The following is a 57,671-nucleotide window of genomic DNA, read 5'->3' as shown; positions in this document are numbered from 1 at the left end:
ATGTAGAAGTAAAGGAGCAGGTTGTACTTGTCGAGCAGGCGCCAATCGTCTGCGATTTGAAAGGCAAAATCATTTTAGTTGTTGAAGATAATCCTATCAATCAGATGGTTATTAAAATGATTACAAAAAAATGGCTAAATACTGAGGTAGCTTATGCTAATAACGGCGAGGAAGCAATTGAGCTATTGAAAAAGAGTCATTTTGATATTATATTAATGGATCTTCAAATGCCTGTGATGGACGGTTACGAAGCTACAATTGCTATTAGAAATGGGGAGGCGGGAGTTACAAATACAAACATCCCTATTATCGCAATTACAGCTGATGTAATGGAAGGTACAAAACAACGTGTGAGTGAAATAGGGATGAATGACTATCTTTCAAAACCAGTTAAAAAAGAGATCTTATACGAATCTATTTTAAAATTAGTTTAACTGTAACGTAAACGGACATAAACGTGTTTTATTCCTTTCTTATCAGAATCACGTTCGTCTATTTCCAAGATATCAGTTAACGATTTTAACATAGGAGTTAATTTCGTAAAGCCATAATTTCTAGGATCAAATTCCGGTTTTCTTTTTACAATAAAATTCCCAACGTCTCCTAAAAATGCCCAACCGTCGTCGTCACAAATGTCTTCGATAGTAGTTTCTAGCAACTCTATTGTGCTAGTATCTATTTTATTCAGTGATTTTTCTACCGGTTTTTCTACTGGTTTTTCTACTGGTTTCTTCGTGTCTGTTGTTAGTTTCTTTTTAGCTTTCTTCTTAATAGCACCATCTAAAACTTCGATATAGATAAATCGATCACATGCTACGATGAATGAATTAGGTGTTTTTTGTTCTCCAATTCCAATTACTTTCATCCCTGATTCTCGTAATCGAATGGCTAAACGTGTAAAATCAGAATCGCTGGAAACTATGCAAAAACCATCTACCTTATCAGAATAAAGTAAATCCATTGCATCGATAATCATTGCAGAATCGGAAGAGTTTTTCCCAACAGTGTAGCTGTATTGTTGGATTGGAGTAATAGCGTGTTCTAATAAAACACTTTTCCAACCGCCAGCATTAGGTTTAGTCCAGTCGGCATATATACGTTTAGTAGTTGGAGTTCCAAATTTGGCTATTTCTTCCATCATTCCCTTTACATTACTGTATGGAACGTTGTCGGCATCAATTAGCACTGCCAGTTTTAATTCTTTTATATCTTGTGACATTTTCTTGTGTATTAATTGTTCTTTTCTTTAAGTAGAACTGAATTTTTATAAATTATTTTTTTATTTTAACTAATGTTAAAGTAAAAAGAAGCTTTTTTAAAACGATTTTTGTAAATTGACTTTTATATCAATTGAAATTATATCGAATGCAATTTTTCTGTTGCTCGAAAAGTACTTAACAATACTATGAAATTTAAAAACACTTGATTGTCAAATCCTTTTGGGATTGATTAAGTGTCTTATTAACCTCTTTGTTTTTTGAATTTCAATATCGAAATGCTTAAATTAAGTTTTTGTAGATTCAAATATACAAAGTTTAATAATAAAAATAGATATTTAAAAGATTGGAGTAAAAACGTTTTCTGTCGCTATCTATAGCGTCAAAGGTTAATTTGGGCTAGAATAATTGATATGCTATTAAGTGAAAATTAGCGCGTTCTTCGCGTTAAAATAAACAAAAAAAAATATATCTCGATTCAAGTCCTTTATAAAATTTAAATAATTATTTTTGCAACTTCTTAAAATTAAAATTATTACTTGATATATTATGGTAAAAGATTTATTCGAAAGGATTCAAAACAATAAAGGACCATTAGGGAAATGGGCTTCACAAGCTGAAGGTTATTTTGTTTTTCCAAAATTAGAGGGTGAACTAGGTCCAAGAATGCAGTTTGGTGGAAAGAATATTTTGAACTGGAGTTTGAATGATTACTTAGGACTTGCTAATCACCCAGAGGTGCGTCAAGCAGATACGGACGCAGCTGCACAGTTTGGTGCTGCTTATCCTATGGGAGCTCGTATGATGAGTGGTCAAACTAAATATCATGAACAATTAGAGAATGAATTGGCTGCTTTTGTTATGAAAGAATCTGCTTATTTATTAAATTTTGGTTATCAAGGAATGGTATCTATTATTGATGCTTTGGTAACTAAAAATGATGTTATTGTTTACGACGTTGATGCACATGCTTGTATTATAGATGGTGTTCGTTTACACATGGGGAAACGTTTTACGTATCGCCATAACGACGTAGAAAGCATGGAGAAAAATCTTCAACGTGCTACTAAGTTAGCAGAAGAAAATGGTGGTGGAATATTATTCATTACAGAAGGTGTTTTCGGAATGCGTGGACAACAAGGAAAGCTGAGAGAAGTTGTTGAAATGAAGAAAAAATACAACTTTCGTTTGCTAGTTGATGATGCACACGGTTTTGGTACACTTGGTAAAACAGGAGCTGGAGCAGGTGAGGAGCAAGGAGTTCAAGATGATATTGATGTATACTTTTCTACTTTTGCAAAATCAATGGCTAACATTGGTGCTTTCGTAGCAGCAGATAAAGATATTATCGATTATTTGAAATACAATATGCGTTCTCAAATGTTTGCTAAATCTTTACCTATGATTCAAACAATTGGATCGTTGAAACGTTTGCAATTGTTACGTGACAACCCTGGTTTAAAAGATAAATTATGGGAAAATGTAAATGCATTACAAAGCGGACTTCGTAGTAAAGGATTTAATATAGGTGATACGAATACATGTGTAACTCCGGTATATCTTGAAGGTAGTGTTCCAGAAGCTATGGTTATGGTTAATGATTTAAGAGAAAACTATGGTATTTTCTTGTCTATCGTAATCTATCCTGTAATTCCTAAAGGGATGATATTGTTAAGAGTTATTCCTACAGCACCTCACACGATTGATGATATTAATGAAACATTAGTAGCTTTTGAAGCAATTCGTGAGAAATTACTAAATGGTACATATAAGGAAATTGCTTCTCGTACAACAGTTGATTTAGACGCTTAGCAAAATAAATAAGAAGTTTTTTCTAAACTTCCTTTAAATACTAACTCTAGTTTTATAAAACTAAAGTTTGACAAAAGAAGAAATCCATTTGCTATTGCGAATGGATTTTTTTTTGGACTCAATATTTTATTGCCCTCCTATATTTTGAGAAAGTAAAAATTTATTTAAGAATTTAATATGCTAATTCCATTTTTTTTCAGTCTTGTGATTCAAAACATAATTAGAACTTAATTCTTTTGCTACAACCCAAATAGTACTCTCAAAAATAAACAATCTAATTGGTTTTTAAGCAAGTGAGATTATATTACTATTATGTTTATAAAAGTTTAGTATAAGTACATCTTCTTTTATGCACAACCGTGTTAAAATGTTTCCATAAATTAATACTTGCTGCATTATCAGCTAACTCGGGTGTTCTAAAACAATTTAGAATTCCCCTTTCTTTAAAAGTTTCGTAATATTCTTTAAAAATAACTGCTGTTACCGCTTTGTTTTGATATTCTGGTGCTACACCAATAAGATAAAAAAGAACGTCTTTACTTTGTTTTTTTGCTTTAAGTAAATGTATAAATCCAAAAGGAAACAACTTTCCATTCGCCTTTTGTAATGCTTCAGTGAATGAAGGCATTACAATGCTAAAAGCGACAAGATTTTTATCTTTGTCCTCAACAAATTTAATGTATTCTGGATTGATGAAGCTAATATATTTCTTTTTGAAATATTCCTTTTGTGTGTCGGAAATAGCTACGAAAGAGGATAAGGAGGCGTAAGATTTATTAAATAAATCAAACATTTTATCTATATGAGGCATAACCTCTTTAGTAGTCTTAAAATTTAGCGCTGTCAATTGGTATCTTCTCTTTACCAAATCATTCGCTTTTTCAAAAAACTCTGGTTTTACGTTTTCAAATGGGAATTTGCTCTCAATATATTCTTTCTCCTTTACGTAACCTAATTGTTCAAAGTGAGCTGCATAATACGGATTGTTATACCAAGTAATCATGTTTCCTATTTCATCAAAACCTTCAGTCAAAACACCTACTTTATCTAGGTTAGAAAAACCTATTGGTCCTTCTACGCATTCTAAATTATTTTTACGCCCTAGTTCATAAACTTTTTCTAAAAGTACTTTCGTAACTTCTACATCATCAATGACATCAAACCAGCCAAAACGAACTTTCTTTTTGTGCTGATCATTTACTTCGCTCCAGTTTATAATTGCCGTTATTCTTCCAACTATTTCATTGTTTTTTTTTGCAACATAAAAATAAGCTTCTGCTGTTTCGAATGCAGGATTTTTTTCTTTATCAAAACCCTCTAATTCATCTGAAATTAGCGGAGCAACCCAGTTTTTATTGTTTTTGTAAAGAGAAAAAGGAAACTTTATATATTCTTTTAATTCACTTTTACTTTTAGCTTCGTGTATTGTAATCATCGTTTTTGTAAAATTCGGTATTTATCCTTTTTTTGTTTTTGCTGCTCTTCTTCTTCCTTTCTTTTCGGCATCGCCTGAATCTACTTTCATTCTTACTTCTTTATAATTAGCATCGTATCGCCATGAAAAACCAATTCCTCCATATAGAATAGAGGGAGTTGTTTTTAAACTATTACTAATCGAAGCATCTATTTGCATGTCTTTATTCAATAAATAAGCGGCGCCACCTCTTATAATTGCATCGCTATAGAAGTCACTCTTATAACCTTGATTTTCGACAAAACCAGACCATTTCTCACTAAACCCTCTAGTTAATGTCAAGACGTATCCATAGCTCGGAAAATCAGTGCCTATGTAATCAGCTATAATGTTAGTGACAAAAACCCATCTACCATCTCCAAGATGATTTTGTGTAATTAACATCACTTTTGGTGAAATTTCAGCTGCAGGTGAAAAAGCATAAGGATTGTTAGAAAAATTTAAATTTGCACCAGCAAATACTGAGACTGCTGGAAGTAATTGATGCCAATTAAAAGCACGATTTGCTTTCCAACTGTACAAATTTATTTTCTTTTCATAATTTTTGAAAGGATCGTAAACTAAGTATTTAGCTCCGAAAACGGTTTTCTTTAACGCAGATTGTTGTTCACTTCTGAAATTTTCAATATGTTGTTGACTTTGATATTGAAAATCTGCAATTAGTTCTAGAGGTTCAAAAAATAATCCCCAACGTAACATCATGTCGACACCAAAACCGTTATTCTCATAATTAAGTAAATCATGCTTTTCTTTAATTCCGTAGATTCCAGTTTCTATTTGAAAAACAGATTTTCCTACTGCAAAAGCTGACATCGTTTCTCCAGGTCTATTTGAATTAATTTGGTCTGTATGTTGTCCGAAATTAATCAAAGGAAGTAGGAGAACGGCAACGATAAGTATGATTTTTACTTTTGACATAATTAATTATTGAGTTAAAAAGCGGCAAGGTGTTTCAAATATACTATATTTTATTATTTATTTAAGAATGATATCTTAATTTTGACCTTTTGATTTATTAATTTTGAAAAAAAAATACATTTATGCAAACAGCTTCATTTACTGGTTTTATAAAAGCAATTTTTTATATTATCGCATTCTACTACGTGTTCCGTTTTTTAGCAAAATTGTTTTTGCCTTTAATCGTAAAAAAAGTAGTTGAAAAAGCTGGGCAGAATATGCAACAGCAACAACAGCAGAATAATTGGCAGAAAACTCAAAACAAAGAAGAAGTTATTTATAATCCAACAAATGCTAAAAATCCCCGTGAGACCAAAAAAGTGGGGGACTATGTTGATTACGAAGAAATAGATTAAGTTTGCCGTTTTAATAAGCTATTTACTTTAATCCAAACTTTTTTTAAATTGAAAATAATAAATAAGTTCTATCCACACGCTCTAGCCATACTTGGTTTTATTCTTATTTCTTTAATTTATTTTTATCCTGTTTTACAAGGAAAGCAAATCTCTCAATCAGATATTGTTCAATACACTGGAATGGCTAAGGAGCAAAATGACTTTAGAGCTACAGATAATATTGAGCCTTTCTGGACGAATTCTGCTTTTGGTGGAATGCCCACGTACCAGTTGGGAGCTAAATATCCTCACGATTACATAGGTGCGATAGATGATGCATTACGTTTTTTACCACGTCCTGCAGATTATTTATTTTTATACTTTTTAGGGTTTTATGGCTTGATGTTGGTTCTAAAGATAGATCCGCTAAAAGCATTTTTTGGAGCATTAGCTTTTGGTTTATCAACCTATATGATTATTATTTTAGGTGTGGGACACAATGCTAAAGCACATGCTATAGCTTATATGCCATTAGTTATCGCAGGTTTTATTTTGGTTTTCCAAAAAAAATATATTCTCGGAGGATTGATTACGCTTTTTGCGACAGCGCTAGAAATAAGTGCTAATCACTTCCAAATGACTTATTATTTATTGATTTTCTTACTAATACTTTCTGGTTATTTTATTTATCAGCAAGTACAAGAGAAGGATTATAAAGCGATGCTTTATTCTTTTGGGACATTACTAGTTGCGGGTATTTTCGCAATAGGTGCAAATGCGACAAATTTATTAGCAACCACAGAATATACTGATTTTAGTATCCGTGGTAAAAGTGAATTAACTTTTAATCCAAATGGTTCAAAGAACGAAACGACTAGTTCGATGAGTAAAGACTATATTACTGAATATAGTTACGGAATTGTTGAGAGTTTAAATTTGGTTGTACCAAGATTATTTGGTGGTTCAAATAATGAAGCAGTGGGAAGAGACAGTCATATGTATGAATTTATGATTGGTCAAGGAGTTCCAGAAGCACAAGCAACGGATTTTGTTTCAGGAATGCCAACTTACTGGGGTGATCAGCCCATTGTTGCCGCGCCAGCTTACATTGGTGCAGTGGTTTTCTTTCTTGCGGTATTAGCTCTTTTTACTGACAAACGTAAAATTAAATATGTATTTCTTTCTGGTGCAATAGTGGCATTGATTCTTTCGTGGGGAAAAAATTTCTCCTTAATTACTGATTTCTTTATTGATTACATTCCTTTATACGACAAGTTTAGAGCGGTTTCTTCGATACAAGTTGTTCTTGAACTTTGCTTTCCAGTTTTAGCCATGATGGGACTACAATCGTTCTTTCAGCTAGACAAGAAAGCACAATGGAAAGGAATTTATGAATCAGCGATTTTAGGATTAGGAATCATTGTAATACTATTTTTAAGTAAAAGCATGTTTAGCTTTTCGAGTGCTAATGACGGTGCTTACGAGCAGAGTTACGGTCCTGAATTTGTAAACGCTTTGAAGCTTGATCGAATGAGTTTATATAGCGCAGATTTATTGCGTTCTGGATTCTTTATGCTTGTGACCGCTGGAATTTTGTGGTTTGCAATGAAAGATAGATTGGCTCAAAAATCAGCAATTATAACTGTAGGTCTAGTAATGGTTGCAGATTTATTTTTTGTCGCTAAAAATTATGTCTCAGCAAAAGATTTTGTTAGAGGAAGCGAAGTGACAATGCCTTTCACTGAAACGCCAACGGACGCACAAATTTTGAAAGACACATCAAATTATAGAGTTTTTGAAGTCGCAGATGTATTAGGAGCTCGTGCTTCCTATTTCCATAAATCTATAGGTGGTTACAGTGCAGTTAGACCAAGAAGGATGCAGCAATTAGTCGATTACCAAATCGCTAAAAATAATATTGAGGTATTGAGCATGCTTAATGTGAAATATGTTATTCAAAGAGATAAGGAAGGAAATGAATTCCCAACCGCTAACCCAGATGCTAATGGAAACGCTTGGTTTATTACTCAAGTTGAATCTGTTACTTCAGCAGATGGCGAGATGAAAGCGTTAGATAGCTTAGATTCTAAAAATGTAGCTATTATAAATGAAAAAGAATTTAAGGTTAGTAAAAAGGCTTTCCCCAAAGATGATTTGGCAACAATTAATTTATCTTCTTACAAACCAAATCATCTAATATACAATTCAAATAACAGCAACGAAGGTTTAGCAGTTTTTTCTGAAATGTATTATGGAAAGGGATGGAATGCTTACATCGATGGTAAAAATGCAGATCATATTAGAGTTGATTATGTTTTACGAGGATTGCAAATTCCAGCAGGTAAGCATACTGTAGAATTCAAATTTGAACCGCAAGTAATAAAAACAGGAAGTACAATAACTTTAATAAGTGGTTTTGGAATCTTGTTATTATTAGTTGGAGGTATTTACTTCGAAAAGAAACGTTTTGATAAAGGCGAAGGAACTGCGATATAAATGGAAAAAGATTCTGTAATTGAAAGCAGTAGCACTTTAGTGCATAAGGAAAATAAAAAAGTTCTTATTATCACTTACTATTGGCCGCCTGCCGGCGGACCTGGTGTACAGCGGTGGTTGAAGTTCGTTAAATATCTTCCAGATTTCGGAATTCAACCAATTGTCTACATTCCTGAAAATCCGACGTACCCAATTCTTGATGAAAATCTAGTACAAGAAGTTTCAGAGAAGGCAATCATTCTGAAACAGAAAATTTTTGAACCGTATCAATTAGCGTCGGTTTTTTCGAAAAACAAAACTAAGAAAATCAGTTCTGGAATAATTCCAAATCAAAAGAAGCAGTCTTTCTTAGATAAAACTTTCCTCTGGATTCGGGGAAATCTTTTTATTCCTGATGCTCGTGTGTATTGGGTTAAGCCATCGGTATCTTATTTAGAGAAGTATATTGTAGATCACAATATCGATACTATAATTACATCCGGACCGCCTCATAGTTTGCATCTCATTGGACTAAAATTAAAAAATAAATTAAATGTAAAATGGTTTGCTGATTTTCGGGATCCTTGGACTACTATAGGATATCACAAATCATTACGATTGTCCAGTTTTGCAGCTAAAAAGCATAAATTTTTAGAACATCAGGTTTTAAATTCAGCCGATTGCATTATCGTAACAAGTAAAACTACTAAAATTGAATTTGAAGCGATTACAAGCAAACCTATTGCTGTAATTACGAATGGTTATGACACGGAGCAAGTTGGAAAACAAACTTTAGATTCTAAATTTAGCTTAGCTCATATTGGATCTTTTTTATCTGAAAGAAATCCCATTATTTTATGGGAGAGTTTTACGGAATTAATTCAAGAGGTTCCTGATTTTAAATTTCATTTGCAAATCAAATTAATAGGAGCTGTGAGTCAAGAAGTTTTGGAAACGATCACGCGATTCAATTTAGGTTCTTACGTAAACAATTTGGGATACGTTTCACATCATGAAGCAATTGTACATCAAAGAAAGTCTCAGGTTTTAATGCTAATCGAAATTGATTCCCAAGATACAAAAAGCATTATTCCTGGAAAGTTATTTGAATATTTAGTTTCTAATCGGCCTATCATTGCGATCGGGCCAGAGGATTCAGATTTTGCTGAAATTATTGCAAATACTAATACGGGACAGTTCGTTAAGTATTCAGAGAAAATGAAATTAAAAAGTGTAATTTTGGACTTTTACAATCAATTTTTGGAAGGAAAATTACAATCAAATGGAATTGGTTTACAGAAATATTCCAGAAAAAGTTTGACAAGAGAATTGGCACAATTGATCAATCCGAAAGTATAAACTTTAATATATAACTTTTACGTTTTCATGGGAATAGTATTAAATCAATCTTTAAAGAATACAATAATAACTTATTTAGGCTTTGGGATTGGAGCCATAAACACACTTTATCTTTATCCAGTTCTTCTTGGGGCTACCTTTTACGGTTTAACAAATTACATTACTTCGTGTGCAAATGTTATTATGCCCTTGTTTGCTATCGGTATGCAAAACACATTAGTTAAGTTTTATTCACAATACGAAACGCAAGAGGAAAAGTCTAGATTTCTATCATTTACAGTGCTTTTTCCATTAGTGGTAATCGTTCCCATGTTGTTAGTTTCACTATATTTTTATGATGAGATTTTATTCTTTCTTTCGAAAAAAAATGAAATCGTAAAAAACTTTGTATGGTTGATTCCTTTCATAGGACTTTGTATGGCATATTTCGAAATTTTTTACGCTTGGGCAAGAGTTCACATGCATTCTGTTTTTGGTAATTTTATCAAGGAAGTTGGACTTCGATTATTTTCACTTATACTTTTAATAGCTGTTTATTTTGAATATCTGAGCGTAGAAGGATTTGTTTACGCGACAGCAGCTTTATATCTTCTAGCATTTTTAGTTACTATGTTTTATGCTTTTCATATTGAAAAACCAACTTTTCAATTTTCAATGCCTAAGAATACTAAAGAAATATTAACCTACACTTTCTACATTATTTTGTCAGGTAGTGTGGCTAATTTATTGTTAGATGGTGATAAAATAATGTTGAATCAGTATATGATTATTGATAATATTGCTTTCTATTCTATTGCAACATTTATAGCATTAGTAATATCAGTTCCAAGTAGGGCAATGCATCAAATTGTCTATCCTATCACCGCTAAACTGATGCACGATAACAAATTTGAAGAGTTAAATGTGCTGTACAAAAAGACATCTATTAATCTACAAGTTGTAGGTGGATACGTGATGCTTGGCATCTTTGTAAATATCAATCAGCTTTACGAAATGGTTCCGAAAGAGTATAGCGGCGGAATATTAGTTGTATTCATGATTGGGATTTCAAAATACTTTGACCTAATTTTAGGAAATAATAATGCTATTATATTTAATACAAAGTACTATCGCGCAGTGCTTTTTCTTGGAGTACTTTTAGTTGCGGTCGCTATTGGTTTAAATATGGTATTTATTCCTATGTATGGCATAATGGGTTGCGCTTTTGCAACGCTTTTGTCGATTACTCTGTACAGCTTAGCAAAGTTGCTTTTTGTTGTTAAGCGACTTCATTTATATCCCTTTACACCGGAAACTATTCACTCTTTAATTATTACATTTATCTTGTTCATATCCTTTTATTTCTGGGAGTTTCCGTTTTCTCCAATAATTGCGATAACATGTAAATCTATACTAATAACTGTTGTTTACACTTACGTCAATTACAAGTTCGTTATTTCTACAGAGATAAATAATGCTATTGATTTGGTTTTAGCAAAAGTGAACAAATTCTTTTAGTCTCAAGTAATTGAGCTAAATATCACTAAAAGTGGGTATTGTAAGATTCTAAATTTGCTATTAATTTTGCTATTGCTTTTTTCAAGCAGTAATCCCAAATAATACATATTAATTATCTTGAATAAAATGAATAGTAACAAAAGTAAAATTGATGCAGATTTAGCAAAGTTTTCATCTTTTCTAAATAAAAAAACGAACAATGGTTTTGTAGTTTTAGAACGAAATGATAAATTACCTTATGCTATTTTGATGAAAAGTAAGAAGAAAGTAGATCACATTTCTAACTTTTTTATATTCTGCGCGACTCTTGGATTATGGTCTATCGCTTGGATTTACATCTCTCAAGTTTCTTCTAAAGCTAAGAAAATACTTATTGCAATAGATGAAGATGGAAATGCCTTTGAAGAAAAGTGTTTTTAATTTACATTTGCAAAATTAAAAACAACTTCAACCATCAATTATGAAAAAAATTTTACTCTCACTTTCAATAATTTTATTGAGTTCTGTTGCTACTTTTTCGCAGTCGACTGCTACAGAATCAGGTAACGGCTCGATCGCTGTAAACAACGATTTTGGTTTACCTAATAAAAATAATGTAAAACTTAGTTTGACAAGTTTAGTTTTTAAAAACTTTCAATTACAGTATGAAAGAAGTTTAACCAAAAGAATTGGAGTTGTAATGGGTTACAGTTTTATTCCAAAAGGTGGTTTGCCGTTCCAAAGCCAAATTGAAGATTTAACGTATGGCGATTCTGAATCGAAAGATATGTTTACAAATGCCGAATTAGGTTATACTGCTTTCACGCCTGAGGTTCGTTTTTATTTAGGGAAAGGTTATGGTAAAGGTTTTTATATTGCACCGTTTTACAGACATATTAAATATGATATATCTAATGTTAATTTTACTTATAATAGCGACTTCGGAGCTAAAGAAGATATTGATTTGGGTGGTAAAATTTTAGCTAATACTTTTGGTGTACAATTTGGAGCTCAATTTAATTTAGGTAAAAATTTAATATTAGACTGGTGGATTGTAGGTCCGCATTACGGAACTTCTAAAGGAGATTTAGTAGGAACTACAAGTAGATTACTTACTCCTAATGAGCAAGCAGCACTGCAAAGAGAGTTAGATGACGTTGAACTTCCTTTATCAGATGTTAAAGTTGAGGTTAATGCAACTGGTGCAAAAATTAATATTAGTGGACCATGGGGAGGAATTCGCAGTGGTGTCAGCTTAGGATATAGATTCTAAAAAAAAACTAAATAACTAAAAAGGGCCGATAAATTAATTATCGGCCCTTTTTTTTATTTCTTCAAAACATTTTTCAAATAAGCTCCTGTTACTGACTTCTTGTTTTTCATAACGTCCTCTGGAGTTCCAACAGCAAGCAGTTTCCCGCCGTTTTCTCCACCTTCCGGGCCTAAATCAATTAGCCAGTCGGCACATTTTATAAGATCAAGATTATGTTCGATAACGATTATTGAGTGACCTTTTTCTATTAAAGCATCAAAAGAATTTAGCAGTTTCTTTATATCATGAAAATGTAATCCCGTTGTTGGTTCGTCAAAAACGAAAAGTGCCTTATCTTTAGTAGCGCCTTTTACTAGAAAAGAAGCAAGCTTAATTCGTTGCGCTTCCCCGCCTGAAAGTGTAGATGAAGATTGTCCTAATTGAACATATCCTAGTCCTACATCTTGAAGCGGCTGCAACTTCTGAATTATTTTAGCTTGTTTATGAGCATTAAAAAAGGCGATTGCATCATCAACAGTCATCGTTAAAATATCGTGAATGTTTTTACCTTCAAATGCTACTTCAAGAACTTCTTTTTTAAATCGTTTTCCATTACAAGTTTCACAAGGTAGTTGAACATCAGCCATAAAGACCATTTCCACATTTATCGATCCTTCACCTTTACACGTTTCGCAACGACCACCATCCACGTTAAAGGAAAAGTGTTTTGCTTGATAGCCTCTTATTTTCGAAAGTTTTTCTCTTGCGTACAGTTCTCTTATGTCATCGTAGGCTTTAATATAAGTTACTGGATTAGACCTTGAACTGCGTCCAATAGGATTCTGATCAACGTATTCAATATGTTTTATCTGTGAAAATGAACCCGTCATTTCGGTAAATTGTCCTGCTTTTTCTCCTATATTTTCAAGCTTTTTCTGCATCGCTGGAAATAATATCTTCTTAACAAGCGTACTTTTTCCACTTCCTGAAACACCAGTAATAACTGTTAAAACGTCTAGCGGAAAAGTAACATCAATATTTTGAAGATTATTTTCTCGTGCTCCTTTTATCTCAATATAATTTTTAAATGCTCTTCTTTTCTTAGGAACTGAAATTTCTAAATCTCCATTTAAATATTTAGCTGTAAGAGAAGTTGATTTCAAAATTTCAGCGTAAGTTCCTTGTGCAACTAATTTCCCTCCTAGAGTTCCTGCTTCAGGTCCGATATCTATAATCATGTCAGCGGCTTTCATGATATCTTCATCGTGTTCAACAACAATTACAGTGTTCCCCAAATCTCGTAAAGAAATCAGTACTTTTATTAGGCGCTCTGTATCTTTTGGGTGTAAACCAATACTTGGTTCATCCAAGATATACATCGATCCAACTAAGCTACTTCCAAGTGAAGTTGCTAAATTAATTCTTTGTGATTCTCCTCCAGAAAGTGTTGCTGAATTTCTATTTAAGGTGAGGTAATCCAAACCAACTTCCGTTAAAAAAGATAATCTATTATTGATTTCTAATAATAAACGTTTTGCAATTTGCTTCTCGTAAGTGTCCAATTCTATACCATCAAAAAACCGAACTAAATGCTTAATAGGTAAATCAACTAAGTCAGAAACTGTTTTCGAATTGATTTTCACATAAGAAGCTTCTACTCTTAAACGCTTGCCTTTACAAGAGTAGCATTTCGTTTTTCCTCTATATCGAGAAAGCATTACTCGATTTTGTATTTTATAGTTTTTCTCTTCTAATTCTTTAAAAAAGGCGTTTAAACCTTGGAAATATTCGTTTCCAGTCCAAATCAATTCTTTTTGATCTTCTGATAATTGAAAAAAAGGTTTATGTATAGGGAAATCAAACTTGTATGCTTTATTCACTAATTCGTCTCTAAACCAACTCATGCTTTCGCCTCGCCATGGGAAAATAGCATTTTCAAAAACGGATAGTGTAGTATTTGGAACTACTAATTCAGCATCTATTCCTATTATATTTCCGTATCCTTCACAAACGGGACATGCTCCATACGGATTATTGAAGCTAAATAGATGAACATTAGGCTCTAGGAAATTCATTCCGTCTAACTCGAAGTTATTAGAGTAAGTGAACTTTACATCAGAGTTTAGTTCTTTTAAATAGCAAATTCCTTTTCCTTCAAAAAAAGCTGTTTGAACTGCATCCGCAAGACGATTATAAAATTCTTCTTCCTCCTTGACGACAATACGGTCTACAATTAGTAAAATTTCTTTTTTGCTTAATGAAGCAGGTAAATCGTCTAAACGAATCATTTCGTTGTTGACTAATATTCTAGCAAAACCTTGCTGCAAGAGTACTTTTAATTTATCTTCTAACTTTCGACCTTCTTCTAAATGAATAGGAGCTAGGAGTAACCACTTACTATCTAGTGGTAAAGATTTTACCTCGTTGACAACATCGGTTACAGTATTTTTTTTAACCTCCCGACCAGAAATTGGCGAATAAGTGCGTCCAATTCTAGCAAAAAGTAATTTGATGTAATCGTATATTTCTGTTGAGGTTCCCACCGTAGAGCGAGCGTTGGTAGTATTCACCTTTTGTTCAATAGCGATCGCTGGAGCAATTCCTTTTATATATTCTACTTTTGGTTTATCTAATCTGCCAAGGAACTGTCTCGCATAAGAAGATAAACTTTCAACATAACGACGTTGTCCTTCTGCATACAAAGTATCGAAAGCTAAACTTGATTTTCCTGAACCGGAGAGACCCGTAATAACTACTAATTTATTTCTAGGAATAGCAACATCTACGTTCTTTAAGTTGTGTACTTGCGCTCCTTTTATGATTATATTTTTCTTTGGATCTAATTTTGAAAGGTCAACTTGCATAAAAATAATAATTTTTACAAAAGTAATCAATTTCTAACAGACAAGTAGAACTGAACAACTCACAAATAATGTTTAAAAACGTATTGCGATCCTGTAGATGAAGTAGCTTTTTTTTCGAACTTTAAATCTTAAGCCACTCTTGCTTCATTATGGTAATTATGATGTAAACAATTGATTTTTAGCTTTTATTGTAAATGCTACAAATTGAAATTTATTGATTCTTGAATTAGAGTATATTAGAAGCCTTGTAATATTGAAGGAATAATTTGGCTTGTATTAAGAGAGACCTGTATTCGTAGATAATTATAAGTAGTTAGTTCAGTATTACTTAGAATGTGGTCAGGTATTTGATTGTTATTAAGTGAGTCAATAGTTGTACATTAAAATAAATATGATATTAGAATAGAAATTTTAACAAATTTTAAACTTCATATGTTAATTTTTCATATTTTTATTTGTGTTTACAAACTATATTTAGTTAAATTTGACCACTTATTAACCTAAACAGCTATTAGCCTATATTATAAAACTACTTTTTAGAGCAATCTACCAATTTTAATTAAAAACTAAAAAGTATTAATATGGTTAATATACAACTTCCAGACGCGTCATTAGTTAAGGAATATGTCGCTGGTAATGAAGATGCCTTAGCTAAACTAATAAAAAGGCATGAATCTAAGATTTACGGCTTCATCTATTCTAAAATTCCAGATCGCGATATAACTAACGATATTTTTCAAGATACTTTTATTAAAGTTATAAAAACTTTAAAATCAAATTCTTATAATGAAGAAGGTAAGTTTCTACCTTGGGTAATGCGTATTTCGCATAACTTAGTTGTTGATCATTATCGAAAGTCAAAAAAAATGCCTTTGTTCAGGGAAACTGAAGAGTTTTCTATTTTCTCAATCATGTCAGATGATTCAATGACCATTGAAAATCGAATTATTGCCGACCAAGTAGAGTTAGATCTTAAAAAGCTAATAGAGGAACTTCCCGCAGATCAAAAGGAAGTTTTAGTGATGCGAATGTATCAAGATATGAGTTTTAAAGAAATTTCTGAATGTACGGGAGTAAGTATCAACACAGCCCTAGGAAGAATGCGATATGCTTTAATGAATTTGAGAAAAGTCATTGATAAGCACCAAATTATTTTGACCAATTAACAATATACTCAATCTTGCTACGTTGTAATATAAAAACAAATACTACAACGATATGGCAAAAATTTACTCTAAAAAATCATTGGTTTCTCAGACAATGAAACCAAGTGAAGAAACTCTTTCATTTTTATTAAATTACTCTAAAGCGCTTAGCATTGTGAGAATTAAAAATTTAGATATCGAAATTATCTCTAACTAAGAATAATATAGAGGGATACTATTTGATTTTTCTTCGTAGTCCAAAAAAAAATCCCAATGTGTGCTTACTGCGACAATGGGATTTTTTGATTTAATTACTTCTTTATTTTATTGTAATAGCTATCAAGGACAGTTTTTCTACCCACCGTTTTTGTTATAATATCCTTCTCTAAATCCCAACCTCGAGCTGGTGAATATTCCCTACCGTACCATATAATTTGTAGATGTAAATCATTCCATATTTCCTCTGGAAAAATTCTTTTGGCATCTTTTTCAGTCTGAACTACATTTTTACCATTTGTTAAATTCCAGCGATACATCAAGCGGTGAATATGAGTGTCAACAGGAAAAGCAGGAACTCCAAAAGCTTGTGACATTACAACACTAGCAGTTTTGTGTCCCACAGCTGGTAATTCTTCTAAAAATTCAAAACTTTGAGGAACTTTTCCATCGTGCTTATCAATTAAAATATGTGATAATCCGTGAATACCCTTTGACTTCATTGGTGATAAACCGCATGGTCGAATAATTTCTTTAATTTCCTCCACAGACATTTTTATCATATCATATGGATTGTCAGCCTTAGCAAATAATAATGGTGTAATTTGATTAACGCGAACATCAGTGCACTGAGCTGACAATAAAACAGCAATTAGTAAAGTGTATGGATCTTTGTGATCCAGCGGCACCGGGATAGTGGGATATAATTCTTTTAACGTATTTATAACAAAAGTAACCCGTTCCTGTTTGTTCATTTTTGTATTTTTATAAATGTAAAAATAGTTTAATTTTTATTTAGTGCCTAATCCAGCTATTCGTTACAAGTCCTCCTTAAAAAACTTTTTTTCTACGGTTATAAAGGAGCTTCCTAGCGGTCGCTCTTTTTAAACAAGAAATAATAATTTTTTTAAGTCCGGGCTTTTGCCTTCTATCTGGGGCAGAATGTATAAATTTAACCAAAACTCAATAGCAATAACAATACTTTTCAACCAATTAATAAGAGATATGACAACATTAAAAAAAGGGGATAAAGCACCTAATTTTTCAGGATTTGATCAGGACGGAAATTCCCATTCGTTAGCAGATTATACTGGTAAAAAATTAGTGGTTTTCTTTTATCCAAAAGCTAGTACACCAGGATGTACAGCCGAAGCTTGTGATTTGAGAGATAATTTTGAGCGTTTTCAAGCGAATAATTATGAATTAATAGGTGTAAGTGCCGACTCGGCGAAAGCGCAACTAAAATTTAAGGACAAGTATGAATTTCCTTTCCCTTTAATAGCGGATGAAGATAAATCAGTCATTCAAGCTTTTGGTGTTTGGGGCCCAAAAAAGTTTATGGGAAAAGAATATGATGGAATTCACAGAACTACTTTCGTAATTGATGAAAACGGAATCATTGATGAAGTAATTGAAAAAGTAAAAACTAAAGAGCATGCAAATCAGATCTTAAAATAAAACTATTTATTTAAATCGAGTATTAAAAATAATATTAATTATTCAAGCAATTCAACCTATGTGGTTTTTAAAACCGCATAGGTTTTAATTTAATATTCAGTTAAGTACTAAGCTAATTTTTGATCATTATTACTTAATAATTTTATGTTTTATTTTATCAGCAGTCATTGATGCCACTAGGAACCCTGCAAGCGTCTAAACTAAATTGCTCTGTTATTTCTGGGGTATAAGCTGACAAATTAAATATTATTTTGTAATGTGCGATTTAAAAAGTTTCTATTTAGTACTTGAGGTCAATTCATTTTGAACATTTTTTCTCAATTGAAAAGACATCAGTAAACCAAAAAAAACAGCAGAAGATATAAACTTTAATAATTGAAAATCTTTGCCATTGTAGAAATCAAAAGCTGCGCTCAGAACGCTAAAGCTTAAGCCTAAAGTTAGTATATATTTAATTATTAATAATATTTTAGTTTTCATAATACATACTATTTATAAAGGTGATAGTTGAGATTTTCAAAATAGTGTAAAATTTTTGATTGCTCCTGCAATTCCGAGTCTTGTAATTCAATTTTAAATAATCAGATACAAATTTGTTTGCACACTAGCATCCGTACTGTTTTTATATTTGACACTAATTTACAAGTTGAATTTTATTAAAATTTAACTAATTCTACTCTTCGATTTTTTGCTTTGTTTGCTTCACTGTCATTTTTAACTAATGTTTTCTCAGCTCCATAACCTATGGCTTTTAATCTTGCTTTATCAATTCCATTTTTAACTAATTCTTTTAAAACTGTACTAGCACGATCTGAAGATAGTTGCTTGTTTTTAGTTGCAATTCCAGAGTTATCTGTGTGACCTTCAATAGATAATTTAAGCTTTGGATTTGATTTTAAAAGTAGGATGATTTCCTCTACAATTGTTTTACCATCGGATTTAAGTGATGCTTTGTCGGTGTCAAAATTGATGTTTAAAATAGATTTACCATTTAAATCAAGATCGGTTTTCATCTGGTTTGCAGTAATTTTAGTTACCGCAAGCGTTTTCAAGTTGGCTTTTTCAAGTATTGTTATTCTGCCGCTCTCATCGTTCATTAAATAATACTGAATCCATATTTCCTTATCTCTCGTTTTTATTACATACGTTTTTATGTCATCTAGCATATTAAAATCAAGAGAATATCCGTAATGTTTTTCAATTAATTCCTTATTTCCAATTCTCTCAATTTCAGATTTCGGTATCGTAACATCATTTACTTGCACTCCTCCTAATGCTGAAATCGCTTCTTCGTAGCTTTTACCGACTATTAAACTATTGAATCGTTTTCCGTCGCTTCGGTCCTTTTCAATATTTACTTTAAAACTTTTTCCTTCAACTGGAATTAGCTTGCCATTAACTGCAAAATATTCTTTGTCAAAATCGCGAATATCATTTGGACTTATCTGTTTCTCATATCCGTAAGTGTAAGTTTCTGGCGGATTTAAATAAGGGAAAACACCAATATCAGCAGTTGATTCTTCAATGCTATTTATATCAAAATCCTGAATTGCAGTTGTTCCTGTTGACTTGGATAATGTGTCTGTAGTTTTTGATTGCTCTGTAGAAGTTCCTTCTGCGTTTTCTTTATCTACCTGTTTATTACAAGATAAAACAAGTAAAGTAATTGCTATAGTTAAAAACGTTTTCTTCATTTAATTTCTATTAATTTCATTCAAATTGATGTAACCTCGATTTTTATAACCAAATTGTATGTATAATTATCTTCCATTATTACTAATCAAATGTAGTAAAATAATTGAATTTGATCATGTTAAGAAATCAGCATGTTTCGCAATTCTCTTTTTTTTGATTTTCATTTGTAAGAAAGTTTTTCTCTTCTATTTAGGTATTAAAATAGAATCATTTCCGTTAGCAAAATATAGGTTTGCTGTTATTGATTAATTCATTTCAAAATTCTCAAAGAAAGTGGCAATGCTTTTTTGTGTTGGTATCGATTACTCATTCGTTTTAGAATAAATTTCTATACGTGTCTTGCCCCAGACAGCAGCGGCAGCCCTGATTGAATAGCCATGTTGTTACGGAAGTAGTAAAGCGACCAAAGGAAGCTCTTGCTGCGACCTCGTAAAACAAGGTTATGAGTGAAGGCTATAGCGTATTGCTGGAATAGGCCTTAAAAATGAAAAAAGCCAAGAAAGTAAAATGTACTTCTTGGCTTCTCTATTTTAAAATTTGCAACTATAGCTTTTATTCTAGTTTACTTCTTTTAGAACTTTATTTGGTTCAAATCCAAAGAGTTGGTGCTCTTTTATAATTTCTGCAATACCTGCTGGAAGCATTATTTCCCAACCCGGTTTACCATTGTTAATCATATTCAATACTTCACGAGAAAACACATCTAGAATAGCTGCGTCGTAGTCATCAATATCGACCACTTTTCCATTAAACTTGAAGAATTTATATAATTCTTTCATTCTAGGATGAACTTTTAAATTTTCAGAAGTTATTATTTCTCCATCTTCACCTATCATTGGATACAAAAACACTTTCATATCACGGTAGAATAATTTTCCGAAAGCTTCCAGAATACCACCACTTAAATGACGATAATATTTCTCATCAAATATGTCTACCAAATTGTTTACTCCCATGGCTAATCCCATTCTCGCCTTAGTATAATTAGAGAAGTATTCCACAACTTTATAATATTCTTGGAAATTAGAAATCATGACGGTTTGTCCCAGCGAACACAGAAGCTCCGCTCGATCCATGAAATCTCTTTCGTCAATTTCACCATCTGAACGAAGGTTTGATAGTGTAATTTCGAAAACAACTAAAGTATTTTCTTTCTCAACTTTATTTTCATTCAGGAACATCTTTAACGACTTCTCATACATATCCATGTTCACCTTAGTTACTGGACGGAAACTTCCTCTAAAAGCAAGGATGTTCTTTTTGTATAAAATCGCTGCAGGTAAAATGTTTTTTCCATCAGGATTAAACATAACGGCATCGGTCATTCCGTTTTTAACAAGTTGTAAACTCATTAAACGATTGTCGACATCTGCAAATCTTGGCCCTGAGAAATTTATGGTATCAATTTCTAGTTGGTCTTTATCTAAGTGATCGTATAAGTAACGCAATAAACGTTTAGGATCATTGTATTTATAGAATGCTCCATATATTAAATTTACACCAAGAATACCAAGAGTTTCTTGTTGCAAACGAACGTCTGTTTCCTTAAAACGTATGTGAAGCATGATTTCGTTGTAATCCTCGTCTGGCTCTATTTGGTAACTGATACCAACCCATCCGTGACCTTTAAACTGTTTAGCAAAATCTATCGTAGCGACAGTATTTGCGTAACTAAAAAACATTTTATTAGGATGTTTTTCTCTGCTTAAACGTTGCTCAATTAAATTTACTTCATGAGACAGCATTTTTTTTAATCGGCTTTCGGTCACGTAACGTCCATCTTCCTCAATTCCGTAAACAGCATCACTAAAATCCTTGTCATAGGCTGACATTGCCTTTGCAATTGTATTAGAAGAACCTCCAGCTCTAAAAAAATGCCTTACAGTTTCTTGCCCTGCTCCAATTTCTGCAAAAGTTCCATAAATGTTCTCATTCAGATTGATACGGAGTGCTTTATCGTTTACCGAAGGGATTTGTTCGATGATTCGATCCCCTTTTAATTTTATTTCTGTGTCCATTTTTATTTAATATGGCTAATATGTTGCAAAGTTAATGAAATAGGCTTCTAAAGAAAGAGAATTAACCCTATTTTTGTAAATAAAAACAAGAGCGTTGAAGGTATATTTTTTAGGAACTGGTACGTCACAAGGTATTCCCGTTATAGGGAGTAATCATCCAGTATGTAAAAGTAGCGATCTAAAAGATAAAAGGCTGAGAGTCTCAATATGGATTTCTTGGGAAAACTATTCCTTTATTATTGACTGTGGGCCAGATTTTAGGCAGCAAATGTTGATCTCTAATTGTCCCAAAGTAGATGGAATTTTGTTTACACATGAGCATTCAGATCACACTGCAGGAATTGACGATATCAGACCTTTCAATTTTAAGCAAGGTGAGATTCCTATCTTTGGTCACCAGCGCGTAATTGATAATCTTCGACGACGTTTTGAATACGTTTTTGCAACAGTTAATAAGTATCCTGGAGCACCTTCTATTGCAACGATAGAAGTCAAAAACAACTTGCCATTTTCCATTGGAAATAAAACGGCCATTCCAATAAATGTTATGCATGGTAATCTACAAGTTTTTGGCTATAGAATTGATGATTTTGCTTATTTGACTGATGTAAAAACAGTTGAAGAAAGTGAAGTAATGAAACTTAAAAATTTAAAAGTTCTTGTTATAAATGCTTTGCGAGAGGAAGCTCATGACATGCATTTTAATTTGCAAGAAGCGCTAGATTTTATAACTTTGGTCCAGCCAGAGAAGGCTTATCTCACACACATCAGTCATATAATGGGATTTCATGAAGAGGTTCAAAAAAAGCTTCCTAAAAATGTATTCCTTGCATATGATAATTTAGAAATTATTATATAATTCCATAAAAAAAATGAAAAAATCTTTATTCCTTTATCTTACTATTCTTGCCGTACTGACAACGCTTTTCACTTATATGTTTTTAAGTAAAGAAGTTAAATTTCAAGAAGAACGATATAAGAGAACTACGACTAAGTTGAGAGATAGTATCGATCTTGTTACCACTAAATTAGCCGATGCTAATTATTTTTCTTTAGAAAATAATGACAACGCACAAAATTATTTTGATTCTTCCAATGATTCTAAATCAGTAAAATATCAAGAACTAATTCCTATTGTTACTGAAAAGCTTTTAGACTACAACTCAAATCCAAAAGGCAATCCGTACACGGGTCAAGACCAAATAGGTAAGAATAAATTCATTATTAATAAAGTGAAAATACTGAATCACAGATGGATTATCGCTGATTATAGTGATGGAGAAATTTGGGGAGAAGTTTTGTTAAAATATTTTGTCAATGAAGACAAAACGATAGCTTTTGAAGTGAATCAGTCTTTACTGTATCAAAAGCATAATTAGATCTAATAAAGTTCAATCGCAGTAATCAGAAATTGAGATCTGAAAACTGCGATTGATTCTTCTACTTTTGGTTCACTAACCAATTTTTAAAATCGTAAAAATTTTGCGGTGCAACTCCGTGACCTATTGGATACTCCTTGTAAGTAACAGCCACGCCGAGGTTTTCTAAAATAGCAGGCGTTTTTCGTGCCCAATCTACTGGAATTACTTGATCTACTGTTCCATGCGAAGCAAATATTCTTAAATTTGATAAGGTATTTTTTAGGTAGTCATCCGCAACGATGTCTAGATTTAAGTATCCACTCATCGCAACAACTTGCTGTACTTTTTCTGGATAGGATAATGCCACTGCATAACTTAAAATTGATCCTTGGCTAAAGCCAATTAATGATACATTAGTTGCATCAATAGGATAGTTTTGAACTAATTCATCAATGAATTTAGCAATCAAATCTCTCGAAGTTTTAGCTTGTTCGTTATCTGAAAATTTATTTTGATCTGCATCAAAGTTTATTGCGTACCAAGCATAACTTCCATATTGCATATCATAGGGCGCGCGCGCTGATATAATATAATATTCTTCTGGCAATTCTTCTGCAAACGAGAATAAATCAGCTTCATTGCTGCCATAACCGTGTAAAAGTAAAAGAAGTGGGTTTTTATCTAATTTTACTTTTGGTTCACGAATTTTGTATTCTAAAGATAATTTCATTTTTGTATTTTTTTATAATCTCAAGCAATATTTTAAAGTCGAGAAAGATAAGAGACTTTTAAGTTAAAATTTAAGATATGCTTGAAAGCCACTTTTGAAAATAATTTCCTAATAATGGAACTGGTTTTGTTTCCCCCTTTATTGCGCTTGTAATTCCGTAAGACCAAAGCACAAGTACGAAAATCCACATTGGTGCAGAAATCATCATGCTATCAAAATTACTGATAACTAGTCCTAATGATATGAAGGTTAAAGTAATTCCTAAACCTTGTCTAATATGAAATGAAGCAAATGCGTTCTTGTCTTCTGAATTCATTGACATAGCAATAAACACACCTATTCCTAATATATAACTAGTAATAGCTGCCGTTTTTCCTGTTTCTATAGTTTCATTCATTTTATTATGCTAAAATTAATTGTCCTTGGTTTAAAATACCATGAACTTTTCCTTGTATTTCTGTTCCCAGAAAAGCTGAATTTTTCGATTTTGAAAGTATATTCACTTTTGTAAAAACACTTTTTGATTTTGGATTAAATAAAGTCATATTTGCTTTTGACCCTTCATTAATCGTTTGAATTTCGATTCCAAACCTTGCTTTTCCGGAAGTTAATTTATCAACCACTACTTCTAGTGGTAAAACAGTCATTAATGCACCAAAAGCGCTTTCAAGACCAATTGTACCATTTTTAGCACCGTCAAACTCCATCTTTTTATGCTCGATATCGATAGGATTATGATCTGAAGTAATCATGTCTATTGTGCCATCTTTTATACCTTTCAGCAACGCTTTTCTATCCGAATCTGTTCGCAGAGGTGGTGAAACTTTAAATCGTGTATCAAAACCCTCTAACTTTTCATCTGTCAGGACAAGATGATGAACCGCTACACTACAACTTACGTTCAATCCATTGGATTTAGCGTCTTTAATTAGTTGCACTGATTTTTTTGTAGAGACCGTTGGAATATGTAGTTTTCCTCCGGTATATTCGAGTAAAAATAAATTTCTTGCAATTTGTAATTCTTCTGCTAAATTCGGATTTCCTTTTAGTCCTAATCTTGTAGAAACAATTCCTTCGTTAGCTACGCCATTTCCTTTTATATTTTCATCCTGCGAAAAAGCGATAGTTAGTCCATCAAAATCTTGTACGTATTGTAAAGCGATTTTAAGAAGATTAGCATTGTCTAAACTTTTATTATAGTCTCCAAAAGCAATTGCACCTGCCTTTTTCATGTCAAATAATTCCGCCATATCTTTACCTGCGCTCTCTTTAGTCAAAGCACCTATAGGATAAAGTTGAGTTGCAAATCCTGAAGCTTTGTTCAAAACAAAATTTACTTGAGACTGATTGTCAATAATAGGATAGGAGTTAGGTTGCAATGCTATTGCTGTAAAACCACTTTTTGCTGCCGTTGAAAGTCCGTTTGCAATAGTTTCACGATCTTCAAAACCTGGTTCACCTAGTGAAACGCTACTGTCAAACCAACCTTGTGAGACATGTAGATTATCAAATTTCAATTCTTCTACAGCTTCAGAATTTGGAAGCGATGTCCCTATTTTTTCTATTAAACCATCAACAATTAAAATATCTACAGTCTTGTTGTGAAAAGGACTTTGAGAATCGATAATTTTGGCGTCTCTGATGATTAACTTCATATTTAATTTTTAATTATTTGAACTTCGTTATTTATTTCACGAATCTTATAATTGCCATTTCTGTAATTAGAAATAACAGTGCAAAGATAACAAACCATTTCCAAATTTGATTATCCGTTCGGTCCGTTTGTAAGTTGTCGAATAGCGATTTTATAGATTCGACTGTTTTGTAGTTTGATAAAAGATTTTGAGAACTTAAAGTCAAATCACTTTCTGATCTATCGTAATTAAAGCTAATATTTTCTATTCTTTCTTTTTTATTAAAAATAGTATAATTTCCAGCTTGAGTAGGACTGTTATTAAAAGTCATTTTTATCTTATTAGTTAAAATTTGTTGCAGCGGAATAAATTTGTTTTCATCTCCCTTTACCACTAAAATATCATCTTTATTAAGGGTGACGTTAGTCAGGTGGGAATTACTATTTCCTACTATTAGAGCATTCACGCCACTATTTTGATTCTGCATTGCCAGCTTATAGAAAGTGGGTACAATTAGAGGTGACTGCTGGAAATTTGAATTCTCCACATTTAAAGGCGCTGAGAAAACTGCAATTTGTCCAATTGCATTATTAATCGAGGTTAAAAAAGTGCTTTGATCCTCGTGTGACAATATTGCTGGAGTTGTATTTGTCAATGAAAATGATTTGTTAGTTTTTGGATATTGGAAATTAACAACTTTCTTCTCAAAAACGTTACTGTAAATTGGATGATTGAAGTTAATTTTCGTTATCAATTTTTCTTTATTTTCTAATGAATTAAATTTAAGATTACCAAAATTAGACAGCAAGGAATTTAAATTTGAAATCGAGCATAGCGCTGAAGGAATTACAACAAGGTTTCCTCCTTTCTTTATAAAAGATATTAAAGTAGTAATTAATGCTTGCGGGATATCATCTACTTCATTCAAAACTATAACATCTTGCTCTTCTAGTTTATTATAGTCTAAAGAGATTAACGTACTACTTTCAAATGTGAATTCATCAGCAGTATAAATACGGCTGAGAAAATTATTTTTTACAGCTTCCCCAATGCTTATAACATTAACTTTCTTTGGCTTAGAGATGCTGAAATAGTATTTATTATCATAAGGAAGGCCATTGTCTTCAATCGAGGCATAACCGTGAAAATCAGTTTTTGGAATAGTAAAGTTGATATTTTTCTTTATATTTTCTAAAGTGACAGTCGTCTTGGCAATTAATGATTTGTTATTGTAGAGAGAAATAGGCGTCGGTTCAAAATTATTACCGTATCCTGATAATTGGATACTAATTTCGTAAAAATTATCTAATGTCTTTTGAATAAGTACGCTGTCGAGTGAAACATTGTTTTTAGGAACTGCTTTTTCGATAATAAATGTAGCAACGTTTTTATCACCGATATTTTTTAATTGTTTCTGGTCGATGCCAATACCATCTGTTATGATTACGATGTCTTTTTTTAAAGCGGTTTTATGTGCTTTCAGTTTGGCCATTATATTATCTAATTTAAAAGGGCTTGCGCTGTACTGTAAATTCTGTAATTCGCTGCGAATTGATTTAATATCAGTATTTCAATAATTATCTGAATTTGTAAGTAAGGAGAAATTTACTTTTTCTGGAGTTTCTTCAAGTAATTCTTGTACAGCTCTTTTGAGTAATTCCCCTTTTTTTCCTTTTGCTTGCATACTAAAGGAATTATCTAGTATTATGTACAATTCATTGCTTGCGTTTTTACTGTCTTTAGATTCAAAAAACGGTTGCGCAAAAGCTACGATGATACAAAAAAGTAATAGTAGGCGAGAGGCTAGAAGTAACCACTTTTTTATTCTTGAACTTTTTCTACTTTGAATGGAAAGTGCTTTCAGGAACCGAACGTTAGTGAAATATTCTTTTTTGAAACGTCTTAATTGGAATAGGTGCACCAGAATTGGAACAATTAATGCGAAAAGAAAATATAAAATTTCGGGATGTTTAAAATGCATTCTGAGTTTGTATTAACTTCTCTGATTCATAATTTGAATGAATCTTATTGAATTATATCAGCCAAAAATACAAATTTGTTTATAGTTTTAGATTAAGTTGTTATAAATTTTCAAACTATAGACTATTTGATTTTCTATTTAAATATAATGTTTATTTTAGCTTTTTAATAATTCGACAAACATGAAAAATTCGGTTGCCTTTCTTCTATTTATTTTTACAATTGCAAGCGCGCAAGCTCAAAAAAACAAGTCTAATTTGTTAATTGGTACATACACTACTAAGTGCGATAGTAAAGGGATCTATGTTTATGATTTTGATGCTAAAACAGGAAATTTTAATTTTAAAAATAGTACAGAAAACGTAATCAACCCAAGTTTTTTAAGTATTTCAAGTGACAATAAATACATCTACTCTGTCAATGAAAACGGTGATAAAAGTACAGTAAGCGCATTCGATTATAAGTCTTCTTCAGGGAAAATGGATCTAATAAACATTGAAAGTGCTAAAGGTGCTGATCCTTGTTATATCATTAATGATAAAAAAAATGTAATAGTTGCTAATTATTCAAGTGGAAGTATTTCTGTTTTTGGCCGTAATAATGATGGAAGTATTACTAAGGCAAAACAAATAGTTCAACATAATACTGAATTAAGTCAAACTCAAAAACCAAAAGTACCGCATGCACATATGGTTAGCTTTTCTCCTGATAAAAAATATCTTTTGGCAACCGATTTAGGTATCGATAAAATATATTCCTACGAGTATGACCCAAATGCTACAGACCTAATTTTGAAAAAAAAAGATAGTATTTTAGCGAAATTAGGGAGTGGTCCAAGACATTTAACCTTTAGCAAAAATGGAAAATTTGTTTATTTGCTGCAGGAAAATGATGGTACAGTTACAGTTTTTAGGTATTTAAAAGGAACTCTTGAAAAAATAGAAGAAAACACAGTCGTATCAAAAGATTTCAAAGGAACCAATGGCGCTGCTGATATTCATATTTCGCCTGACGGTAAATTTTTGTACGCAACTAATCGCGGAACTGCTAATGATATTTCAATTTTTAAAATACTAAAAAATGGGAAATTAGAAAAAAAGGAACAAACTTCTACGGGAGGAAACGGACCTAGAAGTTTTGCAATAGATCCAACTGGAAAATTTCTTTTAATAGCACATCAATACACAAACGATGTTGTAATTTTTAAACGAAATAAAACTACAGGAAGCTTAACAGATACAGGTAAGAAAATCACATTGTGTGCTCCAGTATGTTTGGTTTTTGGGAAGAAGTAGGTGTGAGTTATCAGTGTTCGGTCAGCAGTACTAAGTAGGTAGTGGGCCGAAACAACTATTTAGTGTTCAGTTTACTTTCTGAACACTAAATAACTGAGCACTGAACACTATTTTTTTCTGAACACTATTATTTATTCTTATCTTTTCTTTTCTTGTCTCTAGTCTTTAACATGTTTCTATTAACAGAACCATGTGTTTTTTTCTTAGTTACACCAGGACCTCCAAGATTGACTTTCTTGTTTTTTTTACTTTTTTCTTGAAAAGCACCATCTCCATCAAGTTTTTGCTTTTTCATCATAAACTTCATCGGTTGTCTGTCTTTTTCAGGCTCGATTAATTTTGATGAAATTTCAACTGTTTCAGGGAATTCTTCAATTGATAATTCCGTATTCATTAATACTTCAATCTCTACTTTGTATTCTTCTTCACGAGGCGCAACAAAGCTTATCGCAGTTCCTTTCGCATCAGCACGACCGGTTCTACCTATTCTGTGCATATACAATTCAGGAAGTTCAGGCATTTCAAAGTTGATGACATGAGTAATATTGGAAATATCCAATCCTCTCGCCATAATATCAGTTGTAATCAATCCACGAAGATTACCTTCTTGAAACGAAGCCATTGTACTTAAACGATAATTTTGAGATTTGTTAGAGTGAATTACTCCAAACTGGTCTTCAAATTCTTCTTCGATGCGTTCTTGTACTAAATCAGCAATTTTTTTATTATTTACAAATACTAACACGCGACTCATGTCTTCGTTATTGTGCAGTAAATGTTTTAATAAATTTATTTTAGTGTTGAAATTCGGTGCTTGGAATGTAATTTGTTTAATGTTTTCTAATGGTGTTCCAGATGCTGAAAGCGTAACTTCTTCAGGATAATCAAAGAAATCATTCAAAATTGCATCTACTTCATCCGTCATAGTTGCCGAAAACAATATGTTTTGACGTTTTTTTGGCATCATAGCCAAAATAGAAGTCAGTTGCGTACGAAATCCTAAGTTCAACATTTCGTCAAACTCATCGATTACAAGTTTCTGCATTTCTTCAAAACGGATAACATTATCCAATGTTAAATCCATGATTCTTCCCGGAGTTCCCACAAGGATATCACAACCAGTATAAACGGTTGTTTTTTGAGTGTTGATGTTTACTCCTCCAAAAATTCCAATTGTTCTAACAGACATGTATTTAGTCAGTTTTTCCACTTCCTCAACAACTTGAACAACTAGTTCACGCGTAGGAACAAGAATAACAATTTTTGGTGTGTGACCAGGAGTGAACTTATACAGTTTTAATAGAGGCAATAGGTATGCAAATGTTTTTCCTGTACCCGTTTGAGCGATTCCCATCATATCTCTACCAGACATAATCACAGAAAAAGTTTTTTCCTGAATTGGAGTCGGTGTTGTAAATCCTAAATCGTCAATTGCTTTTTGTACGGATTTAGGAAGATTGAATTGCTCAAAAGTAGTCATTTGCTTAAATTTTTTGCAAATATAGTCTTTTTGAAAGTAATGCTGAATATCAATTTAGTGTTACGTTTTGAAATATAAATTGTCAAGTTTTGAAGTTGCTGATTTAATAGTAAAGTTAGTATTCTAAAAAGTAAATAATTGAGTGTAGCATAAATTTGTAATGATTTGCTCTAATTATTTTCTTAAAACAACTATTATAATCCGCTCTTCTAGTCTAATTTTTTTCGAAATTTATAATAGAACTTACATCTTTTTAATTTTTATAGAATTCAATTTCATCAATCATCACCATTGGTTTTTTATTTTTCCTATATCTCCAACTTGGTAAATCATCTTGATTTTCCACAACTATTTTTATTTTTTCTAAACCACTAAGTTTTGAGTCTGAAACTACGATTTGAATTGATTTAACTTCATAATTTTCGACTAATGCGGATGCCTTTACTTCCTTTATTAAAACCCAATTGTTTTCAATATATCCAAATACTTTTAGACTTTTAGGAGTAAATATCCAATTTCGCTGATTATCTAGAAAATTAATTTTTAAACAGTTAAAATCTAATCCATTACTTATGATTTCAATTTCAGGGTTATTTCCGTACCAACCAGTCCAATTTATGTTGTGATCGTTATGGCCTTTAATTCCATTAACGAGCGTGTAGTTTCCTTTCCCAGAATAATCTGGTGAAGGATTTGATAAATATTTAACTTCTAGTTTTTCTCCAAGATGATGCACAACACTTTTTGAAATAGCTAACCAATTTTCATAATAGGTGTTTGGAGAAATCCCTTCTTCACTTAATTCGTAAATTCCTAATTCAGTGCAGGTCTTTGCAAAATCTTTTACTCGTTCAGTAAGACCTTCCTTTACCACCTTTTGTCCATCTTTGTCTAAATCAAACATGCCATGCTTTTCAAGGCCATAAAATTTTGACTGTTCAAAATAGACAAATTCTAAAGCCAACCGTAACTTTTTAACTCTTAATGACAACGTTGCATCTTCGCGAACTGCTGCGGCGGCCTTGTCAATTAAAATATCGTATTGATGCATTGCAACGGCTGACAAAAGAGTATTTCTTTTTTGAATGGGACCAGAATATATATCTAAAGTTCTGTTCGACTGTTCTTGATTTTGAGTCAATTGGTTTAAATATTCTGCAATAAAAGGTTCACCACTTCCGTAAAAACCTTTTAAAAAATCTGCTGTAGTTTTATTTATATCAACATTATCATCCCAAAGTAACTTCGATAAAAGATATTGTCGCAATTCAGAGAAATCTCCTGGAACGTCAGCATAACCTTGGACAAAAAGACCTTTTATATTATTTTCTTGAAAGAATTTATAATTGTCTGAAAATGTATGAATGTTAGGAAAAGGTGATAAATAATTCGAGAACTGAACAGTATAATCCCACAAATATAAATTTGCAGTCACTTTTTGCCATTCTTTTATTGTTTTTAAAAATGCTTCGTTTGAATTCTCTTTTTCAATTGCTTTTCCGCGATTTAGTTCTATTGGACAGAGGAACGTGTAAATATTAGGTTCTATTTTAAGATTTATTGGAGAGCTAAACGTATGTTGATAGGCTAAGGTTGCAATCTTAGTTTGTGGAAAATATCTTGAAATCTTGTTTAGGAAATAATACAAAGAGCCCTGCGGTCCTCCATGTTTTTTATTTTGTAATTTACATCCATCACATTCACAGTATATAGATTCGTCATTTTGACTTACTGATATAAAAGAAGCATTTGGATTTTCAGCAATAAGCTTTCCCATTTTTTTTACAATAAGTGCTAATGCGTTATCGCTAGTCATGCAAAGCGATTCAGATCTTCGTTCACCATCAGAAAATGCAAAATACTCGGGATTAGATTTAAAATAATCTTTAGCCGGTAGAAGCGTGTTGAAGGAATGTCCCCAAACGCTGAAATCATTTGGATGCCAATCTAGTTTATGCCATTCTCTAAAATCAGAATCAAAAGCATCTGGATAATAAAGAGCGCGATAGTCAAAAGAAGGACGATATGTTTTAACGGAGTTTTTTGGATAAGTTAGCTCGTTTAATTTTGGATAATAGAAAGCTGTAGCTGTAAATTTCCTAAAACCCCATTGCTCTAATAAGGTATAAACAGCATAACGAAGGAATTTTTCATTAGAGGCTTCCAGAAATATATCTTTGTTATCACTCTTAATAGTAAAGCTATTTTCTTCTTTTTTATTCTTGGGATTTGTTATTGAAAGGTGGATTGTAGCGTTTGAATTTAGACTTTCAGTTTCTACTAAAAATGGATTTAAAAAACTTTGATCTAAATACTTTTTTAAAATCTCTGCCGACGGCTTTGCTGCTTCATTTTCTATCTGAATACAATTTTGAATTGCAGAATTATCCTCTATTACTATCGTATTTTGCGCCATAGATCTTTGGTTTAAAAAAACTATCATTAGAAAAATGAATGTAAAACTAAATCGAGCTGGAATCATGCTTTACTATTTATTATGTAGTTTCAAAGATTACGATTTTAAAAGTAAAGTGATTACTTAAAAATTTTTTTAACTATTTTTTTTTCAAAGTGAAATGAGCGATAAATGGTTTTGCTTATATAAATTCAGAGGTTGTTTTAATATAATCCTTAAATTATTTTTTTGCAATTTTATTTTTAAGTTAGTGATTTCAAATTAAGATGGATGAAACCAAATTTTAAATCAAAACTTCTTCAAAATTATTTTTCGTATTCGCTTGATCTATAATGTTTTTTTCAGCCTTATTATTTTTCTATATTGTTCGCTGGTTTATAATAAAACTGTCAAGATGATGAGCAGTGTGTACAGTCAATGAATCATTTTCAATATTACCACTTATATATGCGAATCTATTTGATTTTAAATTAGTGTTTGAACTATTATAAACCTTAAATTTTCTACCATCAAATCGAAGTAAACCGTTCTCAGTTGACATCCATAAAAATACATGTTTATCAGGAGCAATACTTTTAATTGAATTTTGCGGTATATCTTCTTTTTCAGCGGAATACCATTCCTCGAAGTAATTATTTTGCGCCTGTATTCCGGAGAAAGCAAGAATAAAAAGTATAGTATAAAGTTGCTTCAATTCTTTTTTATGTTTTGATACACTGTTAGTTACACGAAGTAAAAAAGTACTGAAAGGGAAATCGTTGTGGTTTCTAAAATGCAATCATATATGTTGCAAATATCTCATTAAAAAGTGAATTTTTTATCTTCTCTAATATCAAAGTAATTTAGCGTCAAACTCAGTAGACTTTAAAATGCAATTCTATTTCTTGAGAAGTTGTTAAAATTTGGTAAAATTATAACCTCTTCACCGACGTGTTCGAAGAAGAGGTTTATAAATATAATTAGCAACTATTTTATTTAAATTTTAATTCCCAAGATAATGCTAGAGAGTAAATCCAGAAGAAATTTCCTTGATCAAAAACTATTTCTTGATGCGCCACGCCAAATTGTGCTCCCCAAGCATTTTGTTTATTTGATGTTGTAAAGTAATAACCAATATTAAATTTTTGCGATTCAAGATTTACAATTTGTGCATCATTTGCATTAAATTGTAGTTGGTTAATCTCAGGAGAAAATCCCATCCCAATAGACATTCCTAAGTAATTATCAGCGTCGCTGCGATATCTTCTATAAGTTAACGTTCCAGATTTGCTCGTTCCAGTTTCGCCAGGGGTAAAGTAGGGACGGAATGACCAGTAACTGTTTCCTGTATACCATCCTAAAGAACCGGTATATATATTAGTTGTAGATGAATATTTTAAGGTTCTAAATCCAAGAGAAACTTCAAAGCTTTTGGGTAATGACTGATAAAGCTCAGCACCAAACTTAACATCCGGAAAAAGGAATGAATTTGATACTCCTAAATTCACGTAAGCGTATAAGCCTTTTGCTATCTTGGGATATAAATCGACTTCAAACTGTGCTCCATTTTCATTAAAACGGCGGTTTAGATTTAATTTAGGACTTATACTTCCGTATTTAGTTTGTCGGCTATATTTAAGTGAGTAATACTGCATAGGGTCAAATACTGATGAGTATAAATCTACAGCAGCATTGATTCCAATTGCATTTTTTCGAAGTAATTTATCGAGCGATGCTTTGTAATCTATAGCTTTTTGATCTTGAGAATTACTATCTAAAACAGTTTGAATGGTTGTTAACGCATCGATAGGATTATTAGTATTTTCTTGAGCACTTGCTTTCAAATACAGTAATTCTGGATCGTTAGGGAATATCTTGAGCGCATTATTACTCATTTCTAATGCTGCAAAAGGTAAATCTGCCCAGAGCTCATTTTTTATAGCTGCAATCCAAGTTTCCTTATTTTTTACATCTTTTTCGAAAATCGTATTGAATAATTTTCTAGACTTTTTGTAATCTCCATCCCAAGAATAAGTTGTTGCGAGAAATGCGCGTATTTCATGATAGTCAGGATACTTTGTTAAAATATGAAGCAATGTATCCTGAGCTTGTTTTCGTTGCTGATTGAACGCTAAATTCCTAGCTGTCTCAAAAGAAGCATCTGGATCTCCATTATAAACCTTTTCTTGTGCATGCATTTGCATAGAGGCAAAAAGTGCTACGATGAACGTTAGTTTTAGTAGTATTTTGGTGCTCATTTGTATGTCGATTTTTTAAAATTTAAGTATTCTTTGTTTCCACTATCTACAGTTAAGAGACTGTCAATAATTTTGATTGCTTCTTTACTATTATTAATTCTTTTATATGCTTGAGCAACTTTATAACTCAATTTAGGATCACTAATTTGATTACTCAATGCCTTCTTTCCTATCGCAACTGCTTTTTTATTTTGGCCAGACCACCAGTAAACATCCATTAGTGCTACATATGAATCAGTATAAAATGGTGTTCTATCAATGACTTCTAATAATTCTTTTTCAGCATTTTTATAATCTCCATCCCATGCCAGAATCCTGCCTTTTAGCGTTCGTACATCACCATAATTAGGTAAGTCATTTAAAATATAGTTGCATAATAATTTTGCATTAGCACGCTCTTTTTTGAATGCTAAATCTCTCGCTAAAAAGAAAATTTGATCGCGATCTAATCCTTTAGTTAGTTTTTTTATAGTGGCAAGCTCTTCTTTATTAAATTTATAAACTGGCTTAATAAAATTTGATGCCGTATTTGTTATTTTATTCTTTGTCGTTAAATAGGAATTTAGTCTTTTAAAATCATTAAAGGAGCTTTTGATTGTCTCTTGAATAGCGCCACTTGTTTCACTGATGTTAAATTTTTCATCGATCTTAAATACTGAACCATCTGAGTAAAAATATTCTTTATAAATATAATCATTTATGCTGCCTTTGTAGCGCATTATCGGAATGCTGTGTATATTTCTAAATTCTCGCACAGTATCAAGACCTTGCGCAATCCACGTTGTTTTATCTAATTTATTTAATCTATAATTGTTGGTTAGAAAAGAAACTAAACTTGGCGTGACATCTGTGTGTGCAGAGATCGATTTTATGACTGCCGTTTTCTTAAGAAGTGGACTGTAAATGTAAAAAGGAACGTGAAAACGTGATAAATTATCTTTTTGTGGAACTGGAATTAGTCTGTGATCTCCTGTAATTATAAAAATTGTATTAGCGTAATCTGCTCTTTTAGAATAAGCCTCCATAAAGTTTTTTAGAGAATTATCCGTGTACAGCAAACACGCAAAAATATCTTTATATTCATTGAATTTGTTTTTCTCTGAATTTGATTTACTACTCAGTTTAGTTTGAACTTTTTGTAAATACTCTTTGCGCGCTGGAAAATCAAAAGGCTCGTGATTTGTCAATGTCATTATAATATCTAATCTCGGTTTATTATTATCCTTTAATTCCGATAAAGTTTTACGATATATTTCAGCATCTGGATAGCCCCAAGAAAATCCTCCTGAATTTTCTTTTGTCATTTCATATCCTGGACCAAATTTATTTATATCAATAATTTTATCGATACCATTATATTCTAGAAAATTACTTTTTCTATCGAAAGTTGATTCGTCTCCGCAGTAATAATTAGTAGCATATCCATTGGATTTTAAAATGCTTATTAATGAATTGTGCTTAGGAAGCGGATTAAGCTCCATAAATCCATTTTCGCCGAAAGGCAACGAACCCATCAAAGAAGGCAATGCGCCAAAAGTTCTACCGGCATTACTAACAAAGTTTTTCCAGTATAGAGATTTCTTGGTCAGTGAATCTAAATAAGGAGTAAAGCCACTATATTCTCCTTCATCTGTAAAATCACTACCTAATCCCTCTATAATAATAAAAACGATGTTGGGATTCTTATTTTTATCGATGTTGAAAAATGGTGCTAACACATCTTTATTTGTCTCTGAAGCTTGTTCTAAAGGAAATTCTGTCTTGAAAGTATTGTTCCCTTCAGTCGCAAAATTGTTATCGCTTTTGGCTCGAATGATATCGCTTAATAAGAAATTAATTTTATTCTGCGCATTTGGTTTAATTTCACTTGACAAAATCATATTTACAGTTCCAAAAAGTAGAATTACACCTAATAAAATTATAGAATTTATTTTATCGTCAAATCTTTTAAACAAACGAGTAAGACCAAAATAAATAATTGGTAGCACTATAAAAGGTAAAAATGTTAGGAATGTTATGGATAACGAAGCCGTCACTGTCGTGTACATATCACTCATTGAATAACCTAGCAAATCTGCTCCCAGATTTATGTGAGTCGTTAAGCTATAACCTATTAATCCCAACTGTATTAAAGCTATAATGCAGAACAGAACGTTAATAACAGTAATTGCAGCAGTGTTTTTAATATATTTTAAAAGAATATAAAGCGGTAAAAAAATGATTCCAATTAATATTCCAGTAAAAAAGTCATTTATAACTTTATACGCAAAAAGCTGAATTTCGAAATTTTTAAAAATTTCAATTAAACTCAGTAAGCAAAAGATAATAATTAATGATAGGGTAGAACAGAGATATTCTAAACTGTTTTTATAATTGATTTTTGATTTCATCTAACGTGATATTAAGCTTTAGCCATTCCTTTTCTGGTCATTTCTCCCCATTTTTTCTTTTTATTAAAATAATAATCAAAATTCCCTCTCATAGCAGCGTATAAAATAAAAGGATGATTAACAAACGGTTCTAAAAAAGCAATTGTTATTAAGTGAATACCTGTTCCTTTTTTCTTATATTGATGGTACGTCAATTCTTCTGTAATTATTGCTATTAACGAAAAGAAAACAGTAAATAAGTACGCCAAGATAATAAAGGCAAAGGCATAATCCCACTTAATTTTATCGGTTATTATTAATATTCCAAAATATAATATTCCCACAAATTCGATTACAGGTGCCATTCTTTCAAAAAAGAACCAATACGGATAACTTAGCATTCCTAAAATATTGTATTTTGGATTAAATCCAATTTTACGATGTTTTCTTAAAGTTTCAATTGTTCCTCGCGTCCATCTATTTCTTTGTGAAGTAAATATTTTATAATTGTCAGGAGCTTCAGTCCAGCATAAAGGATCAGGAATATAAGCTACTTTGTATTTTTGCTTAATCTCCTCCATGTAACCCCGCATTCTTACAACTAACTCCATGTCCTCACCAACAGTGTTTTTATCGTAACCACCAACTTGAATAGCTATTTTTTTATCAAATAGACCAAAAGCTCCTGAGATTACTAATAATCCATTGAGTCTGCTCCAAGCCATTCGACCCAATAAAAATGCTCGAATGTATTCTAGTATTTGTCCTTGCTCAATTAGTTTTTTTGGAAAATTAACATCGTGAAGTTTTCCTTCTTTTACAATGCAAGAATTTGATATTCTAATAACTCCTCCTGCAGCAATAACAGTTCTATCTGTTATTTCGAGAAAAGGTTTTATCATTTTTTGAAGCGAATCTTCTAGTAAAAGACAGTCTACATCAATACAAGCGACATACTTACTTTTACTGATATTCAAACCCATATTTAAAGCATCTGCTTTTCCTCCATTTTCTTTGTCGACTATAATAAGTTTTTCAAATGCGGGATTTGTCGATTTAAAAACACCTGCCCGAAGTGGCATCGTTGGAATTTGTTCATTTATAAGATAATCAACTTCAATAAGATCGTAGACTTCAATTAATTTATGCAAACTATCATCTTTACTACCGTCATTTATAATAATTACGTCGTAGTTCACATAATGACTAGACAGTAGAGAGCGCACGTTTTCAACAATATTAAGACTTTCATTATAAGCTGGAGCAATAATAGAAATCGAAGGTGAAATGTTTGAAGACATTATTTCTTTATAATTGACAAAGCTATTCTTACGTTTATATTCTATGGTTTCTATAGCTGAAATATAAGCCAATATGAGGTAAGAGATTATCGCACTTATACTATAAATGAAAAATAAATAATGAAATAGGTCAATAATGATCTGAGCTATAGTACTAATCATATCTAATTATTTTGTAGAAAGTTAACTATTCGCAAAAAATTGGGATCAGCATTCTCAAACTTAAGACTTTCAAATTTTTCTTTATTCAGTTTTTTAAAGATTTTTAAAGCGGAAACTTTAATTTCAAAATTTTCGTCATATATATATTTTACCAAAAATTCTTCATCAGTTTTTTGGTATAAATTCTCCATCATTTTAAAAAACGCAATTTTTTCGTCGAGCGAACGATGAGCAATATCCAGTTTTAAAATTTCTTTTGCTTCTAAAACATCTAGGTAGCTAAGCACTCCGATGGAATCAATTCGTACTTGTTCATTATTATGATGTAGTAATTTTAAAAGTTCATCAACGGAATCGAATTGATTGTAAATCTTCGCTAATTTGAGTGCGAAAAAAACCACTGAATCATTTGAAGAGCGAAGCCAAGAGTTGACTGAAAAAATGTTTTGACTTTGCAATCTTTCTAACGCACCTAATAATTGAATTTGGTCCCACTCAGAAAGCGGTGTTTCTAATTGATCTAAAAAGTGTAATCCTTCAAAGTAGAAAAGATTAACCATATATAATTGCATCTCCTTACGAACTTCTCTTCTTGGATGATTAATGTGAAGCATAACCTCATCCTGCACTTCTCGTATATGAAATTGCTTTAATTCCCGAATTCCTTTAGCAATAACATACCATTTTTTATGTCTTAAGCGGTACAGTGCATATTGAAGCAAACCAGTATGGAAATAGAGTTGCTGAATGGAATCGGCAGTTTCACCTGAAATCTCATTTTGTAATTTTACTAATACTGAAATTAATATTTTTTTTTATATGGTTCTTGTACTGAGTTTTTTAACTGATTTATTATAACCTGCTGTTCTTTGCTTATTTCTTCATCATCATTACCAGCATATAAATAGTTTATTAGATAGGATTCATATTTCTTTTCATATACGGCAATTGCTCTTTCTTGTTTTCTTAAATGAGTTCTTGTATATTTTAAATAAATGATAAGAGGAATAATAATTACAATAAAAAGAACGGTCATAGCCCATGCTACTTGTATTATAAGAGCCGCTTCATTTATATAATCTAAAAGATAATTGTATATATTCATAAAATACTAAGTACTGCTTTTTCTATTTGTTTAATGCAGTAATTTTTTTACTCTTATTATTAGTTCGTTTGGACTTATTGGTTTACTCATAAAATCTGTTGCTCCTAGGTCAAAAGCTTTAATCACAATTTCTTCTTGCCCTGCAGCTGAGAAGATAATGATAGGAGTTTCCAGTTTTAATTTATTTCTAACATGACTTATAATTTCAAGTCCGCTGACAAAAGGCATCATTATATCCGTTAACACTAATTCTGGCTTGTGTTCTTGTATAAGTTCTAGTGCTTCTTTTCCGTTTGTTGCCGTTAGGATTTCGTATCCTTCTTTTTGCAGTCTAAATTTAAGCAATAATAGTAATAGAGAATTGTCTTCGGCTAAAACTACTTTTTTAGTAGCGCTCTTATCAGTTTGATTGTTATTTATAGAATTATTCTGCGCTCTTTTTGGTGCGTCTAATTCGTAATATTGATGATTTTCCTTCATGTTTTCTTTGATTGAGCTAAGTTTTCTATTTCTAAACTTATTTTTAAAAGTGTTCAAAAACTTTTAATTATTAAGTAAAGTCGATACGTGCAGTAGAAAAAAAATTATTATTGAATTTTAACTGAAGAAGCTTAAACAATTGACTCAAAATATGTAAAAGGTAAAATTGCAATTGTATAAACTGTATAAAATGACAGTGAATAAATGCAGCTTTAATCGTGTAAACAAATTATGTGTGATAATTTGAATAACTTGTAAATGCAAAATTTTGAAAATCAGGTTCTAAACTTTTACTAAGTTAAAAAGCAATAAAAAACTTTTAACTAGATAGTACTACAAAGCTGTTTTAATTTAAAACGTTCAATCGAAGTAAGCAAAAAGCTTTTAAAATAGGCTCTCTCCGCTGAAAAAAGGCAATTCAATGGCTTGCTTTTTTTTTCTATAAGATTTAAGTAGGTTCTCATCTTTCTGTTATTTTTAAGTTTATAGTGGTATTTATTATCTAGGAAATAGAGGGGACTACTTCTTTGGTAATTATGTGCATAAAGATAGAGACATTTACGATAAAAACAATGACTTAGTTTTTACTATGTTAAAAGCCTTCAAATACGCCAAGGCCGAAGAGAGCGAAATCATATTTAACGGGATCCTTCTTGTCTAATTTTCGAAGTTGTAGATCTAATTCCGCAAGTGCTTTTCCATCATTTTGCTTTCGAGTCAACAAACCTAATTTTCGGGCTACGTTGCCAGAATGAACGTCAAGCGGACAAGATAATGAGGATGGCGATATACTATTCCATATTCCAAAATCAACACCATTATTATCTTGCCGTATCATCCATCGCAAGTACATATTTATCCTTTTTGCCGCTGAATTATTTAACGGATCTGAAATGTGTTTTTGAGTTCTGCTAAGATGTGGAATCTCAAAAAATACTTTCTTAAACTCATGAATACTTTTTAGCATAGAGTCTTTTTCTTGATGCTTGGTAAAAACGGCTTCAAGACCGCCATTATTTTGATAAATGTGTTTCAAACTTTTTATAAAACTTGAGAAATCACCTCCATTAAAAGTTCGGTGGACAAAAGTTTCTAGTCGCTCCAAATCATTTTCATTGTGTGACATTACAAAATCGTAGGGTGCATTTCCCATCAAGTCCATCATTCGATGTGAATTCTTAATTATCATTTTACGATTTCCCCAAGCAATAGTAGCGCTTAAAAAACCTGAAATTTCTATGTCTTCCTTCTGCGTAAATAAATGCGGAATCTGTACGGGATCACTTTCGATAAAATCAAATGTGTTATATTGAATAACTTTTTCGTCAAGAAAATCTTTGAGCTCTGATTTATTCATAATTTTAAAGTACCGCGCTGACGTTATTTTTGAATTTGTAAGTAAAAAAGATTTTAATTACTGATTTGTCCATCAACCATAATTAGTTTTCTATCAGCCATATTAGCTAAATCTTCATTGTGCGTAACAATTACAAAAGTCTGGCCAAGTTCATCTCTTAATTTAAAAAATAGTTGATGTAAGTTTTCTGCCGAGGCAGTATCTAAATTTCCTGAAGGTTCATCCGCAAAAATAATAGCAGGTTTATTAATTAAAGCTCTAGCAACAGCTACTCGTTGTTGTTCGCCTCCTGAGAGTTCATTAGGCTTGTGATTAATTCTATGCGAAAGTCCAAGATAATCCAGTAGCTTTTTAGCCTCTATCTCGGTCTCTTGTTTAGGTCTGTTAGCAATAAATGCTGGGATACAAACATTTTCTAATGCTGTGAATTCAGGTAAAAGTTGATGAAACTGAAAGATAAAACCTAAATTCAAATTTCTAAATTTAGATAAGGTTTTATCATTCATACTTAAAATATCTTCACTGTTAATTCGCAACTCGAGACCATTATCTTGGCTAGGCTTATCTAACGTTCCTAGAATTTGTAAAAGGGTAGTTTTTCCTGCTCCGGAAGCACCAACAATGGAAACAATTTCGCCTTTTTTAATATGTAAATCTACACCTTTTAGAACGTGTAGCTGATCGTAATATTTATGTAGATTTTTAGTCTGTATCATTTGAAAACTGTTTTTACAAAGAAACAAAGATTTTAATGATTATGAATTTCATGGCATACTATTTTACTTTGACAAATAATAAACTTTAGTTAAGGAAAGCTATTTCGACTTATTTAATGAATAAATTTGATGAGATCACAAAAATCATGAAAAAAATAATTGGACTTTTTTTGGCACTACTGCCTTTTTCATTTTGTGGAAAGCAAAGTAATGTTGTAGTACCAAAGAGTAAAGAAGTAAAAAATATGGAAGTAAAAGAAGGAATGGAAGTAGCAACTTTCGCAGGAGGTTGTTTCTGGTGTACAGAAGCAGTTTTTTTAGAATTAAAGGGAGTTAAGTCAGTAGTTTCAGGATACATTGGTGGACGAACTGTAAATCCTACCTACAGTGAAATTGGAACTGGTGAAACCGGACACGCAGAAGCAATAGAAATTACATTTGATCCTGCTTTGATAAGTTTTGGTGAATTGTTAGAAATATTTTTTGCAACTCATGACCCTACGACTTTAAACCGTCAAGGAGCAGATGTGGGAACACAATATCGCAGTGAAATTTTCTATCACAATGCTTTTCAAAAACAATTGTCAGAAGATTATATAGCATTAATGACTTCAGAAAATACTTTTGGTAAACCAATTGTAACAAAAATGTCACAAGCACCCACTTTTTATGTTGCTGAAGACTATCATCAAAATTATTACAATCAAAATAAAACACAAGGGTATTGCAGTTACGTAATCACCCCGAAAATTGATAAGTTAAAAAAAATGTACCAAGATAAACTCAATAAATAATTGGCATTAGATTTGTACGTGTACTTTAAATTTTAAAAAAAATATGCGAGAACAAATTCAAATTGTCAAAGCGGACAACAAAATAAAAAACTTATTGTTAGGTCTTTTGTTTGACGCAATTGGTATGTTGTCATTTACAGTTCCTTTTATTGGAGAATTTTCAGATGTAATTTGGGCTCCTCTAGCGGGGTATTTAATGACATGGATGTATAAAGGAACAGTTGGTAAAGTAGGAGGAGTGATTACTTTTCTAGAGGAAATATTACCTTTCACAGATTTTATTCCGACATTTACATTGACCTGGATTTATAATTATTTGATAAAAAAACAAAACGTCTCCTAAGTGAGGCGTTTTTTTATTCTTTAAAAAGAAATCCTAAACCCAATCGTTTCAACATTTTTTTTTCGAATGACCAAAAGAATTTAAATTGTCCGAAGAGAAAACCTATTGTAACAAGTAAAACTTGATAAATTGGAAAAATTAGGAGTAAACGAACCGCAGTAAACCATAAACCTAAATCTTCTTTTGTAATTCCCAACCAAAAACAGAATGGCTTGGATAACCAAGCAGAAGCCGATCCTGTTATTGCAAAGACAATAAAAATGATAGTCAGCTGGTAATTAGACTCAATTTTCCAACGCTCTTTTAGTTTGTTCATTTTTGTATTCAATGATCACAAAGATAAGAAGATTATCGTTGCGGTACATAGCCAAAAAGCTTTTGTTTATTGGTGTTTTGAAAATAAACCATATAATTGTAAATCAAATAATTTACTTCATAACCGTAGTCTATGTTTGGATTATAATTAATAGGCATTTCATATAAATAACTACTGTATCGATTAGGTTGCAAAGCTCTATTGTTATATTCTGCTACCCAAACATTGTTTTTAGCTTCTAAGTAACTTTGGGAATGATAATTTCTAGGATAAGAATTCGTGATCAACCAAGAGCTAAATCCCGAGTCAATTATAAGTACTTCATATTCCAATTCCTCATTAGCAATTCTAATCGTATCACTTTTTACTGCACCTATTTGTTCTGCATTGTTCATCGCTTGCTTAGAACTATTACAGCTCAACAGTATACCAAAGATCACAACTAACATTAAAATAATATTTCTCATAAATTTAAAATTATAGCACTAAAGTTACGAAAAATAACTCGCTGACTACTAGTTTTTTAGCATAAAAAAAAGTCATTTACAATTTGTAAATGACTTTTTTATTATTTTTAATTGTTTTCTACTTACCAAAAATTTTACCAAATATTCCTCCGATTTCTCCATATTTACTAGCTGCAGAAACCGCGTCGTCAATAGTTAACTTTCCATCGCCGTTTTGGTCCAATGAAGAAGTTAATAATCCACCTGCTCCAGAAGTAGAACTTCCTTCATTGCCTCCAAGTAATCCACCTAGAATATCGCTTATTCCTCCGCCAGACGAAGATTCGTCGTTTTTATTGATGCCACTTTGTTTTGCATTTTTTGCAAGATAAGCCATTAAAATAGGGGCTGCCATTTTTAATATCATTCCAATCTTGTCAGAACTCACTCCAGTATTTTGGCTCAAATTATTTTCAACATTAGGCTGATTTCCACCAAGCACCTGACCCAAGATATTAGAACCATCAGATAAATCTGCTCCACCTAGAAAACCTGACAAATTATCCAGAATTCCACCATCATGTTTCCCTCCTAATAATGCGCCAAGTAAACCACTTTTACCTTCAGGAGTTGCTGCATTGTTCTGCATCGCACCAAGCAAAGTTGGTAAAGCTGATGACAAAACTGATGAAGTTTCATTTTCAGTTGTTCCTGCTCGCTGACTTACGATAGAAATAATTTGTTGACCTAAGTCGCTATCTAATAAATCCATTAATCCAGCCATAACCCTAAATTTAATTGTTAAAATTGTTACGTAAAGCTATAAATAAATTCTAAATAATAGAATTCACTAAAGTGCTATTTCAACAAATTAATTATTTGCGAAGCTAATTCAGTTCCAATTCTATCCTGTGCTTCCCCAGTAGCTGCACCAATATGCGGCGTAAGTGAGATTTTATGATTCATTAAAATAGCCATTTCTGGATTTGGTTCGTTTTCAAAAACGTCTAATCCAGCAAATAATACTTTACCGCTATCTAATGCTTTTACTAATGCAACTTCATCAATTACACCACCTCTAGCACAGTTAACGATTCCAACACCATCTTTCATAGTAGCAAATTCTTTTTCACTAATTATGTATCCGTCTTGAGCTGGAACGTGTAATGTTATAAAATCAGCTTCTTTAAACAAAGACTCTAGTGATTGAGATACAATTGTAGTTGTAATCGATTGACCATCAAAAAATTCAACTTTCACATCAACTTGTGGAATAAAACTATCCGCCGCAATAACTTTCATTCCTAAACCTAAAGCCATTTTAGCAGTCGCTTGGCCAATACGACCAATTCCTACTATACCAAGTGTTTTTCCTCTTAATTCAATACCATTTGCGTATGCCTTTTTTAAGCCATCAAAATTAGTATCACCTTCTAAAGGCATATTTCTATTCGAATCATGTAAAAAACGAACACCAGAAAATAAATGAGCAAAAACTAATTCTGCTACTGATTCTGATGAAGAAGCTGGAGTATTAATCACATGAATTCCTTTGCTTTTAGCATAATCCACATCAATATTATCCATTCCTACACCACCACGACCGATGATTTTTAATCCTGGACAAGCATCAATAATATCTTGACGAACTTTAGTAGCGCTTCGCACTAAAACAACTGCCACATCATTCTCATTTACAAAGTTAGCAACTTGTTCTTGCGCTACTTTTGTAGTAATTACTTCAAATCCACCTTTTTCTAAAGCTAGAATTCCACTTTTCGAAATTCCGTCATTGGCTAATACTTTCATTATTTATATCATTGCGAGAAAAGAAGTCATTCCGTTCTCATAGTTAATTTTTGTTTAATTTTAGGAGCTATTTCCCGCTATCCGCTGCAATCTTTTTATTCGCTAAAAAGCTCATAAAAAGGATTTTCACTAGTATCGGGGCTAGAATCCCGAGTAGATATTGTTTTTTGTGTTCCTAGATTACTCTTTCGTTGGAGTGATTATATTTTTGATTCTAATTCTTTCATTAAATCAACTAATACTTGTACGCTTTCCAGAGGAAGTGCATTGTACATAGAAGCTCTGTAACCACCTACAGAACGATGTCCTGGCAATCCAGAAATTCCTGCTGCTTTCCACATTGCGTCAAATGTAGCTGCATGAGCTTCATCATTCAGCAAGAAAGTAGCATTCATAGTGGAACGGTCTTCAATTGCAGCAGCTCCTTTAAATAATGGATTTCTGTCAATCTCATTATAAAGTAAAGATGCCTTTGCATTGTTTATTTTTTCAATCGCTGCAATACCACCAAGTTTTTTAAGCCATTGTAAAGTCAATAAAGACGCATAAACTGGAAAAACAGCAGGAGTATTGTACATGCTTTCAGCTTTAATATGTTTTGCGTAATCCAACATACTAGGTATTACTCTTCCGTTTTTACCAAGAATTTCTTCTTTGATTATAACTAAAGTAGTTCCTGCTGGACCCATGTTTTTTTGAGCTCCTGCATAGATAATATCAAATTGAGAAAAGTCTAATTGTCGGGAAAAAATATCTGAACTCATATCGCAAACTAATGGTATGTCTACTGAAGGAAATTCCTTCATTTGCGTTCCAAAAATAGTATTGTTACTTGTACAGTGTAAATAGTTTGCATCTTGAGGGATAGTGTACCCTTTTGGAATATGATTGTAATTTTGATCTTTTGAAGAAGCTACGATTACAGTTTCTCCAAAAAGCTTCGCTTCTTTTATCGCTCCGCTAGCCCAAGTTCCTGTGTCAAGATAAGCGGCTTTTCCGCCTTCTTTCATTAAATTGTAAGGCACCATTAAAAATTCTAAACTTGCTCCGCCAGCTAAAAATAGTGCGCTATATCCTTTTCCTTCTAGGCCTAATAGTTCAAGAGCTAATGCTCTTGCCTCATCCATTACTGCTACAAAATCTTTACTTCTGTGCGAAATTTCTAAAATAGATAAACCCGAATCATTAAAATTTAAAATTGCTTGTGCTGATTTTTCAAAAACTTCTTGTGGTAAAATGCAAGGTCCTGCGCTGTAGTTGTGTTTTTTCATGGTGTAGTTTATATCCGAAAAATTAAAGTGCAAATTTCGGAAATAGCTCTCGAAAAAACGTTGATTATTTCGAAAATATTGAACATAATTATACTATGTTGTTATCAAAAACGAAATTGTATCTATGTTATCTGCGTAATTCCATAATGCAGGTTTTTGTGTTTTGCCAAAATACGTACTGTTTTCTATAACACCATCACTTACAATGCACTGTATTTGCTCACTTTCCAACTCTAATTTATTTTTTAAAGCTTCAATATCTTCATATTTTTCATAGAATACGCTTGAAATCGGTGAGGCATGACTTATATCTTCTTTCAGAGTTAAAAACTCATTATCTAATAATTTAAAATTACTCATCAAGAAAACAGCCTTGTTGTAATCATAATTGTTAGCATATTTTTCGTAATAAATGACATCTTTATATTCGAATATCGCTTCAAAAAACGCGACAAAAGAGTAATCCTTTGGCACAAAAAGTTTAGAGACATTGCGACATCCTAGACCAAAATATCTAAAAATATCTTCTCCTAAAGCCGTCAGTTGTTCCTTAGTTTCATTACCTGTTAATACGGCAATTGAGTTTCTGCTTTTTCTTATTATCGAAGGTTTGTCTTTAAAATAATATTCAAAATAACGAGCAGTATTGTTACTTCCCGTAGCAATAACAGCATCAAAATTTTCTAATTTTCCTTCTACAAAATTTATTTTATTTGCAAATTCTGGCTCTACAGCAATAATGTATTTGGCTAAAAAAGGTAATAAATGCTGATCGTTTGATGAGGTTTTTATCAAGACGGTATTTCCAGTAATTAAAACGGAAAGGAAATCATGAAATCCAACTAAAGGAATGTTTCCTGCTAGAATCAGCGCAACATTTTTAGATTTATTTTTATCTAAATCATACGGAGATAGCCATTGAGTCAAGTTCTCTTCAGTTAATGCTTCAGCCCATGATTGAATAGAAAAATATACTTGTTCAGGAGTGTACCAACCATTGTGCGATTGTGACAAATGTATTAAATCCACAAATGCATCAAAAAATCTGTCATTATGCAAAACGGCTCGATTTTTTACTGTGTTATTTTCAGAAAATTGAGCTAAAAATTCTCCTAATTTAACAAAAACATTTTTTTTTGTATCTAATGTCATAATGTTTGCTTATGAATAGTTTTGATTGTAATTTTGCACAAAAATAAGGATAAAGTATTTAGACATTGCTAAAAAAGCTCAAGTTTTAAAAACAAACTCTAATACCTAACTATTTATACTTTTAAATAAAGAACAATGGCAATTATTATAACAGACGAATGTATCAATTGTGGCGCTTGTGAACCAGAATGCCCAAATACAGCGATATACGAAGGAGCAGACGATTGGAGATATAAAGATGGAACGAAATTGAAAGGTAAAATTATTTTACCAGACGGTACAGAAGTAGATTCTGATGAGGCTCAAACACCTATTTCAGATGAAGTTTACTATATAGTTCCTGGAAAATGTACAGAATGTAAAGGTTTTCACGATGAGCCACAATGTGCTGCGGTTTGTCCCGTAGACTGCTGTATTCCTGATGACAACCATGTAGAGTCTGAAGAAACGTTACTTAACAGACAAGCATTCTTGCATAACGAATAAGTTATAAATCTCACGATATTATAGAACCTGTTTATATATGTAAGCAGGTTTTTTTATGGAACAAATTTTACGATTTCGTAGCACTGACCACGTCACATATCAATAAATTATCTTCTATTTATATGGCGTGATTTTAATTTTTGCAAAAGCACAAAACATTCAGTTTGTCAGCTTCAGCGTAGCGGAAACCTTTTTTTTTATAGTATTTTGACTTCCACCATCCTAAAGCAATTGTCTAAAAATTATGCTTTAAAGTTAAGTAAGCCTTCTGCTTCTAGAATAGTTTGAATTCTACACATTCGACAATATCAGTTTTTATTGAAGATAATGAACAAAAAAAAGAGCTGCCTTTCGACAACTCTTTTTTGAAATAAATATTTCTTTAAATTAAATTAGAATGTAAAACCAAGTCTAGCGTAGTAGTAAGCTCCGCTGAAACCCATTTGTACTGCATCCCAATATCCACCGCCTTCAACCCAGTCATCTTGTTGATCAGGATAAACATTTAATAAGTTGTTAGCTCCTAAAGTAATTTTTGCCGATTTACTAATTTTGTAACCTAAAGTTAAATCAGTTACAATTTTAGCACCGTAAGTATCAGTTGCAGCTTTCACTTGGTCAGCAAATGATCCATAATCAGCTACATCTTCATCCATTTGGTAATCTAATAATTTTACTTCACTAAATCTTGTGAATGCTAATCCAGCATCAAAAGCTTTTCTATTGTAATTAAAGTTCAAACCAAATTTATTATTTGGAGCAGATGCTAATAAAAATCCTTTATCACGCTCGCCGAAAAAAGCATTTGCTGCTAAACTTCCGTTTTTTACTTTATCAATTTTCATATCATTAATGTTACCCACTAATGTTACTCCAAACTTGCTTTCATTAATTGTTTTTTTCCATGCTAAAACAACATCTAAACCTGTAGTTTTAGTATCAACTCCATTCACAAAGAATTGTGCTTTATCAACACCAACACCTAAAGGAGTTGCGTCAAAATAACCAGTTAATACAATTCTGTCTTTTACGTTAATTAAGTATCCATCAACTGTTGCTGTGAAATCGCCATAATTTGCAGTAAAACCTAAAGATGCATTAAAAGCTTTCTCTTCATTTAATTTTTCTATACCAAATGATTTTGTCACTGGACTGTTATTTGGCGAAAGTAAAACTTCTGTTGCTCCAGCTGAACTAAAATTGGTAAAACGTAAGTTATAGTATACTTGCGCTAATGAAGGAGCACGGAAACCTGTACTTACAGAACCTCTAATGTTTATGTTTTTATTTGCTTTTAATCTCATTGCTAATTTACCATTCAGTGTACTTCCAAAGTCGCTGTAGTTCTCAAAACGAACTGCTCCACTAACTAAGAAATTTTCAGTAAGGTCTAATTCAGCATCCGTATAGAGAGATAAATTTGTTCTACTTCTATCCACCTCATTTAATGGGCTATATCCAGGAAACCCTTGTGAACCTCCAGGTCTAGGAAGTGTTAACGGAGAGTTTGGATCAGTTGCATCATAATCTGGATTAGGAATTGAAGGCAATGTTTGCGTTGAAGGATCAGTGATTGGTCTCCTATTTATGTCGTAAGTTGCGTATGAACCTTCTTCACCAGCAAAGATGTTGAATTTTTCAGTTCTAAATTCTGCTCCAAAAGCAAGATTTAAACCGCTCATCACGCCATCATAATTTTTAGAAACATCAAAATTTGTAGTGTTTTGACTTAAGCTATGTCCACCTGCGTCAAAATCTGTTGGAGAAGCATCTTCCAAAGAGGCATTGATTGTTCCCTTAGTGTAATAATGGAAAAGATTTTTACCAAATGTATTACTAATATCTATTTTCCATCCACTAGTAGTTTCAGTTCTGAAACCTGCAGCCATAGAATTATCAATAATATTTGAAGTAATTCTTGGGGTATAACCACCAGGATAAATGGATTGCACAACGCGTTCTCCATCATTTCTTGTAAATGCGTAAGCATCAGTATCTCTAAAATTTCGTCCACCAAAAGCGTAAAACTCTGTTTTATCAGAAATAGGAATTACCATATTCCCGAAAAGGTTAAAGCCTTGAATGGCAGCTTCTCCAAAACCTTTTCTGAAATCAAATCCTGGACGTAACGTTTTATTCTTGTTAATATATTCTGTTGTGAAATTAGCAAAACCGCCTTTTTCACCGATAGCAACACCGTAATTTGCAGCGACTTTAACAGACCCACCGTCAAAAGATTGATCTTTGCCAAATGTATTTCCATTTCCATTTTTATCCAAACGATACCCGTCAGTATTAGCTGTTCCAACTGGGAAATCTCCTTTTGCATTCGTGTTAAATGCACCATAAGTTACAGTACCCGTTAATTCGTTAACGTCATCATTTAAAACAATATTGATTACTCCCGCAATAGCGTCAGAACCATATTGAGCCGCAGCACCATCTCTAAGAATTTCAATTCTTTTGATCGAAGCTGCTGGAATAGCATTTAGGTCAGTTCCTGTATTTCCACGTCCACGCGTTCCAAAAAGATTGATTAGAGACGATTGATGTCTTCTTTTACCATTTATTAAAACCAAAGTTTGATCTGGACCTAAACCTCTTAAAGAAGCCGGATCTACGTGATCTGCACCATCAGATCCAGATTGTTTGTTAGCATTAAACGAAGGCGCAACGTATTGCAGTAATTCATTTATTTCTAACTTTCCACTTTGAGTAGTAACATCTTTCACGCTAATTATATCAATTGGCACAGCTGAATTTGTAACTGTTCTTTTTGTATTTCTTGAACCTACAATTTGAACTTCTTGTAAAACTTGACCACCTTCTTCCGATAAAACAACATTGATTGTTGGAGTGGAAGCTGCTCTTTCTAAATTAGAAAAGCCTACATAGCTAAAAACTAGCATTGCGCCTTCTTTAACTTTTATTTTGTAAGCTCCATTTGAATCCGTAGAAACACCGTTGCTGGTTCCTTTTTCGATAATGTTAACCCCTGGTAAAGCAAAGCCAGTATTATCTTTTACTATACCTGAAATCTCTTTTTGAGCAAAAAGAAATGACACATTTAATAGAAATAAAAGCAAAATTAATTTTTTCATAATAAATAGAATTTGGTTTTAGTTAGTTGTAATAATTCAGTGCAATATAATATTTTTTTAACTTAACATTAGTATATTCATTGAATTTGATAATAAAATTAATAATTCATTTAAATAGGCCAATAAAATTACGACTTTAATAAATTGTTATAAAAACTGCTGAAGTTAGCGTAAAATGTTGTAAAAATAGTTTCGAGATGGATTAATTTGGTGATTATGGTAGCAAACATTTATTAAATCTTATATTTGCAAACTTTAAAAAGTAATTAACAAGAAACGTATAGCAGACAACTGCTATTTGTAAATCGAAATAGTATGAAAGCAGGAATTGTAGGGTTACCAAATGTTGGAAAATCAACATTATTTAATTGTTTGTCAAATGCAAAGGCGCAAAGTGCCAATTTTCCTTTTTGTACTATCGAACCTAATATAGGAGTTGTTAATGTACCGGATTCTAGAATGCAAAAACTGGAAGAATTAGTAAAACCAGAGCGTGTTCAAATGGCTACTGTAGATATCGTAGATATTGCTGGATTAGTAAAAGGAGCAAGTAAAGGAGAAGGTTTAGGAAATCAATTTCTTGGAAATATTAGAGAGTGTAACGCTATTATTCACGTTTTACGTTGTTTTGATAATGATAATATTGTTCACGTTGATGGAAATGTGAACCCAATTCGTGACAAAGAAACGATCGATATTGAATTGCAGTTAAAAGATTTAGAAACGGTAGAAAAACGTTTAGAAAAAGTAAATCGTGCTGCAAAAACAGGGAATAAGGAAGCACAGACTGAAAAAGCACTTTTAGATCGTATTAGAGAAACGTTGTTACAAGCTAAATCTGCTAGAACAATTACAACTCAAGGTAATGATGAAGAGGTTTTAATGGAGTCTTTTCAATTGATAACTGCTAAACCAGTATTATACGTTTGTAATGTTGATGAGAATTCAGCAGTAAGCGGAAATAAATATGTTGACCAAGTTCGTGAACTAGTTAAAGATGAAGATGCTGAAGTAATCATCCTTTCTGTAGGAGCTGAAGCTGACATCACAGAACTTGAAAGCTATGAAGAACGCCAAGTTTTCCTTGAAGACATGGGATTGAGTGAGCCAGGAGCTTCAGTTTTAATTCGTGCTGCTTATAAATTATTAAAACAACAGACTTATTTCACAGCAGGTGTAAAAGAAGTTCGCGCTTGGACGATCAATATTGGATCTACTGCGCCACAAGCTGCAGGAGTGATTCACACCGACTTCGAAAAAGGATTTATTCGCGCAGAAGTTATCGCATACGAGGATTTTGTACATTATGGTTCAGAAGCTAAATGTAAAGAGGCAGGAAAATTCAAAGTAGAAGGTAAAGAATATATCGTTAAAGATGGTGATGTAATGCACTTCCGTTTTAACGTATAGTCATTGCGAGAGAGGACTCAGTCGTAGTGCATAAAAATTAATAGAAACCGTAGAAGCAATTCTGCGGTTTTTTTTTAACCTAAATTTTGTCATATTGTATGCATATTAACAATTTACTTGTTGCAGTCAGGGATTCCTTCGGAATGACAAACTAAACGTGAATAATAATTTTTGCGTAAAACAAGTTCACAAAGTTTGTAATACTGAAAGCATCTCAACAATTTTCTCATTGCAGTCAGGGATTCCTCCGGAATGACAAACTAAACGAGAATTGCAGTTTTTGCTTAAAACAAGTTCATAAAGTTTGTAATGCTGGAAGCATCTCAACAATTTACTTATTGCAGTCAGGGATTCCTCCGGAATGACAAATTAAACGGAGACTCCAGTTTTTGTATAAAAAAACCTCCCAGTTTGTCATGCTGGAAGCATCTCAACAATTTACTTATTACAGTTAGGGATTCCTCCGGAATGACAAATTATGTGTTTATCTTTATGGATTTTATTAGTGCTATTTGTCCTTCTGGAAACATCTCAAAAAATTACTTATTGCAGTAATGAATTCTTCCGCAATGATAAACTAGTTAGAATTATAAGTATTCAATTCCATTCGTGCTCTAATTTCACTATTTTTATAAAAAAAAACTATGAAAATTATAGCTTTTGGCGCAAGCCCGAGTAAAAACTCCATCAATAAAAAATTAGCGACATCAGCGGCACATCTATTCAATGATGCAGAAGTTGAAGTACTAGATTTAAATGATTTCCAAATGCCTATTTATTCTGTTGATATCGAGGAAGAAATTGGAAAACATAATTTGGCTCAAAATTTTGTAGATAAAATCAGTACTGCAGATATTTTAGTAGTTTCAATGGCGGAGAATAACGGAAATTATTCTGTTGCTTTCAAAAATGTTTTTGACTGGTGTACACGAATTAGAAAAGACATTTTTCAAGATAAACCTATGCTTCTTATGGCAACTTCTACCGGAGCAAACGGTGCAACAAGTGTTTTAGGAATTGCTAAAAATGCTTTTCCTTTTTATGGAGGGAATGTAAAAGCAACATTTTCATTACCAAGTTTTGATGATAATTTCGATATTGAAAAAGGAGAGATAAGCAATGATAAAATGCGAAATGAACTCCAAAAAATAATCGTTGACAATTTTTAAGAGCATATGACTTTAGTTCAATTACATTCAATTTTAGATAACGATTTCTATAAATTTACCATGCAGCATGCTGTAATCAAGCTTTTTCCAAAAGCTAAAGTTCGTTATGCATTCATCAATCGAGGAAAACATCAATTTCCTCCTCATTTTGCTAATTTGCTTCGCAAAGCTGTTGATAAAATGATTAATTTAAAATTAACGATTGCTGAAAAGAAGTTTCTTGCTGATAATTGTCCCTATTTAGATCCAACTTATTTAGATTTTTTGCAAGGGTATCAATACGATCCAACTGAAGTTAAGATTGAGCAGGAGGGAAGCGAGCTAAAAGTGACTATTGAAGGATATTGGTACCGAACAATTCTTTGGGAAGTTCCATTAATGGCTTTGATCTCTGAACTTTTTTATGTTTCTCAAAATTTAGTTCGTGTGGACGATGAAGAAGTAAAACGCATCACTAAATCAAAAATTGAAAGTTATAAGAGTTTGGGAGTCGTGATTTTAGAATTTGGAACTCGTCGTCGTCATTCTTACGAAGTCCAAAAAATGGTTAATGATACATTAGATGCGCATGGTGCAGATAATTTTTTAGGAACTAGTAATGTGCATTTTGCAATGTCTCAAAACAGAAAACCGTCAGGAACTCACGCTCACGAATGGTTTATGTATCACGCTTCGGAATATGGATTTAAAGTCGCTAATGCGGTTAGTCTCGAAAATTGGACAAAAGTGTATCAAGGCGACCTCGGAATTGCATTAACTGATACGTACACAACCGAAGTCTTTTTCGAACAATTTAATAAAAAATATTCTAAACTTTTTGATGGTGTTAGGCATGATAGTGGTGATCCAATTGAGTTTGCTAAAAAAACGATCGAGCATTATGAAAAAATGGGAATAGACCCTAAATCAAAAATTATAGTTTTCTCTGATTCATTGAATTTGGAAAAGGTAAAAGTAATCGCTGATTTTTGTAGAGGCAAAATAAAAATGTCTTTTGGAATAGGAACAAACTTCAGCAATGATGTTGGTTTACCTGCAATGAATATGGTAATTAAACTTACGGACACGAAACCAGAGAATAGTCATTGGGAAGCTGTTGTCAAATTATCAGATGAGAAAAATAAACATACAGGAACTCCTAAAATGATTGCTCTTGCCCAACAAGTTTTAGGAATAGAATCCTAAAATCAATCGGTTATAAACTGTCGAAATCATTTTTAATAACTTTGAAGCGAAGCTCTTTTAAAATTTATCGAATTACACTATATTAGCACACTCTAGGTCCAAGCTCAAAGTAGGAACCGAAAAGAACGAAGTTAAAATCCACAAAATTTACAATGTCCGATCAAAATCAATATACCGAAGATAATATTCGGTCACTCGACTGGAAAGAACACATTCGCATGCGTCCCGGAATGTATATCGGGAAGCTTGGGGACGGATCTTCACCAGATGATGGTATTTACATTCTTCTAAAAGAGGTTTTAGATAACTGTATCGATGAATTTGTCATGGGTGCAGGAAAAACTATTGAAGTTACTATAAAAGACAAAACCGTTACTGTTAGGGATTATGGTCGTGGAATTCCTTTAGGAAAAGTGATTGATGTTGTATCTAAGATGAATACGGGAGGAAAATATGATTCTCTTGCCTTTAAAAAGTCGGTAGGTTTGAACGGAGTAGGAACAAAAGCAGTGAATGCTTTATCTAATTATTTTCGTGTAGAATCAGTGCGTGATGAGAAGCAAAAAGCAGCAGAATTCTCCGCAGGAAATTTAATGCTTGAGGAAGACGTTATTGAAACTACAAAGCGTAAAGGAACTAAAGTTACTTTTATTCCAGACGAGTCAATTTTTAAAAATTATAAATTTAGGTTTGAATACATCATTAAAATGCTTAAAAACTATTGTTACTTAAACAATGGTTTGACTATTATTTTTAATGGTGAAAAATACTTCTCTGAAAATGGATTGAGAGATTTATTAGAAGAAACAATAAGTGCTGAAGATTTAGAGTATCCCATCATTCACTTGAAAGGAGAGGATATTGAAATTGCTTTAACACACAGTAAAACGCAATATAGCGAAGAATACCATTCGTTTGTAAATGGACAAAATACTACACAAGGAGGAACGCATTTAGCCGCTTATCGTGAAGCGATTGTAAAAACCATCCGAGAATTTTATAATAAAAGTTTTGAAGCTTCAGATGTTCGAAAATCAATCGTTACTGCGATTAGTATTAAAGTAATGGAACCGGTTTTTGAATCGCAAACCAAGACCAAATTAGGCTCGACTGATATGGGTTCTGAAGTGGGAATGCCTTCGGTACGTACTTTTGTAAATGATTTTGTAAAAACAAAATTAGATAATTATTTACATAAGAATCCTGTTACTGCAGATGCATTATTACGCAAAATTTTGCAAGCGGAAAGAGAACGTAAAGAGTTATCTGGAATTAGAAAGCTAGCTACAGATCGTGCTAAGAAAGCAAATCTGCATAATAAAAAACTGAGAGATTGCCGCGCGCACCTTCCAGATACAAAAAATCCTAGAAATTTAGAAAGTACACTTTTTATAACCGAGGGAGATTCAGCTTCTGGATCGATTACCAAATCGAGAGATGTAAACACACAAGCAGTTTTTAGTTTGCGTGGAAAACCTTTGAATTCTTACGGGATGAGTAAGAAAATTGTTTATGAAAATGAAGAGTTCAACTTATTGCAATCAGCGTTAGATATCGAAGATGGTTTAGAAAAACTAAGATACAACAATATAGTAATTGCAACTGATGCTGATGTCGATGGAATGCACATTCGCCTTTTATTGATTACTTTTTTCTTGCAGTTTTTTCCTGAATTGATAAAAGAAGGACATTTATATATTCTACAAACACCACTTTTTAGAGTTCGAAACAAGAAAGAAACGATTTACTGTTATTCAGATGACGAACGAAAAGAAGCCATCGAAAAGCTAAAACCAAAACCAGAAATTACTCG

At 32.2% G+C, this 57,671-nt stretch carries 52 protein-coding genes (2 of these 52 cut by a window edge); 21 read left to right on the top strand and 31 right to left on the bottom strand.

Features of this window, described 5'->3' with window-relative positions:
- On the top strand, window positions 1-434 hold the 3' end of the coding sequence (locus tag RCH19_RS04080) for a 7TM diverse intracellular signaling domain-containing protein (protein ID WP_343022150.1). It extends 1,948 nt beyond the left edge of the window; 434 of the gene's 2,382 nt are visible here — the last part of the coding sequence; the start codon falls outside the window, past its left edge; its stop codon occupies window positions 432-434.
- On the opposite strand, the gene RCH19_RS04075 is transcribed toward RCH19_RS04080, so the two are convergent.
- On the bottom strand, window positions 431-1,219 hold the full coding sequence (locus RCH19_RS04075; protein ID WP_121925617.1) for an NYN domain-containing protein: 789 nt from the start codon (window positions 1,217-1,219) through the stop codon (window positions 431-433). The two genes, RCH19_RS04080 and RCH19_RS04075, sit on opposite strands and share 4 nt — an antisense overlap.
- A gap of 547 nt (window positions 1,220-1,766) precedes the next feature.
- Between RCH19_RS04075 and RCH19_RS04070 the strand changes: the two genes are divergently transcribed.
- Window positions 1,767-3,029 carry an aminotransferase class I/II-fold pyridoxal phosphate-dependent enzyme gene (locus RCH19_RS04070; RefSeq protein ID WP_121925616.1) on the top strand — a complete coding sequence of 421 codons (1,263 nt, stop codon included), beginning with the start codon at window positions 1,767-1,769 and terminating at the stop codon, window positions 3,027-3,029.
- Window positions 3,030-3,345: 316 nt separating this feature from the next.
- Here RCH19_RS04070 and RCH19_RS04065 read toward each other — a convergent pair whose 3' ends face one another.
- Complete coding sequence (locus RCH19_RS04065) at window positions 3,346-4,464, bottom strand: GTP cyclohydrolase (protein WP_343022149.1); 1,119 nt, start codon at window positions 4,462-4,464, stop codon at window positions 3,346-3,348.
- A 21-nt stretch (window positions 4,465-4,485) separates the two neighbouring features.
- On the bottom strand, window positions 4,486-5,421 hold the full coding sequence (locus RCH19_RS04060; protein ID WP_343022148.1) for a transporter: 936 nt from the start codon (window positions 5,419-5,421) through the stop codon (window positions 4,486-4,488).
- Window positions 5,422-5,543: 122 nt separating this feature from the next.
- Here RCH19_RS04060 and RCH19_RS04055 point away from each other — a divergent pair, with 122 nt between their 5' ends.
- The 6 genes from RCH19_RS04055 to RCH19_RS04030 all read left to right on the top strand — a co-directional run bounded on the left by RCH19_RS04055 (window position 5,544) and on the right by RCH19_RS04030 (window position 12,378).
- Window positions 5,544-5,816, top strand: coding sequence for a DUF4834 family protein (locus RCH19_RS04055; protein WP_343022147.1), 273 nt, complete (start codon window positions 5,544-5,546; stop codon window positions 5,814-5,816).
- 48 nt (window positions 5,817-5,864) lie between these two features.
- Window positions 5,865-8,291: a YfhO family protein gene (locus RCH19_RS04050; RefSeq protein ID WP_343022146.1), complete on the top strand. Its 2,427-nt coding sequence runs from the start codon at window positions 5,865-5,867 to the stop codon at window positions 8,289-8,291.
- Window positions 8,292-9,629: a glycosyltransferase family 4 protein gene (locus RCH19_RS04045; protein WP_343022145.1), complete on the top strand. Its 1,338-nt coding sequence runs from the start codon at window positions 8,292-8,294 to the stop codon at window positions 9,627-9,629.
- A gap of 27 nt (window positions 9,630-9,656) precedes the next feature.
- Window positions 9,657-11,126, top strand: coding sequence for an oligosaccharide flippase family protein (locus tag RCH19_RS04040; RefSeq protein WP_343022144.1), 1,470 nt, complete (start codon window positions 9,657-9,659; stop codon window positions 11,124-11,126).
- A 126-nt stretch (window positions 11,127-11,252) separates the two neighbouring features.
- Window positions 11,253-11,546 (top strand): hypothetical protein, encoded by a 294-nt coding sequence (locus RCH19_RS04035; RefSeq protein WP_343022143.1) that lies wholly within the window; start codon window positions 11,253-11,255, stop codon window positions 11,544-11,546.
- A gap of 40 nt (window positions 11,547-11,586) precedes the next feature.
- The gene (locus RCH19_RS04030) at window positions 11,587-12,378 is read left to right on the top strand and encodes a DUF3575 domain-containing protein (RefSeq protein WP_343022142.1); all 792 of its coding nucleotides are present in this window, start codon (window positions 11,587-11,589) and stop codon (window positions 12,376-12,378) included.
- A 53-nt stretch (window positions 12,379-12,431) separates the two neighbouring features.
- Here RCH19_RS04030 and uvrA read toward each other — a convergent pair whose 3' ends face one another.
- Window positions 12,432-15,221 carry an excinuclease ABC subunit UvrA gene (uvrA, locus tag RCH19_RS04025; RefSeq protein WP_343022141.1) on the bottom strand — a complete coding sequence of 930 codons (2,790 nt, stop codon included), beginning with the start codon at window positions 15,219-15,221 and terminating at the stop codon, window positions 12,432-12,434.
- Window positions 15,222-15,802: 581 nt separating this feature from the next.
- Here uvrA and RCH19_RS04020 point away from each other — a divergent pair.
- Together RCH19_RS04020 and RCH19_RS04015 are read left to right on the top strand one after the other, a co-directional pair.
- Window positions 15,803-16,387 carry a sigma-70 family RNA polymerase sigma factor gene (locus RCH19_RS04020; protein ID WP_343022140.1) on the top strand — a complete coding sequence of 195 codons (585 nt, stop codon included), beginning with the start codon at window positions 15,803-15,805 and terminating at the stop codon, window positions 16,385-16,387.
- 52 nt (window positions 16,388-16,439) lie between these two features.
- Window positions 16,440-16,583 carry a hypothetical protein gene (locus tag RCH19_RS04015; RefSeq protein WP_343022139.1) on the top strand — a complete coding sequence of 48 codons (144 nt, stop codon included), beginning with the start codon at window positions 16,440-16,442 and terminating at the stop codon, window positions 16,581-16,583.
- A 94-nt stretch (window positions 16,584-16,677) separates the two neighbouring features.
- Here the strand turns inward: RCH19_RS04015 and nth are convergent, their stop codons facing one another.
- A complete protein-coding gene (gene nth / locus RCH19_RS04010) occupies window positions 16,678-17,337 on the bottom strand; it encodes an endonuclease III (protein WP_121925606.1) in 660 nt (219 codons plus the stop codon).
- Between the two features lie 250 nt (window positions 17,338-17,587).
- On the opposite strand from nth, the gene bcp reads away from it, so the two are divergent.
- Complete coding sequence (gene bcp / locus RCH19_RS04005; protein WP_343022138.1) at window positions 17,588-18,040, top strand: thioredoxin-dependent thiol peroxidase; 453 nt, start codon at window positions 17,588-17,590, stop codon at window positions 18,038-18,040.
- A gap of 276 nt (window positions 18,041-18,316) precedes the next feature.
- Here bcp and RCH19_RS04000 read toward each other — a convergent pair whose 3' ends face one another.
- The 3 genes from RCH19_RS04000 to RCH19_RS03990 form a co-directional block, all read right to left on the bottom strand.
- Window positions 18,317-18,520, bottom strand: coding sequence for a hypothetical protein (locus RCH19_RS04000; RefSeq protein ID WP_343022137.1), 204 nt, complete (start codon window positions 18,518-18,520; stop codon window positions 18,317-18,319).
- Window positions 18,521-18,696: 176 nt separating this feature from the next.
- Window positions 18,697-19,734, bottom strand: a complete 1,038-nt coding sequence (locus RCH19_RS03995; protein WP_343022136.1) for an OmpA family protein — start codon at window positions 19,732-19,734, stop codon at window positions 18,697-18,699.
- Window positions 19,735-20,292: 558 nt separating this feature from the next.
- Window positions 20,293-21,753 (bottom strand): TonB-dependent receptor, encoded by a 1,461-nt coding sequence (locus RCH19_RS03990; RefSeq protein ID WP_121925603.1) that lies wholly within the window; start codon window positions 21,751-21,753, stop codon window positions 20,293-20,295.
- Window positions 21,754-21,847: 94 nt separating this feature from the next.
- Between RCH19_RS03990 and RCH19_RS03985 the strand changes: the two genes are divergently transcribed.
- Together RCH19_RS03985 and RCH19_RS03980 are read left to right on the top strand one after the other, a co-directional pair.
- Window positions 21,848-22,612: an MBL fold metallo-hydrolase gene (locus RCH19_RS03985; RefSeq protein WP_343022135.1), complete on the top strand. Its 765-nt coding sequence runs from the start codon at window positions 21,848-21,850 to the stop codon at window positions 22,610-22,612.
- 13 nt (window positions 22,613-22,625) lie between these two features.
- A complete protein-coding gene (locus RCH19_RS03980) occupies window positions 22,626-23,132 on the top strand; it encodes a hypothetical protein (RefSeq protein WP_343022134.1) in 507 nt (168 codons plus the stop codon).
- A 61-nt stretch (window positions 23,133-23,193) separates the two neighbouring features.
- On the opposite strand, the gene RCH19_RS03975 is transcribed toward RCH19_RS03980, so the two are convergent.
- The 5 genes from RCH19_RS03975 to RCH19_RS03955 all read right to left on the bottom strand — a co-directional run bounded on the left by RCH19_RS03975 (window position 23,194) and on the right by RCH19_RS03955 (window position 27,459).
- Window positions 23,194-23,844 (bottom strand): alpha/beta fold hydrolase, encoded by a 651-nt coding sequence (locus RCH19_RS03975; protein WP_343022133.1) that lies wholly within the window; start codon window positions 23,842-23,844, stop codon window positions 23,194-23,196.
- Window positions 23,845-23,914: 70 nt separating this feature from the next.
- Window positions 23,915-24,241 (bottom strand): hypothetical protein, encoded by a 327-nt coding sequence (locus tag RCH19_RS03970; RefSeq protein WP_343022132.1) that lies wholly within the window; start codon window positions 24,239-24,241, stop codon window positions 23,915-23,917.
- Window positions 24,242-24,245: 4 nt separating this feature from the next.
- Entirely contained in the window at window positions 24,246-25,499 is a 1,254-nt protein-coding gene (locus RCH19_RS03965) for a dihydroorotase (RefSeq protein WP_343022131.1), read from the bottom strand.
- 31 nt (window positions 25,500-25,530) lie between these two features.
- A complete protein-coding gene (locus RCH19_RS03960) occupies window positions 25,531-26,970 on the bottom strand; it encodes a hypothetical protein (RefSeq protein ID WP_343022130.1) in 1,440 nt (479 codons plus the stop codon).
- Window positions 26,971-27,048: 78 nt separating this feature from the next.
- Window positions 27,049-27,459 carry a BatA domain-containing protein gene (locus RCH19_RS03955; RefSeq protein ID WP_343022129.1) on the bottom strand — a complete coding sequence of 137 codons (411 nt, stop codon included), beginning with the start codon at window positions 27,457-27,459 and terminating at the stop codon, window positions 27,049-27,051.
- A 181-nt stretch (window positions 27,460-27,640) separates the two neighbouring features.
- Between RCH19_RS03955 and RCH19_RS03950 the strand changes: the two genes are divergently transcribed.
- Window positions 27,641-28,753 (top strand): lactonase family protein, encoded by a 1,113-nt coding sequence (locus RCH19_RS03950; RefSeq protein WP_343022128.1) that lies wholly within the window; start codon window positions 27,641-27,643, stop codon window positions 28,751-28,753.
- A 127-nt stretch (window positions 28,754-28,880) separates the two neighbouring features.
- Here RCH19_RS03950 and RCH19_RS03945 read toward each other — a convergent pair whose 3' ends face one another.
- The 11 genes from RCH19_RS03945 to RCH19_RS03895 form a co-directional block, all read right to left on the bottom strand.
- A complete protein-coding gene (locus RCH19_RS03945; protein ID WP_121925595.1) occupies window positions 28,881-30,233 on the bottom strand; it encodes a DEAD/DEAH box helicase in 1,353 nt (450 codons plus the stop codon).
- Window positions 30,234-30,486: 253 nt separating this feature from the next.
- Window positions 30,487-32,649 carry a DUF4838 domain-containing protein gene (locus RCH19_RS03940; RefSeq protein ID WP_343022127.1) on the bottom strand — a complete coding sequence of 721 codons (2,163 nt, stop codon included), beginning with the start codon at window positions 32,647-32,649 and terminating at the stop codon, window positions 30,487-30,489.
- A gap of 358 nt (window positions 32,650-33,007) precedes the next feature.
- Window positions 33,008-33,343, bottom strand: a complete 336-nt coding sequence (locus RCH19_RS03935; protein ID WP_147440540.1) for a hypothetical protein — start codon at window positions 33,341-33,343, stop codon at window positions 33,008-33,010.
- A gap of 277 nt (window positions 33,344-33,620) precedes the next feature.
- Window positions 33,621-34,886: a YaiO family outer membrane beta-barrel protein gene (locus RCH19_RS03930; protein WP_343022126.1), complete on the bottom strand. Its 1,266-nt coding sequence runs from the start codon at window positions 34,884-34,886 to the stop codon at window positions 33,621-33,623.
- Window positions 34,883-37,276: a sulfatase-like hydrolase/transferase gene (locus RCH19_RS03925; protein WP_343022125.1), complete on the bottom strand. Its 2,394-nt coding sequence runs from the start codon at window positions 37,274-37,276 to the stop codon at window positions 34,883-34,885. Before RCH19_RS03925 ends, RCH19_RS03930 begins: the two co-directional genes overlap by 4 nt.
- An 11-nt stretch (window positions 37,277-37,287) precedes the next feature.
- Window positions 37,288-38,718 carry a glycosyltransferase gene (locus tag RCH19_RS03920; protein ID WP_343022124.1) on the bottom strand — a complete coding sequence of 477 codons (1,431 nt, stop codon included), beginning with the start codon at window positions 38,716-38,718 and terminating at the stop codon, window positions 37,288-37,290.
- Between the two features lie 2 nt (window positions 38,719-38,720).
- Complete coding sequence (locus RCH19_RS03915) at window positions 38,721-39,440, bottom strand: hypothetical protein (RefSeq protein WP_343022123.1); 720 nt, start codon at window positions 39,438-39,440, stop codon at window positions 38,721-38,723.
- An 80-nt stretch (window positions 39,441-39,520) separates the two neighbouring features.
- Window positions 39,521-39,823, bottom strand: a complete 303-nt coding sequence (locus RCH19_RS03910; RefSeq protein ID WP_343022122.1) for a hypothetical protein — start codon at window positions 39,821-39,823, stop codon at window positions 39,521-39,523.
- A 30-nt stretch (window positions 39,824-39,853) separates the two neighbouring features.
- The gene (locus RCH19_RS03905; RefSeq protein WP_343022121.1) at window positions 39,854-40,303 is read right to left on the bottom strand and encodes a response regulator; all 450 of its coding nucleotides are present in this window, start codon (window positions 40,301-40,303) and stop codon (window positions 39,854-39,856) included.
- Window positions 40,304-40,895: 592 nt separating this feature from the next.
- Window positions 40,896-41,660, bottom strand: coding sequence for a TIGR02757 family protein (locus RCH19_RS03900; RefSeq protein WP_343022120.1), 765 nt, complete (start codon window positions 41,658-41,660; stop codon window positions 40,896-40,898).
- Window positions 41,661-41,713: 53 nt separating this feature from the next.
- Window positions 41,714-42,376 carry an ABC transporter ATP-binding protein gene (locus tag RCH19_RS03895; protein ID WP_343022119.1) on the bottom strand — a complete coding sequence of 221 codons (663 nt, stop codon included), beginning with the start codon at window positions 42,374-42,376 and terminating at the stop codon, window positions 41,714-41,716.
- 245 nt (window positions 42,377-42,621) lie between these two features.
- Between RCH19_RS03895 and msrA the strand changes: the two genes are divergently transcribed.
- Together msrA and RCH19_RS03885 are read left to right on the top strand one after the other, a co-directional pair.
- Complete coding sequence (msrA, locus tag RCH19_RS03890; protein WP_121925706.1) at window positions 42,622-43,170, top strand: peptide-methionine (S)-S-oxide reductase MsrA; 549 nt, start codon at window positions 42,622-42,624, stop codon at window positions 43,168-43,170.
- Between the two features lie 43 nt (window positions 43,171-43,213).
- Window positions 43,214-43,513 carry a hypothetical protein gene (locus RCH19_RS03885; RefSeq protein ID WP_121925586.1) on the top strand — a complete coding sequence of 100 codons (300 nt, stop codon included), beginning with the start codon at window positions 43,214-43,216 and terminating at the stop codon, window positions 43,511-43,513.
- A 13-nt stretch (window positions 43,514-43,526) separates the two neighbouring features.
- Here the strand turns inward: RCH19_RS03885 and RCH19_RS03880 are convergent, their stop codons facing one another.
- From RCH19_RS03880 to RCH19_RS03855, 6 genes are all read right to left on the bottom strand, one after another.
- On the bottom strand, window positions 43,527-43,829 hold the full coding sequence (locus tag RCH19_RS03880) for a DUF6787 family protein (protein WP_343022118.1): 303 nt from the start codon (window positions 43,827-43,829) through the stop codon (window positions 43,527-43,529).
- A gap of 32 nt (window positions 43,830-43,861) precedes the next feature.
- Entirely contained in the window at window positions 43,862-44,296 is a 435-nt protein-coding gene (locus RCH19_RS03875; protein WP_343022117.1) for a DUF6146 family protein, read from the bottom strand.
- A 118-nt stretch (window positions 44,297-44,414) separates the two neighbouring features.
- Window positions 44,415-45,059, bottom strand: a complete 645-nt coding sequence (locus tag RCH19_RS03870; protein WP_343022116.1) for a DUF937 domain-containing protein — start codon at window positions 45,057-45,059, stop codon at window positions 44,415-44,417.
- A 74-nt stretch (window positions 45,060-45,133) separates the two neighbouring features.
- Window positions 45,134-46,084, bottom strand: a complete 951-nt coding sequence (locus tag RCH19_RS03865) for a D-2-hydroxyacid dehydrogenase (RefSeq protein ID WP_343022115.1) — start codon at window positions 46,082-46,084, stop codon at window positions 45,134-45,136.
- Between the two features lie 200 nt (window positions 46,085-46,284).
- A complete protein-coding gene (gene serC / locus RCH19_RS03860) occupies window positions 46,285-47,355 on the bottom strand; it encodes a 3-phosphoserine/phosphohydroxythreonine transaminase (protein WP_343022114.1) in 1,071 nt (356 codons plus the stop codon).
- A 93-nt stretch (window positions 47,356-47,448) separates the two neighbouring features.
- Window positions 47,449-48,507 carry an acyl-CoA reductase gene (locus RCH19_RS03855; RefSeq protein ID WP_343022113.1) on the bottom strand — a complete coding sequence of 353 codons (1,059 nt, stop codon included), beginning with the start codon at window positions 48,505-48,507 and terminating at the stop codon, window positions 47,449-47,451.
- A 135-nt stretch (window positions 48,508-48,642) separates the two neighbouring features.
- Between RCH19_RS03855 and RCH19_RS03850 the strand changes: the two genes are divergently transcribed.
- A complete protein-coding gene (locus tag RCH19_RS03850; RefSeq protein ID WP_121925579.1) occupies window positions 48,643-48,993 on the top strand; it encodes a 4Fe-4S dicluster domain-containing protein in 351 nt (116 codons plus the stop codon).
- A 392-nt stretch (window positions 48,994-49,385) separates the two neighbouring features.
- Here the strand turns inward: RCH19_RS03850 and RCH19_RS03845 are convergent, their stop codons facing one another.
- Complete coding sequence (locus tag RCH19_RS03845; RefSeq protein WP_343022112.1) at window positions 49,386-52,094, bottom strand: TonB-dependent receptor; 2,709 nt, start codon at window positions 52,092-52,094, stop codon at window positions 49,386-49,388.
- Between the two features lie 315 nt (window positions 52,095-52,409).
- Here RCH19_RS03845 and ychF point away from each other — a divergent pair, with 315 nt between their 5' ends.
- The 4 genes from ychF to RCH19_RS03825 form a co-directional block, all read left to right on the top strand.
- The gene (gene ychF / locus RCH19_RS03840) at window positions 52,410-53,504 is read left to right on the top strand and encodes a redox-regulated ATPase YchF (RefSeq protein ID WP_343022111.1); all 1,095 of its coding nucleotides are present in this window, start codon (window positions 52,410-52,412) and stop codon (window positions 53,502-53,504) included.
- A 644-nt stretch (window positions 53,505-54,148) separates the two neighbouring features.
- On the top strand, window positions 54,149-54,673 hold the full coding sequence (locus RCH19_RS03835) for an NAD(P)H-dependent oxidoreductase (RefSeq protein ID WP_343022110.1): 525 nt from the start codon (window positions 54,149-54,151) through the stop codon (window positions 54,671-54,673).
- A 6-nt stretch (window positions 54,674-54,679) separates the two neighbouring features.
- Window positions 54,680-55,858, top strand: a complete 1,179-nt coding sequence (pncB, locus tag RCH19_RS03830) for a nicotinate phosphoribosyltransferase (protein ID WP_343022109.1) — start codon at window positions 54,680-54,682, stop codon at window positions 55,856-55,858.
- A 152-nt stretch (window positions 55,859-56,010) separates the two neighbouring features.
- Window positions 56,011-57,671, top strand: partial view of a DNA topoisomerase IV subunit B gene (locus RCH19_RS03825; RefSeq protein WP_343022108.1) — the 5' portion only. It continues 202 nt past the right edge of the window; 1,661 of the gene's 1,863 nt are visible here — the first part of the coding sequence; its start codon is at window positions 56,011-56,013; the stop codon falls past the right edge of the window.

Origin of the sequence: Flavobacterium sp. PL12, assembly GCF_039123485.1 — a bacterium.
GTDB lineage: Bacteria > Bacteroidota > Bacteroidia > Flavobacteriales > Flavobacteriaceae > Flavobacterium > Flavobacterium weaverense.
The sequence above is the reverse complement of the archived record's forward strand: the minus strand, read 5'-3'. Positions and strand labels throughout refer to the sequence as shown.

What these genes read in the sequence shown, in the direction of transcription:
- RCH19_RS03865 (WP_343022115.1), bottom strand. Translation starts at nt 46,084, where the DNA reads ATGAAAGTATTAGCCAATGACGGAATTTCGAAAAGTGGAATTCTAGCT.
- RCH19_RS03880 (WP_343022118.1), bottom strand. Translation starts at nt 43,829, where the DNA reads ATGAACAAACTAAAAGAGCGTTGGAAAATTGAGTCTAATTACCAGCTG.
- RCH19_RS03960 (WP_343022130.1), bottom strand. Translation starts at nt 26,970, where the DNA reads ATGGCCAAACTGAAAGCACATAAAACCGCTTTAAAAAAAGACATCGTA.
- RCH19_RS03870 (WP_343022116.1), bottom strand. Translation starts at nt 45,059, where the DNA reads ATGGCTGGATTAATGGATTTATTAGATAGCGACTTAGGTCAACAAATT.
- serC (WP_343022114.1), bottom strand. Translation starts at nt 47,355, where the DNA reads ATGAAAAAACACAACTACAGCGCAGGACCTTGCATTTTACCACAAGAA.
- uvrA (WP_343022141.1), bottom strand. Translation starts at nt 15,221, where the DNA reads ATGCAAGTTGACCTTTCAAAATTAGATCCAAAGAAAAATATAATCATA.
- RCH19_RS03950 (WP_343022128.1), top strand. Translation starts at nt 27,641, where the DNA reads ATGAAAAATTCGGTTGCCTTTCTTCTATTTATTTTTACAATTGCAAGC.
- RCH19_RS03970 (WP_343022132.1), bottom strand. Translation starts at nt 24,241, where the DNA reads ATGAATGAAACTATAGAAACAGGAAAAACGGCAGCTATTACTAGTTAT.
- bcp (WP_343022138.1), top strand. Translation starts at nt 17,588, where the DNA reads ATGACAACATTAAAAAAAGGGGATAAAGCACCTAATTTTTCAGGATTT.
- RCH19_RS03990 (WP_121925603.1), bottom strand. Translation starts at nt 21,753, where the DNA reads ATGGACACAGAAATAAAATTAAAAGGGGATCGAATCATCGAACAAATC.
- RCH19_RS03835 (WP_343022110.1), top strand. Translation starts at nt 54,149, where the DNA reads ATGAAAATTATAGCTTTTGGCGCAAGCCCGAGTAAAAACTCCATCAAT.
- RCH19_RS03980 (WP_343022134.1), top strand. Translation starts at nt 22,626, where the DNA reads ATGAAAAAATCTTTATTCCTTTATCTTACTATTCTTGCCGTACTGACA.
- RCH19_RS04035 (WP_343022143.1), top strand. Translation starts at nt 11,253, where the DNA reads ATGAATAGTAACAAAAGTAAAATTGATGCAGATTTAGCAAAGTTTTCA.
- RCH19_RS04045 (WP_343022145.1), top strand. Translation starts at nt 8,292, where the DNA reads ATGGAAAAAGATTCTGTAATTGAAAGCAGTAGCACTTTAGTGCATAAG.
- RCH19_RS03940 (WP_343022127.1), bottom strand. Translation starts at nt 32,649, where the DNA reads ATGGCGCAAAATACGATAGTAATAGAGGATAATTCTGCAATTCAAAAT.
- RCH19_RS03905 (WP_343022121.1), bottom strand. Translation starts at nt 40,303, where the DNA reads ATGAAGGAAAATCATCAATATTACGAATTAGACGCACCAAAAAGAGCG.
- RCH19_RS03910 (WP_343022122.1), bottom strand. Translation starts at nt 39,823, where the DNA reads ATGAATATATACAATTATCTTTTAGATTATATAAATGAAGCGGCTCTT.
- RCH19_RS03850 (WP_121925579.1), top strand. Translation starts at nt 48,643, where the DNA reads ATGGCAATTATTATAACAGACGAATGTATCAATTGTGGCGCTTGTGAA.
- RCH19_RS03965 (WP_343022131.1), bottom strand. Translation starts at nt 25,499, where the DNA reads ATGAAGTTAATCATCAGAGACGCCAAAATTATCGATTCTCAAAGTCCT.
- RCH19_RS04060 (WP_343022148.1), bottom strand. Translation starts at nt 5,421, where the DNA reads ATGTCAAAAGTAAAAATCATACTTATCGTTGCCGTTCTCCTACTTCCT.
- RCH19_RS04020 (WP_343022140.1), top strand. Translation starts at nt 15,803, where the DNA reads ATGGTTAATATACAACTTCCAGACGCGTCATTAGTTAAGGAATATGTC.
- RCH19_RS03895 (WP_343022119.1), bottom strand. Translation starts at nt 42,376, where the DNA reads ATGATACAGACTAAAAATCTACATAAATATTACGATCAGCTACACGTT.
- RCH19_RS03975 (WP_343022133.1), bottom strand. Translation starts at nt 23,844, where the DNA reads ATGAAATTATCTTTAGAATACAAAATTCGTGAACCAAAAGTAAAATTA.
- RCH19_RS04000 (WP_343022137.1), bottom strand. Translation starts at nt 18,520, where the DNA reads ATGAAAACTAAAATATTATTAATAATTAAATATATACTAACTTTAGGC.
- ychF (WP_343022111.1), top strand. Translation starts at nt 52,410, where the DNA reads ATGAAAGCAGGAATTGTAGGGTTACCAAATGTTGGAAAATCAACATTA.
- RCH19_RS03900 (WP_343022120.1), bottom strand. Translation starts at nt 41,660, where the DNA reads ATGAATAAATCAGAGCTCAAAGATTTTCTTGACGAAAAAGTTATTCAA.
- RCH19_RS03930 (WP_343022126.1), bottom strand. Translation starts at nt 34,886, where the DNA reads ATGAGCACCAAAATACTACTAAAACTAACGTTCATCGTAGCACTTTTT.
- RCH19_RS03920 (WP_343022124.1), bottom strand. Translation starts at nt 38,718, where the DNA reads ATGATTAGTACTATAGCTCAGATCATTATTGACCTATTTCATTATTTA.
- RCH19_RS03955 (WP_343022129.1), bottom strand. Translation starts at nt 27,459, where the DNA reads ATGCATTTTAAACATCCCGAAATTTTATATTTTCTTTTCGCATTAATT.
- RCH19_RS03855 (WP_343022113.1), bottom strand. Translation starts at nt 48,507, where the DNA reads ATGACATTAGATACAAAAAAAAATGTTTTTGTTAAATTAGGAGAATTT.
- RCH19_RS04040 (WP_343022144.1), top strand. Translation starts at nt 9,657, where the DNA reads ATGGGAATAGTATTAAATCAATCTTTAAAGAATACAATAATAACTTAT.
- msrA (WP_121925706.1), top strand. Translation starts at nt 42,622, where the DNA reads ATGGAAGTAAAAGAAGGAATGGAAGTAGCAACTTTCGCAGGAGGTTGT.
- RCH19_RS04015 (WP_343022139.1), top strand. Translation starts at nt 16,440, where the DNA reads ATGGCAAAAATTTACTCTAAAAAATCATTGGTTTCTCAGACAATGAAA.
- RCH19_RS03845 (WP_343022112.1), bottom strand. Translation starts at nt 52,094, where the DNA reads ATGAAAAAATTAATTTTGCTTTTATTTCTATTAAATGTGTCATTTCTT.
- pncB (WP_343022109.1), top strand. Translation starts at nt 54,680, where the DNA reads ATGACTTTAGTTCAATTACATTCAATTTTAGATAACGATTTCTATAAA.
- RCH19_RS04055 (WP_343022147.1), top strand. Translation starts at nt 5,544, where the DNA reads ATGCAAACAGCTTCATTTACTGGTTTTATAAAAGCAATTTTTTATATT.
- RCH19_RS04075 (WP_121925617.1), bottom strand. Translation starts at nt 1,219, where the DNA reads ATGTCACAAGATATAAAAGAATTAAAACTGGCAGTGCTAATTGATGCC.
- RCH19_RS04070 (WP_121925616.1), top strand. Translation starts at nt 1,767, where the DNA reads ATGGTAAAAGATTTATTCGAAAGGATTCAAAACAATAAAGGACCATTA.
- RCH19_RS03925 (WP_343022125.1), bottom strand. Translation starts at nt 37,276, where the DNA reads ATGAAATCAAAAATCAATTATAAAAACAGTTTAGAATATCTCTGTTCT.
- RCH19_RS04065 (WP_343022149.1), bottom strand. Translation starts at nt 4,464, where the DNA reads ATGATTACAATACACGAAGCTAAAAGTAAAAGTGAATTAAAAGAATAT.
- RCH19_RS03995 (WP_343022136.1), bottom strand. Translation starts at nt 19,734, where the DNA reads ATGAAGAAAACGTTTTTAACTATAGCAATTACTTTACTTGTTTTATCT.
- RCH19_RS04030 (WP_343022142.1), top strand. Translation starts at nt 11,587, where the DNA reads ATGAAAAAAATTTTACTCTCACTTTCAATAATTTTATTGAGTTCTGTT.
- RCH19_RS03875 (WP_343022117.1), bottom strand. Translation starts at nt 44,296, where the DNA reads ATGAGAAATATTATTTTAATGTTAGTTGTGATCTTTGGTATACTGTTG.
- nth (WP_121925606.1), bottom strand. Translation starts at nt 17,337, where the DNA reads ATGAACAAACAGGAACGGGTTACTTTTGTTATAAATACGTTAAAAGAA.
- RCH19_RS03885 (WP_121925586.1), top strand. Translation starts at nt 43,214, where the DNA reads ATGCGAGAACAAATTCAAATTGTCAAAGCGGACAACAAAATAAAAAAC.
- RCH19_RS03945 (WP_121925595.1), bottom strand. Translation starts at nt 30,233, where the DNA reads ATGACTACTTTTGAGCAATTCAATCTTCCTAAATCCGTACAAAAAGCA.